Below are 57,671 nucleotides of genomic sequence, written 5' to 3'. Positions count from 1 at the left end.
GCCAAGGACCAGAACATCCCGGTCGAGCGCGCTCAGGAAATCGTCTACCCCGGCCTGACCCGCAAGCTGACCACCAAGGACGGCTCGGAGATGACGATCAGCTACGGAACGTCCGAAGATCCGGCCGTCGAGTCCGAAGGACATACCGGAACTCAGTTGCGCGTGGCAGCTTTCGGCCCCCATGCGGCCAACGTCAGTGGCCTCACGGACCAAACCGATCTGTTCTTCACGATGACCGACGCGCTGGGTCTCGACCGTTCCAAGGTCGCAGCGCACTGACCTGAGAAACACCCGACCCCGGTAATTCCTGGGTCCAGTCACACCAGAGCTGCCAAGGCGCGCACCCGATCTTCGGGTGCGCGCTTCGGGCAACTGGTGCACTTGCCTTCACCGGGCACCTCGTAGATCAGGCAGCACGACGCCCGCTGCGTGAATCTACGCCGCCCGAATGCCACCGGCACCAATGGATTGGAAACGCGCACAACACTTTCACTGCGGTCGACATCAACAAAACGCGGGGCCGGAATGCCCGGGTTCTCACCGCGGAGAACATCGATCAGGCCGGCAGCAAATGCACTTCCACGCTCCCGCGCGCTACCGGCCGCGTCAAGGCTGCGATTGGCGATGGAGTCCGTCGCGATCGCCCACAGCGCCTGCTGCCGAACGCCGGACACGTCGGCGAGTACCTCGATCACGGGACCGAGCGAGCCGAACATCGCGCGACCCAACTCCGCCACACTCTGCGAGATCGGGATGACCGAACCGGCAGCAAACCCACCCAGATAACCGTTGTCACGCAGGAAGATCCGTCCACCATCCAGCGACGGATCGGCCGCGAACCCGGTAACCATTCCGGTTCCGATCGGAATGCCTGCCAGCGTTGAACTGGCCGAGTACCACCACAACGTGCCGTTGACTCGACTGTCCGCGCTCCCCCATCGCCTGGCCGTATCGGCGACGCGAGCTGCCAACCACTGGGGGTCGGTCATCAACACCGCGGGTACCGTTTCCGGATACGCGGTCAGGTCGTCGAAGAACGGCACAGCTGCTGCCATACGGGCGTAGACCCCGGGTATAGATTCCGTCATGCCAGCCCCAATATCTCCATCCGCGGGCGTACTCCGCGTTCGACTCGCGCCCTGATACCGAAAACCTCGGCCAACAACGGCTCGTCCAACACCTCGACGGTAGACCCACACGCGCGGAGTTCACCATCGGTGAGCACAGCAAGGTTGTCGCAGTACTCGACTGCCAACCGTAGATCGTGCATCGTCACCACAACCGCGAGCCCCGCCGAAGCAAGCTCGGCCAGCAATTCCATCACGATCAGCTGGTGCCGAAGATCGAGATGATTGGTCGGCTCGTCCAACAGCAGAACCCTGGGCTCCTGAGCCAACGCGCGAGCTATCGAGACACGTTGCCGCTCACCACCCGACATGGTCGACACGTCTCGTCCGGCAAGCTCGACCAAACCGACCTGCTCGATGCACCGGTCCACGATGGCGGTGTCCCGCTCCGTGCTTCGGTCCAACCAGCTCCGGTGCGGAGTTCGTCCGAGTGCGATCGATTCACGAACCGAAAGACCCGCCGAGACAGTAGGTTCCTGGACGCTCGCCGAGATGGTTTTGGCGATGTCCTTGCGCGAGAGCGTCGTCGAGTCGGTCTGATCGATCAGAACTGCGCCACCAGTCGGCGTCAAAGCGTTGTAGCAGCAGCGCAGCGCCGTCGTCTTGCCACTGCCGTTCGGCCCGACCAAGCCCAATATTTCACCGGACTTGACTGCGAAAGTGATGCCGCGCAACACTTCGCGATTTCCGAGCCGCGCCCGGGTCTCGACGAGTTCGAGCAGGGGCGCAGTTTCAGAGTCTTTCGGGAGTGTCACTGTTCTGGCCTGTGTCACTGTTCGAGCCTCCGATACTGCCGGTAGAGCATCCAGACGAAAATCGGCGCACCGACGAGGGCGGTGATCACCCCGACCGGGACTTCAGTGGATTGCGCCACCGAGCGCGCAGCGGTATCCGCGGCAACCATCGCGACGGCGCCCAGCAGGGCTGCAGCAGGGAGCAGTCGAATTGCTCTGGTGCCGACGATGAAGCCGGCCAGATGCGGGATCAGCAGACCGATGAAACCGATTCCGCCGGCAACGCTGACAGCTGCGCCGGCCAGTACGGAGACCGCAAGCAAGGACAACACACGAAACCGTCTGACGTTCATACCGAGTGCAGCAGCCCCGTCGTCACCGGTCTGCAACACGTCCATCCATCGCGAACTGAGCAGAAGCGCGGTACCGACGACGACCAGCGTGATTGTCGGGAAGATAAGCGTCGACCATCGCGCATCTCCGAATCCACCGGCAATCCAGTGCATCACCGACGTCACGTGCCGATCGTCGGCCAACACCAGGATGCAAAAGGTGATGAGCGCCGAGAATATCTGGGCGAGCGCGACACCCACCAAAATAATCGCGGTCGGCTGCGGATACCGGCCGCCGATCAGCAGTGCGAGAAACAACGGGATCATCGCCCCGACGAATGCTGCGACCGGAATCGTGAAAACCCCGAGGAGGCCGGCGCCGAAACCCAGCACCGACACGAGCACCACCATGAATCCCGCACCCGACGAAACTCCGAGCAGATACGGGTCGGCAAGAGGATTCCGTGTGACAACCTGAGCAACAGCACCCGACATCGCCAAGGAGGCACCCACCACCGCAGCCGTGAGGGCACGCGGTAAGCGAGAATCGATCACGATCGACTCCCGCGCCGCGGTCCACCATGTCTCGAAAGTCCCTGGCGCCAAACGAGCTCCGACTATCGCCCACACGTCACCGACGGGAATGCGAACCGATCCCAAGGAGACGGCCAACCCCAGTACGATCGCCAAGGCGCACGCCAAGCCGACGAGCAGGGCGCCGTACCCGTAACGCGTGCGAGTCACTTCGCCGCGTCAGCGCCCGGATGGAAGGCCGTCGCGATGGTCTGTGCCGAACGCACCAACCGCGAACTCTCGAACAGGTCCGCGAGAGGGACCACGACAAACCGGTTCTGCTGCACAGCAGGGGTGGTCGCCATCAACGGCTGGGCACGGAGGAAGTCGATCTTCTGCTCGGCTGTCTTGTCGCCGTAGTCGATGACCACGATCGCCTGGGGCGCACGCTCGGCAACAGCTTCCCACGATGCGTCGATGTAGGGCTTTGTCCCTTCGGCGAAGATGTTCGAGACACCGGAGTATTCCGCGACCAATTGACCGACGCCGACTCCGCCGATTGTCGTCGGAACCTGGTCACCGCTGTCGTAGAAGAAGGTCGGCACCGGCGCTGCGTCCCCGACCGAAGCGCGGACGGAATCGAGACCATTGCTGATCTCTTCGGCTACCTCGCGCGCCGAATCTTCGACGCCCAGGAGTCGACCGAGTTGTGTGTAGTCGTTCTCGAGCAATCCGATGTCGGGGAAACCGGTGCCACAGTATTCGGAGAAGAGGAAGGTGTTGATTCCTCGCTCGCCGAAGGCGTCTCGTGAACGCCCTTGCTTCTCGTTGAAGGCACTGGTCATTCCTCCGACCACGAAGTCGGGATCGACGTCGAGGACTTGCTCCATGCTGGGGAAGGTGTCGGAGAGACTGGGAATGCTGTTGAATTGATCGGCCGTCTCAGCAGTTGGTGGGTTGTCGCTGTACGCCCGACCGACAATCCGATCACCCGCGCCGATCTCGATAAGGGCTTCGGTGACGTGTCCGTTCAAGGACACGATGCGCTGCGGCGGCGAATCGAACGTCATCTCGCGATCGCAGTTGGTCACGGACACCGGCTGTGCGAAGGATTCCGCAGCAGACGCTGACTCTGATTCCTGGCCTTTGGAACAACCTGCCGAAACCAAGGCGACCGCAACAAGAACGGCGGCGGCACGGGACGGGGAGAACTGAAGTGACACGGGGACCTCGTAAGGGCTCTGAGCCACGAATGAGAATCCGACAGACAACTCCGCCCGCACGCTGATCCTCGGCCAGAGCTCCTGCTGGACTTCCTTTTCGTAGACCACGACGAATGGATGTCGCACACCGCGCGGTGGGTAATCGGGCTTGCCGACGCTCGGTGACTACCGAGAATCGACCTACCGTTGCGGGTCAGCGCCGGATTCGGACCGGCTTCCCCCACACGCGTGGCTTGCAAGTGCTTCGAGCAGTATGCATGACGTTTCCGATTCAAGACCAAACGCCCACTACAGTCGATCTGGCCAGACGCCCCCACACACCGGAGTTGATACATGACACGCTGGGCCCAAACCGTCGTTGCCCGGAAATGGTGGGTACTGAGCCTCGCGGTTCTGATAGTTCTCATCAGTGGGGTGTGGGGACTCGGAGTGTTCGGCAAGCTCAGCCAGGGCGGCTTCATCGATCCGGGCAGCGACTCCGCGAAGGTCGCCGACATCATCGAAGACAATCTCGGCCCACAGACCCCGGACATCATCGCGATCTATTCGCCCACGGGCGGTAAGACCCTGGACGACATCGGGCCGGCAGTGACGGCCGCGGTCGACCAGTTCAAAACGGAAGTGCCGACGGCGTCGGTGAAGTCGTATTGGGGAACGGACGCGGCGGCCAAGGCCAGCCTGCTCTCGAACGACGGATCCATGGGCGCCGTTGCGATCACGTTGGCACCGGACTCGGGAGTCACGCCGGCCACTTTCGCCGATCTCTTGCCGAAGCTCGAAGTCGAAGGCGCCGAGGCACAATTCGCGGGCAACACCGTCGTCGGCGTCGCATTCAACACCAAACTCGAGAAAGACCTGGTGGTCGCCGAGGCCATCGCCATTCCGATCACTCTGGTGCTGCTGGTCTTCATCTTCGGCGGCGTCGTCGCTGCCGCGGTTCCGGTGTTCGTGGGTGTACTCAGTGTCCTGAGCGCATTAGCGGTTCTCCGGATCCTCACCTTGATCACCGATGTGTCCTCATTCTCGATCAACGTCGCTTCTCTTCTCGGGTTGGGACTGGCGATCGACTACGGACTGTTCGTGGTCGGCCGGTTCCGTGAAGAACTGAATTCAGGCTCGGATCCGGGAGCTGCTGCCCAGCGAACAGTTCTGACGGCGGGTCGCACCGTCATGTTCTCGGGTCTACTGCTGATCTGTGCGTTCAGCGGCATGCTCGTTTTCCCCCAGGCCGTCATCCGATCTCTGGGCTTCGGCGCGATCGCTGCGGTACTGAGCGCGGCTGTCCTGTCGCTGACTGCTGTGCCTGCGCTGCTTGCCATTCTGGGTCACCGCATCAATGCCCTGACGTGGCGCAAGGACGCGGCACAACGCGGCGAGGAACGCTCGCGTAAGTTCTGGGGCCGCGTCGTCACGTGGGTGATGAATCGTCCGGTGGCGGTCTCGGTGACGATCGTCGCCGTGCTGCTCGTGATGGCCTCGCCTCTGCTCGGCGCCCGTCTGGGAGAGCTCTCGTACACCGCCCTGCCGGACAACGACCCCGCTCGAGTCGCGATGGCTACATTGGTCAACGACTTCCCGCAGACCGGAAACGGCGCGACGATGATCCTGCAGGCCGAGGACGGGAACACTCTCACCCCGGCCGAAGGTGCAGCGATCGCCGAGTCCGCCGGTCAGGTCGAGGGCATCGGTCAGGCAACCGTGGTTGCGAGCACCAATCAACTCATCGCGGTTCAGGCGCTGTACAGCGAGGGGTCCACGCCCCAATCGCAGAGCGCCGCAGTCACGGATCTACGAGCGATCTCCGCTCCGGACGGAACGGTGCTGCTTGTCGGCGGCGGTCAAGCCATGGTCGACGACGGCAACAACGCCGTCCTGCACTGGCTACCGGTGATGATCCTCATCATGGTCGGATCCACCCTGATCCTGTTGTTCCTTGCATTCGGGTCGGTGGTCCTGCCCATCAAGGCGGTGCTGATGGCAGCCCTGAGCCTCGCGACCACCTTCGGCGTCCTGACCTTCGTCTTTCAGGACGGACACGGCGTCGAACTCCTCGGGGTCAGTCAAACTCCGCTGGAGGCGACGTTCGTCGTGCTCATCCTGGCGGTGGTCTTCGGATTGTCCACGGACTACGAGGTTTTCCTGATGTCAAGGATGGTCGAGGCCAAGAACGCGGGTGCGACGACAGAGGAAGCGGTCAAGTTCGGAACCGAGCGCACCGGCCGCATCGTGACGGCTGCCGCCTTACTCCTGATCGTGGTGACCGGGGCCTTCGCGATGTCCGGGCTGTCGGTGATGAAGTTCCTGGGCGTCGGCATGATCGTCGCACTGATCGTCGACGCGACCATCATCCGCATGTTGCTCGTGCCCTCGCTCGTGAAGTTGATGGGCGAAGCGAACTGGTGGGCTCCCGCGTGGATGAAAAAGCTTCATGCGAAGGTCGGCATCGGCCACTGATTTTGGGCCACTGATTTCTGGCCACTGATCGCGCACTAGTGGATTTCCCTGATCGGGCAGTCGTCCTCGAGGATGACTGCCCGATCGTCTAAATCGCTCCGCAGGGCGATGTTCTCCGAAGCTGATTTCGTCAGACTTGGAGCATGACAATTTTCGAATGGATCCTTGCTATCCCCGCTCTTGCGCTTGCCGTCGCGTTCTTGTTCTCCGGAATCATCTCCGCGGGCATCGACTTCGACGCCGAGGACGGGGTCATGACGCATTGATGTTCGTTTCCCTCTAGCCGCTGATCTTACTTTGGAGTAAGTTACCGACTATGGCCACATACATCGTCACTGGCGGTACCGGATTTCTCGGACGAGCTGCACTGCCACTCCTGCTCGAGCGTGATCAAACTGCTCAGATCCATGTGCTGGTCAGAGCCGGTTCTGTCGCCAAACTCGAAGAACAGGTGTCGGCAATTCCCGGCGGCGATCGCGTGCATCCGCTCATTGGAGATCTGACGGAGCCTGGGTTGGGCATCGATTCTCCCCCACCTGCCGACCACGTCCTTCACCTCGGCGCGATCTACGACATCACCGCCGGAGACGAGCAGGCTTCGACGAATGTCGAGGGCACACGCTCCGTGGTCGACCTTGCCGCACAGCTGGGAGCCACTCTTCATCACGTGTCATCAGTCGCAGTTGCGGGCGACTACCCGGGAACCTTCAGCGAAACCGATTTCGATTGCGGTCAAGGCTTTCCCACGCCGTACCACCGAACCAAGTTCGAGGCCGAGAAAATCGTTCGGGAACGAGAAGGCCTCACCTGGCGTGTCTATCGACCCTCTGCCGTGGTCGGTAACTCCGTCACCGGAGAGATGGACAAGATCGACGGTCCGTATTACTTGTTCCCAGGACTGGCGCTACTCGCGAAACTACCTGCAGCACTCCCCGTCCCGATCCCCAACCTCGGCGCGACCAACGTGGTGCCCGTCGATTACGTGGCCGCCGCCCTCGTCGAATTGATGCATGTACCCGGCCATGACGGCGAAGCATTCCATCTCGTGAATCCGAAACCTCAACCGGTACGCGAAATCTATGCCGGACTCGCCAAGGCCGCCGGAGCGCCGCGGCCCGCACTCAGCCTGCCGGGCGTGATCGCCAAACCCTTCGTATCGCCGTTGCCGATGGATTCGGCAGAATCGGCACGGAAGGTCTTCCTCGATCGCATCGGCATGCCTGCAGCATTACTCGACAACATGACGATGGCGCCGACATTCACCTCCGCGAGAACCGTTGCCGCCCTATCCGGATCGGGACTGGCGGTCCCCGAGTTCGGGTCGTACTCGACTGTGTTGTGGAAGTACTGGCGCGCAAACCTCGATCCCAATCGCGCACGTCGCAAGCATCCCGAAGGACCACTCGTCGGGCGGATAGTTCTGATCACCGGAGGCTCGTCCGGAATCGGCAAGGCATCTGCCATTGCCGCCGCTCAGAAAGGCGCCACCGTTCTCCTGATCGCGCGCCGCACCGACGAACTCGATGCCGCGGTACAGGAGATTCGATCAGCCGGGGGCAAGGCATTCGGTTATCCCTGCGACATCACCGACGACGAATCGGTCCAGCACACGATCAAAAGCATTCTGGCAGAACATGATCACGTGGACATGCTGGTCAACAACGCCGGCCGATCAATCCGACGCGGCATCTACCACTCCACAGATCGTTTCCACGACTACGAACGAACGATGGCCGTGAATTACTTCGGCGCTGTGCGATTGGTTCTGGCATTGTTGCCGACCATGCGTTCTCGCCGCTTCGGCCACATCGTGAACATCAGTAGCGCGGGAGTTCAAGCGGCGACGCCCCGATTCTCGGCCTACGTGGCGAGCAAAGCTGCCCTCGACGGTTTCTCGGACGTAGCCGCCTCCGAAACCCTGGCAGACGGAATCACTTTCACGACTATCCACATGCCGCTGGTCGAAACACCGATGATCGCTCCGACCGGCGAATACAACAACGGCCCGATCACCAGCCCGGAAAAAGCTGCGGCAATGGTGATCCGCGCGCTGATCGACCGCCCCAAACGCATCGACGTGCCACTGGGAACTTTGGGCGATCTGGGAACCCTGTTCGCACCGCACACCAAGGACCGGATCCTCAACCAGATGTACCAGGCCTTCCCCGATTCTCCGGCGGCAAAGGGTCAGGTAGACAAGGAAACTCCGGCAGACGTTCCGGCAACACCGACGCGTCAGCATCATTCACGTTCGCGCATCCGCAAACTCGGCCGACGCGCTGCCCGACTCGTGCCTGGGACGCACTGGTGACCGGTCGTGCGACTTCGCCCCCGAGGGCATTCGTCAGAGGAACGGACAAGAGGAACGGGTCTGCGGGTTCAGTCGCCGAATCCTCACCGGGGTCACGCTGGCAAAAGCAATCAACCGCCAGCTGCACAGGGTTCCGTATCGGTGCCTGATCGTGGGACCACCAGACCAGACTCGTAGGCGATGACGACAGCGTGCGTTCGATTCTGAGCACCGAGCTTTGCCAGCACATTTCCAACGTGCGTCTTCACCGTCTCCAGGCTCACCACCAGAACCTGAGCAACATCCGAGTTGGACAGCCCGGTGGCCATCAACCGCAGTACCTCTTCCTCCTTTGCTGTCAGCGCTGCATTCGGGAACGCCTCGGCGGAAACCAATGGACGGGGCGTAACCATCCGGCGTAGCGCGGCAGGGAACAGGATCACTTCGCCCGCCGCCACTACCCGTACTGCCGCTGCGATCTGCGGGACTGGGAGCCGCTTCAGCACGAAGCCACTCGCACCCGCACTGAGCGCGGCCGTGACGTAGCCATCGTTCTCGAAAGTGGTGATTACCAAGACTTTCGGCGGTTCGGTGCACTCGGCCTGGAGGTGCCGGGTTGCCTCTATACCGTTGCGCAGCGGCATCCGCACGTCCATCAGCACCACATCCGGACGAAGTTGCCGCGAAAGCTCCACTGCTTCGATACCGTCGGAAGCCTCGCCGACGACCACAATCCCGGGCTGAGCTGCGAGCAGCATACGCAGGCCGCTGCGGGTGACGTCGTCGTCATCCGCAATCAGCAGGGTGACTGGCATGCTTGCAGGGTTGGAGGCGTCCTCACTCCAGTTGGCTTCGGTCATCGTGCCACCCGTACCGGCAACTGAACACTCAATCGCCAGCCCTGGGCTCCGTCCGGTCCAGCCTTGAACTCACCGTTCAAGAGTCGCACGCGCTCGGCCAGACCGCCCAGGCCGCGCCCTGATCTTCGAACTACGTCTTCCTTTCCCCCCGTCACTGCCCCGATGCTGTTGACCACTCTGAGCTCGACGCTCTCCGAGCCGACTGCCACCGTGATTTCGATCGGCCCACTGTCCCCGTGCCGCAGAGCATTGGTCGTCCCCTCTTGCAGGATCCGGTACGCCGCGCGCGAGAGTGTCCCCTGGATCTGTGAAAGGTCACCCGACAGGTTCACCTCCACAACCGCCCCCGCATGCCGCAACCGATCAACTAACGCAGGCAAGTCCGACAGCGTCCGAGAAGGTACAGCCCCAGGCCTCTCCTCGCGAAGTACACCCAGTACATAGTCCAGGTCCTCGAGCGCTGCCCGTGTCGACTCCTCGATGCTACGCATGGCGGCCCTCGCGGCGGCAGGATCGGAGGCAAGCACCTCGCCCGCCACCGCCGCCTGGATCGTGGCGGCGGTGAGCGTGTGCCCGATCGAGTCGTGCAACTCGTGAGCGACCCGATTACGTTCGGCCAGTTGCAGTTCACGTTCTTCCGCCAGCGCGAGCCGTTCGGCCGTGGACGGCCCCAACAGTCGTGGCGCCAGCCACCTCAGCAGTGTTGCCACCAGGACACAAATTCCTGCCGCAAGCAGGAGGCAGCCGGCCGCCACAACCCAGGTCCATCCACCCGTCACGTCAACCGACGTATCGAACAGACTGATTCGCGCCGTGCCGCCGAGCCAGTTCCCCGGGAGCGAAATCCCCATGATGAAAAGGACGATGGCCGCGAGCGCCGCCATCCAGCCCACCATGACATGCAGGACAATCCAGAGCGGGGCACGCCAACGATCAATGTCCGAGAGGTTGGGAGTACGGTGTCCGAGCGCTGGGCTCGGCAGCGACACCTGCAGAAGTCGGCGGGCAGACACGATGAGCGCGCGTCGCACAGGATGTGCCAGGCCGAGTGCTCCCACCAGAGTCACCCATATGAGCAGGACCGAAAGCGCCCGGACGAACTCGGGTGCGGATTGCCACACGAGAGCAGGCAACATAGCAACCACCAGAAGTGGCAGGCTCGCCAACACACCACAAAAGGCGAAAAGCACAGCTGAGTATGTAGAGCCCCGCATCAGCGGTCGTAATCCTGTGATCATGATTCGACCAGTATGACTGGGCCGCTCGGCGATGGCCTCCCCCAATCGAGGGAGATGGTTTTCCCGCGTCGGAGCGATGCGCGACCGATCCTCAAGCAGACACGATCGTGTCCAGACCGATCAATCTCTCCAAGGAGTTCTACTGATGCGTCGCTACAGTCGACAGGGCCAACTTAACTCACCCCGAAGACAAGGCCGGAAACGGCACCGCGCCCTCTGTTCCGTCGCAATGACTCTCAGCGTGGTCACCCTCGGCGCGTGCTCGTCGACCGCAGATACTGCCGCTGCGGGGCACGATACGGTTCAACGCTCACTCGACGCACTGGTGAGCGAGGACGGACTACCCGCCGCCCTCGCAAGCGTCCAAGACCGAAACGGTAACTCCCACAACTACACCGCAGGAGTCGGTGACCTGACCACCGGATCAGAGGTGCCGCACAACGGCCAGATACGGATCGGCAGCAACACCAAAACCTTCACCGCAGTAGTGGTCCTGCAACTGGTCGCCGACGGAAAGATCGAACTCGACACCCCCATCGAGACCTACCTACCCGGACTCGTCCGCGGAGAAGGGATCGACGGCCACAACATCACCATCCGCCAACTCCTCCAACACACCAGCGGACTCCCCAACTACAGCAACTACCTGGAAGACGAAGTCCGATACTACGATCCACGCGAACTTCTCGACATCGCGCTCGAACATCCCGCCGACTTCGCCCCCGGAACGAGTTGGAAGTACAGCAACACCAACTACGTCCTCGCCGGCCTACTCGTACAGAAGATCACCGAAAAACCCCTCGCCGAGGAGATGAACCGGCGAATCTTCGCGCCGATCGACTTGCAGCACACGTACTTTCCTGAACCATACGACGAGAAGATCTCGGAACTCCACCCCCGCGGCTACTACCGGGAGTCATCGGACGCGCCTCCCGTCGACATCACAGAGATAGACCCCTCGTGGGGATGGGCAGCAGGGCAGCTGATCTCCACCACCTCGGACCTCAACCAGTTTCTCCACGCACTCCTCGACGGACGACTGCTCCCCGCAGCCCAACTCGACCAGATGCGCACTACCGTCCCCGCGGAGGAAACCTTCGGACCCGGGGCCCGCTACGGACTTGGATTGGTCAGCCGGCCGCTACCGTGTGGCGGCCTGTCCTGGAGCCACGGCGGCAGTTTCCCTGGATACGAGACACGCGGGGGCGCTACCGACGACGGACGCGAAGCGAACATCGCGGTCACCATGCAAGTCGCCGACGATGCCACCCGGAGAAAACTCGAACACGCGGTGGATATCGCCCTTTGCCGCTGAGGCTCTCCTGTCAATCGCCAAAAGTCGCCTACTCCGGAATAACTCGTCAAACCGACAGTATCGGCTGCGAGACGCGGGACTCCGAGGTGCAGCCAGCTACACCCCATACGCTCCGGCACGCACCACCGAGAGACTGCACTTCGCACCATGGAGGAGGCGTACGCACGTCAATACTGTTCTCTGCATATGGAACTCACCATGAGATCCGACAACAGGAGGCCACAACCAATGACCACCCTTCGACGTCGCCCCCTGCTCACCGTACTTCCGGCAGTCACCGCTGCAGCCCTCATATTGAGCGTCAGCGGATGTGGTGACACCACTGATTCCACTCGGCAAAGCGACGCTGCCGTGCAACAGGTGCTCGACGGCGTCATCGAGCAGGGGATCCCCGGCGCACAACTCGTGATCTCCGACCCGTCGCGGGGCACTCGCATCATTCGTGCGGGAATGGGAAACACCGCCACCGGCGAGCCTATCCCCGATGATGCGCGGGTCCGAATCGGCAGCAACACAAAGGCCTTCGTTTCGACCGTCGTCATGCAACTCGTCGACGACGGACTGCTCGACCTCGATATAAGCATCGAGCACTACCTGCCCGGAACGGTCGTAGGCAACGGGAACAACGGCAACCGAGTCACCATTCGAGATCTCTTGCAGCACACCAGTGGACTGACGGACTACCTCGCCGCCGGCGGAGCACGGCCGGAAGACATCAAGCCCGGCCAGCTGCTGGTGGGGACAAGCGCACAACCATCGGAGCACTTCTCCCCCACTGAACTGGTCGATATCGCGATGTCTCTTCCACCCGGCCCGGCCGCCAAAGACAAGGCTGTCTATTCGAACACGAACTACATTCTGCTCGGGATGCTCATCGAGAAGGTCACAGGACGCCCTGCCGCGCAGGAGATCACCACCCGCATAATCGATCCGCTCGGACTGAAGGACACCTATTTTCCCGCCTCCCGCGAGACACAGATCCGCGGTTCTCATGCACAGGGCTATCACCCGATTGACGGCATTCAGGTCGATGTCACCGATGGCGACGTGTCGTGGGCCGACACCGCAGGTGCGATGGTCGCAACCGGCGCCGACCTCAACACTTTCTTCACGGCTTTGCTACGCGGCGATCTCGTCTCGAATGACAGGCTCGCCGAGATGAAACACACCGTGCCGTTCGACAGGAGCCCGCAGGACAGCTACGGACTCGGGCTGGTCCGCGTGAACAGCTCCTGCGGGAAGGAGATCTGGGGTCACGGCGGCGGAATTCCCGGCTTCGGCACCTCGGGCGGAGTCGATACCACAGGACGCGCTGTGACTCTCACCCTCAATCACATCCCGATGAGCGAGGACGCCTTCGTAGCGGCACAGCGAGTTGTCGACGCAGCGATGTGCGCGGAGTGAAGGAAACATGTTCGTGCACGACTTCGCGCGCAACATCGAACAACGATTCTTCCCGATCGAACGATGTCCCGACCCCTACCAATCCTCAGGAGTTCTACTGATGCGTAACAATATTCGAAAGGTCTTCCCTTCCTCAGATCGACGGCAGGACCGCAAACGGCACCGGACCTTTTCGGTCGTTACCGCGATGGCCCTCGGTGCCATGACGCTGGCGTCCTGCTCGCCGTCGTCCGCCCTCAGTCCCGATACCGTCGGTTCTTCCTCCACCGAGTCCGACGCGGTTCAACGCTCCCTCGACGCACTGGTGAGCGAGGACGGACTACCCGCCGCCCTCGCAAGCGTCCAAGACCGAAACGGTAACTCCCGCAACTACACCGCAGGAGTCGGTGACCTGACCACCGGATCAGAGGTGCCGCACAACGGCCAGATACGGATCGGCAGCAACACCAAAACCTTCACCGCAGTAGTGGTCCTGCAACTGGTCGCCGACGGAAAGATCGAACTCGACACCCCCATCGAGACCTACCTACCCGGACTCGTCCGCGGAGAAGGGATCGACGGCCACAACATCACCATCCGCCAACTCCTCCAACACACCAGCGGACTCCCCGAGTACGGCATACACGTCAATGACGAAGAGATCAGATACCGCTACGCCGACCCCCACGATTTGCTCGACATCGCCTTCCAACACCCCGCCGACGCACCGCCCGGAACGAGTTGGGGGTACAGCAACACCAACTACATTCTGGCCGGCCTACTCGTACAGAAGGTTACCGGCCGTCCCCTCGCCGAGGAGATGAATCGACGTATCTTCGCGCCGATCGGCCTGCGCGACACCTACTTCCCATCCCCGGGCGACATGACCATCCGGGGTCCCCATCCCAAGGGATACCACCGCACCACACCAGACAGCCCACTGAGTGACGTCACAGAGATGGACCCGTCGTGGGGATGGGCAGCAGGGCAGCTGATCTCCACCACCTCGGACCTCAACCAGTTCCTCCACGCACTCCTCGACGGACGACTGCTCCCCGCAGCCGAACTCGATCAGATGCGTACCACCGTCCACGTCGGCGGGCCCACCGGACTCGAGTACGGCCTCGGCCTCACCAGCAGGACTCTCTCGTGCGGCGGGGTCTACTGGGGCCATGGCGGCGACATAGTCGGTTACGAAACCCGCGGCGGCATCACCGACAACGGGCGGGCCGTAAACCTTGCGGTGACTGCTCTGCCCTCGACTGCATCCGCCACGCAACACGTCGTAGACACCGTGGACAGAGCTTTGTGCAGTTAAAGCTCTGGTGACAGCGTCACCGGGAATCTCACCCGAGTGACGCTGTACCGACCGACGAAACATTCGGTCGGTTATTGGCCGAACGGACCAATGCGGCCAACGTGTCCGCTGCCACACTTCATCAGTCCATGCGGCACAACGCAATTCAGGAGGCATGATGAAGTCGGAACGCGCCACGGTTGAGGAACCCTCGCATAGCGGCGGCAAGTCGATACAAAACATATTGGACAACAAGTCAATTCGTCGAACAACGACTATGACTGTTGGGCTGCTCAGTACGATCTGGATGATCGACATGATAGACCGCGTGATGATCGGGCTTGCACTGCCGATGATCGGAGACGAATTCTCCCTCAGTAATACGCAATTGGGCGGAGTCGTGTCGATCTTCGCCATCTTTTACATGCTCGGGCAGGTCCCCGGCGGCATGCTGGCCGACCGATTCGGACCCCGGCCACTGTTGATCGTTGCGTTGATCCTGTGGTCGGTGTTCACCGCACTGACAGGATTCGCCTGGGGCCTCGTCTCGCTGATGGTCATGCGTGCGATGTTCGGGCTCAGCCAGGGTCTCTTCCCAGCAGCGTCGTTCAAAGCTCTGGCTGAGCGAACCCGTCCGAAAACTCGCGCCACGGCCATGGGCTTCATGATCGGTGCAAACAACCTGGGCCCCGGCATCGCACCATTGATCATCGCTCCAGTTCTCATGGCCGTCGGTTGGCGGGACGCATTTTGGCTGGTGGCCATAGTCGGCGCCGTGATCGGCACAGTCGTCTGGTTGGTGCTCCCGGCGCCGTTGGACACAGAGATCACGGAAGATCCGGAGGCCGCACTGCAACCGCTCGCCAGTGAACACTCACGCGCCGCGGTATTCAAGTCCGTTTCGGTCTGGAAATTCGCACTTCTGTTCTGCCTGGCCAACATGGCCGGATATGGGCTGTTGACCTGGGTGCCGAGCTACCTCCTCAACGAAAAGGGGCTCTCGCTGATCGATACGGGAATCTTCGCGGCGATCCCGTTCATCGTCACGGCATTGGCCATCGTCGTCGGTGGACGTCTGGTGGACAAGTACTTCCACGACAGCGCGCGCATTCTGCTCGTTCCGTGCATGGCCACCTCTGCCATTCTGCTGTTCTTGATGACTACCACCGATACCGTCGCGATGTTCACGTTCTATCAAACCCTCGCGATGGGCGTCAGCGGACTGTGCTCGATGTCGATCTTCGCCCTCCCGTTGCGGGCATTGCCCGCCGAATTCCTCGGTTCCGGAATGGGTTTGATCAACGGTTGTGGACAGCTTGCCGGTTTCATCACCCCCCTCGTGATGGGATGGATGGTGGACCAGTTCTCGTACATGGCCGCGTTCGGAGTCCTGGTCGGTGCGACGGCTGCGGCGGCATTGGTGGCCATGATCGTTCCACAGACCCCGGCGAAATTCTGAGGGCTCTCACGTGGTCCGGCGAAGTGGCCGCTGAAGGGTCGTTCCCAGCAGTGGCCGCTTCGCCGATCCGGACCTGACCCCGGTGCCAGCTCGTCACCTCACTGCATCGAACCCGTTGCGCGAGCGCCGAAGTGCGCGTCCTGCAAGCTTCCCCGTCGGCACCCCGTCCGACAGTGCCGGTTGCCCATTGACCAGAACGTGCCGCATTCCGGTCGCATACACTCTTGAGTTGTCGTATGTCGCGAGATCCTCTACCTGCGAGGGGTCGAAGATCGCCAGATCGGCGTATCCCCCTGGCGCAATGTAGCCCCGCTTCGCCAAACCGAAGTTTTCAGCAGGAAGGCTGGTCATTCGGCGAACGCATTCCTCGACTGATTGCCCGCCAATGCCGCGGGTGTAGCGGCTCAGAATACGGGCGAAAGTTCCGAATGAACGGGGGTGGACGGGTTGCCCCGCGAAAAGGGTCTCCGTGCTTTGAGCATCGGCATCGGAACCAACCGAAACCCAGGGACGCTCGAAGGCAATTCGCGTGTTGTCCTCCGACGCAATGAAATAGGCAGCTTCGGCTGTGGGCAGAGCGTCGAGAACAGCCAGTATGGTGTCCACCGGGTCGTGATGCCCCATCCTCCGAGCAATAGATCCCAGAGCTTCCCCCGCTCGGATCCCGAGTGCCGGCACCTCGGACAAGATCGTCACCCCATCGGCACCTCCGGACGCAGCGTAGAGATTCTCCCAGTCCTCGTCCTCACGATGGATCCTCTCGCGGATCTGGTCTCGGACACCGGTCGAGTTCAGGTGCGTGCGCCCGGCCGTGGTGTCACGACACCGAAACTCCGGTGGCAACGCGGCACTGAGCAACGTGTTCCCCGCCTCGTACGGATATACGTCCGCGGTGATTCGCACGCCGTCCTCGCGAGCCGACTCAACCAATTGCAGGGCCTCTGACATTTTGTGCCAGTGCGACTTACCAGCAACCTTGAGGTGGTAGATCTCCCCGCGCGCTCCTGTCGCTCGAGCGATATCGATCAGTTCCTCGATGCTTTCGAGAAACCTCTGCCCTTCGCTTCGGAGATGGCAGATATGGACGGCATCATGTCTGGCGAGCACCTGCGAAAATGCTCGCAACTCGCCGGAATCGGCATAGCTTCCGGGTGGATAGATCAGAGCCGAACCCACTCCGAGAGCTCCATTTTCAAGCTCCTCGTCGAGCAGGGCACACGCTTCGGCCAGCTCTTGTTCACTCAACAGACGATTGTCCACACCCGCAACCACCATGCGCAGATTCGCTGCGCCGACGAAGCTCGCCACGTTGAAACCGACGCCGTTCGTCTCCAATGATTCGAGAAAATCGTGCAACCTGGGCCAATGTGATTGCACCCCAGGTGGAATCGCACCCAATCCGAGCATCGTCGGAGTCATCGAACCCGTGACCGGTCCGAGAGACACGCCTTCACCGAAGACCTGGGTTGTGACCCCCTGATACAAGTCCGACAATCCTCGTGGGTCTTGCTGCAGCGTGAGGTAACTATGGCTGAGCACATTCACAAAACCGGGAGCCACCATACAACCGCGAGCATCGATGTCGATCGCCCCCTGCACAGCACCGATCGTTCCGACTTCCACGATCGTGTCACCGGAGATCGCAACATCCGCTTTCCTGGGCGGGCTCCCTCCACCATCGAGCACAGTCCCGTCCCGAACGACGATTGTCGGCAGCATCACGTCTCCTCCACGGTGGCCTTGCTGTCGCGAGATGCGACCCTGCTCACTCTGCTCAATCGTGGAAGCGAAATCTTGTTCCAGACACACATACTCGATGCAAAATTGGTGCCGCCCTACCAAACTGACACATGGTTCCGATCATGCCATCGGTTAGCCGACGACCCTGCGAATCTCGCTCTCGGAGGCATTGGCGCCCGTGCAGACAACAGCAACGCGCTTGCCAGCGAAGGTGTTCGGATGCGCATAGACCGCAGCAAGTGCGGCCGCACCGGCGCCTTCACTCAAAGTGTGAGCGTCGTAGAGCAACGCCCGCTGCGCGAGGGTGATGTCGTCGTCAGTGACGAGCAGGAAGCCTCCTAGCCGTTCACGCAAAACACGTTGTGTCAGTGCGAACCCGGCACCGGTCGCAAGCCCCTCGACACGGGTGGTGTTCGGGCGCTCGACGCACGTGCCGGAACTCCATGAGTCATGTGCGGCTCGCGCGGCCTCCGACTGCACTGCGAACACCTCTAGGTGCGGTGCGAGCGTACTGGCGACGAGACACGCCGCCGCGGCGCCGCTGCCGCCACCGACTGGGACTACCACCGCGTCCAGATCGGGTTGTTGTTCGACGAGTTCGACGTAAGCAGTAGCGACACCGGCAAGGATGGCCGGCTCATTGGCGGCGCTGACGAGACGCAGGCCGTCACGTTCGCTGATGAACTCGGCGTGAGCACGTGCCTCGTCGAAATTCACACCTTGCTCGATGAGTTCGGCTCCGAGCATGCGGACAGCGTGAGCCTTGACTGGATTCGCCCCAACCGGCATGACGATCACACATCGCACGCCCGCACCCGCTGCTGCATACGCCAAGGATTGAGCGTGGTTTCCGGTCGAGTAGCCGACGATCCCCCGCGCCCGCATCGCCTCATCCAGTCCTGCCACCAGATTCAGTCCGCCGCGAACCTTGAACGCACCCGTGGGGTGCACGTTCTCGTGTTTGACGAACAATTGGCTGCACGAGCCCGCACCCAAGGTCGGATGCGATACCAGGGGCGTAACCGGTAGATGCCGACGGACGACCTGACTGGCACGCTCGATGTCTGCCCACGTGGGTGGTTGTAGCTCGGTTGTTGCCGCGAGATCAGGTGCCTGTGCCATGTGGAGCACCTTTCCAAACACTGATTCATAGGTCCAATACGTGTTTTCGTCAAAAGCATCGAAATCTTCTATGATTTCGGCATGCTCGATCTAATTCGGCTGAGGGTTTTGGTCGCTGTTGCGCAGGAAGGATCGGTGACAGCCGCCGCCGATTCTCTCGGTTACGCACAGCCCTCCATCAGCCACCACCTTCGACAACTCGAATCGGAAGTCGGGGTTCCGCTGTTCCAGCGAGCCGGTCGTGGGCTACGTCTGACGGATGCCGGTGCGGTACTGGTTCGGCGAGCCACCGAGATCCTCGGCCACGTCGATGCAGCAGTAGCGGAAGTCGAAACGTACGCAGGCCTGAGGGCCGGGCGGGTACGACTGGCCGCATTCCCGTCAGCCCTGGCGAGTTTGATTCCGCAGGCGATGGCAGCGTTCACGTCCCAGTACCCCGATGTGTCCATCAGCCTCGTTGATGCAGAACCACCCAAAGCACTTGCACTGCTTCGTAACAACGATGTGGACGTAGCTGTTGTCTTCGCGCACGAGGACACCCCTGAAGTCGGGCTCAAGCATGTCGCGCAGACGACTTTGCTGGAAGATCCGTTGTACTTGATCACCTCCGCGCGGGATCCAGATGCCGCCAGCCAGCTCAGCGACTACTCCAGCGAGACCTGGATTGCCGGTTGCCCGAGCTGCCGCGCCCACCTCCTCACCGCTTGCAATCGTGCTGGGTTCATTCCGCGGATCGAGTTCGAGACCGACGACTACGTCGCCGTCCAAGCTCTGGTCGCCTCCGGAAGCGGGGTCAGCACCCTTCCGGCCCTCGCTCTCCAGGCACATCAGAATCCGGATATCCGCGCACACCGCATTCCCGGCGAGCGGCGCACTATCGCTGTCGCGACCTACGGGAAACCTCCACTTGCTCCCGCCATCGACGCGTTCGTCAGAACTCTGACAGCGATTTCCGAATCCATGCGTGAGCGCGTCGAACTGAATGGGCACGTCAGTCTCTGACGACACTGGGCGGCCCGATCACGACCGCCCGCAATAGCCAGTGACCTCAGGCCCTACCAACAACCGCGACAATCAGTGCGGCAAGTTCGCTTCGAGCATCGTCGGGCGAGAGCGCTCCCGCTACAGCCGCATGCGAGAGTGCCTCTGCAGCACCGAATATTGCAGTCATCGAAGGTTGCGCAAGTCCGCCGCCCACACCAAAGGGAGCCAGCACCTGTCGACATCGTTCGGAATACGCGTGTTCGGATTCACGCTTGACCCGCTCCAGTTCGGGCGAACCCTCCAGCGCTGCAAGCACACCCGTCAGCTCACGCCCCTGGGCCAGCGAACATCCGACGTAGGAGTCGGCGATGGCATTCGCGCGTCCGCTCAAAGACTCATCCGCTGCATCGAGATACTCCTCGAGCATCACCGTCTGACGATCGTCGAATTCCTTGAACAGGGCTGCCAACAACGCGGCGCGGGAGGCGAAATGGCTGTAGACAACGGGCTTTGCAACGCCGGCACGTTCAGCCAACCTGCCAAGGGTGAGCGCGTCTGCGCCTTCCTCTCGCACCAATGCCCACGACACCTCGACGAGCTGTTCGTACCTGCCGGCTCGCGACAGTCTCGTACGTGCCATCGGACACCTCCTTGCGCTATATACCAATAGTAACCTACTCTTAGTACATAAGCGCACCAGCTACCGAAGGAACGCTCATGACCACACTCGTCGTAGTCTCCCACTCCGATCCACAGTCACTTACCCAGCATGTCGCCCGTTCTACCGCCGACGCGATCCGCGACCTGGGCGGCGACGTCGACTTCGCGGACCTACATGCCGAGAATTTCGATCCCCGATTCTCCGAAGCCGATGTGAACCTGTTCCGCGGCAACGGGTCTCCCCCGGCCGATGTTGTAGCCGAGCAGGACCGAATCGATCGTGCAGACGATCTGATTCTCGTGTTTCCGATGTACTGGTGGTCGATGCCCGCACTACTCAAAGGTTGGATCGATCGAGTCTTCGTCAGCGGATGGGCGTACGAATACACCCCGGGAAGCGAATTCGTGAAGAAACTGGACCGACTCACCGTCCACCTGATTCCGGTCGCAGGTGACGACGCTGAGAGTTTCGACCGACACGGCGTGTACGAGGCCTTCCGGACACAGATCGAGCGCGGCATCATCGAATATTGCGGTGCCACACTGGGATCGACAACCTTCGTTCACGAGTCGGACACGAAGAGCCGAGACGTCCTCACCGCAGAAATCCAAGACGTCAGCGAAAGTATCGCGTCCCGTGTTGCCTACCCTGCGACCGTGACTTCCCGTTGACGGTCAGAAAGCGGTCAATCGACGCTTGACCGACCCGTGGCCGCCCAGTAGCGAAGCGTATCCCCCGTATGACCGAGGTTGCGCGACGACTGATCAGCTGGGCGCACGCTGTCGAGTAGACCACCGCACCGTTCGATTGCTTTGCGCGAACCCTCGTTCGTTTCGTCGCAGGTAATCAGGACGCGACTGAGCCCTACCGGGTCGCCGGCGTACGTGAGCACCTCCCGCAGAGCCGCCGACGCTATCCCTTTCCGGCGTTCCGACGGCCGGATCCCGTAGCCGATATGACCACCAAGTTCAGCCAAGAACTCATTCAAGCTGTGTCGCAACTGGATAGCACCGAGATACCTGCCGTCTCGCACGATCCACCAGTTGGTTGCCGGGACAATGTCGGGCCCCGGCAACGCCTCAGGCTGCGCCAACAACTCTTGCACCCAGTGCCCGAACCCATCGCGGGATGCAAGGTCGAGATCCAGACGTTGCGCAACTCCCAAGGCCGAACCGGGCTGATCCGCCTGCGGTCCGCCCCACTCGTCACGCGACTCCAACCAGGACACCCACAACGCCTCGTCAGGCGCAACCAAATCGACTGTCATAGCAGCGATGCTACTTCGTAACGGCGGCGGTCGAGTCGGCACACGCCGCCGCTGCGTCGGTCACCGAATCAAACATCGCCAGCCACTGTCGAGCGAGCTCCCTCCCCCCAACTTGTTTCAAACCACAAGATTTCGTTTCGGATGCTGAATTCGGGCAACGAAACGGTCGCGGTGTCCATAGCCGGGGATGCGCCGAACTTGCTGACTTCTCATCGTTGTTCAGGGTTCCCCTGGACCGACAATTCGCAGTCCCTCCGGCGGCACTTCCTGCACGATGAATGCGTCGGCGGCGTCGGTCACGATGGCTATGTAGAAAACGTGTTGACCGTCGACCTGTACCGGGCAGCCAATGTTAAATCCTGCGAGTCGTGGAATCCGCGCGAGTACGGGTTCGCCGCCGGTGATCTGGGCGTCGCCGTGCAGGCGTGCGGCCTCAGCCAGTACAGCTCGCTTCACCGCCTCGCGGTCCACCAGGTCGTCCCTGTCCGTCAACGACGACAGCGACACCGGTTCGGTGCACACGAACGGCACCTCTAGGCGCATAGGTTGCGGCACTCCGGTTTCGGAGTCGGGTGGGGTGTAGGTGCTGAATCCGACGCGGTGCGCCGCAATCGGCCGATACGACTCGTGGTCGATCACGAACGTCCACTGCGCGCGGTGGGCGGGTACATTTCCAAGCAGTGCTGGACCGCCACGTGCTGTCGCTTCCAGAAATGCCTCGTATCCGACAAGATCTACGTCCGCTCCGTAGTCGATGTCGCGGGCCTGGGCGTGGACCTCCGACAGATCGACTTCGAACAGTGACACCGGATAGGGATACTTGCGCCCGTCGATCTCAGCGTAGAAATCTCTGAGGGCGTCGGTGTCGAGATCGTCGGCAATCCACTGTGCAATCTCACGGGTCGTCACTTCCTCAACCGGGCGAGCAGGCTCGGGAAATCCGCGAAAGACCCCATCGTCATCAGTACTGTCTGCGAAGGACTCGAAGTCCATGTTCGCGATCGACAGATTGTTCTCCACACTCCACATTTCCGCGGGAATGACGCGAAATGTCCTCCCCCGTGGCCGATCCGGTTCGTCGGGGCCCGTGTAGACAGCGACGATGGGATGCTCAGGGGTTCTCACCGTCTCGGCATCGACTAGAAACGCGTAGTAGGGCGGCGGCTCGCCGATCAGCCCGAGCAGGCCGTCGACAGTCAGTCCGTCATAGTCCCGATTGTCGATGCAGGTGAGATACGCCGCAAACTCCAGATCGCTGTCGCCCTCCGATACCGGAGCCATTGCAGCGACGGCGATCTCACGCCAAGCGCCATCGTCGGTGAAATCGGTGCGGATCAACAGAGACTCGTCGACGAGGTGATCGGTAAGCACTCGACCGGTTCCCAGAGCCTCGAGCAACTCTTCTTCTCGGCGATCAAGTTCCTCCACCGCGAGTTCGGCGGCGATCTGGGCTGCCTCCCGACTGGGCGGGTCGACGGGCACAATCGACTGGACGATGCGAGCGCAGTCCGTTGGGTCGATGTCCTGATAACCACGAATTTCGTACGTCCAGTCACTGAGCGAGCATCGATAACGCTGCGGTGTGAGATCGTTCGGCCACTCTAGAGCCGGCTCGCCGATCGCGCTCACCCAACGACGCAACGTGAATTGGGGCGACTGTCCATGGATCGACAGGCTCAGTTCGCCGGTGCGAGGATCACCTGACTGCGACGTGGCAACTATCGTCATCGGGAGCCATGTCGGAACTGCCTGAGGAATCTCGGCCAGAGCGCGTTCCCGTTCCTGATGCTCACGTTGATGCTTCGCGATCTCGTCTTGCGCAGGACGCGAGGGACCCGTCCATCGGAACAATCCTGGATCGAATTCTTCATCCAGTGCGGGGTTTTCGAGTTCCATCCACTCGTCGCCGTGCTGCCACCGCAACGCGACGCCGAGTTCCGCATCGAACACATAAGTAACCGTCTCGTTGGTGTACTGGTCGAGAGCGGTCACCTCCCATCCCTCGCGGCCTCGCACGATCGCTGCGCGGGGCGCACTGGGGTCGACGAATCGTTCGTTGTCGAACATATGACTTGATGCAGGAGGGAACGTGTCATAAGCGCGGAGAAGCAGCGATGGTGAACCGATACCGATGGTCGCGTACATCGTGTTCGGAGACTTGACGGCGTGGACCATCGCATCGTCCGCGTCGCGAGACCATCTGTCCGTCGCGTTCTCCAGAAAGATCGGCTCGCCCGACTCGTTTTCGTAGCGCCACGCCGCCTCCGGAGCATGCAACACCAGCTGCCACGACCCGTCGGGGCGGTGAACGACGCCACGCACAGTGCGTCCCATCGTGCCGTAATTCGCGCCTCGGATCTGTTCCCACGTCGGTGCCATTCCCAGAACGTACCTCACGGTACGTTCTCCCGAGAAAGCTATCTTCTCAGGCGATATCTCAACTACCGCCCGCAGTCATTGCACTCCTGGTGCAATAGCACTGACCACGACCGAGTTCATCGAGCCTGATCGCGTAAAACCGTCGAGGAATCACAGATCCCGAATCGATGTGACGACAACCGGCCTGACCGGCTTGGGTGCCGCGCCGCAACTCGGTGGACGCGGCGCGAGTTCGGAGACCGCCGTCTCCACCGCCCATCGCCGGCCGTCCACATGTGCGACGACGCATGTCCCGTCACTCGCCTGCTCGATGACAGCCAAGTCGTCGATTCCACAGCTGATCTGTTGTCGCACAGCAATTTCCGAAGCCTGCCCCACAGGAGACCAGCAACTCCGTCCACGCAGACCTGGCAAATGGACCTGATCTCGGGAAGCTACCTCCACGGCAGTGACACTCTCGCTTGCGGACAGTCGGCCGTATGTATTGCCGCTCGGCAGCAGGATCATCGACGGCGCAAATCGGTGCCCGCCAGTGTGCGAACACTCCCACACCTGGGGTCCGAAGGACGACATCAGCGCTGCGGCAATCGGCCTGCCGAATACAGCGCAGCACTGATCGCGCTTGCCGTGAGCGCAGACCAATACGACTGGCTCGGTCACTTGCTCGCCCAATCCTGGTGGCGGCCCATCCAACAGGAAGAAATCGACGTCGAGTAAGTCCATCGGCGAATCGATGTGCAACCTTTCACACCATGAGTCGCTCGGATCGGAGCGCGCAAGCAGGACGGTGTGTCCATCAGTCATCGGATCGGTGCGCCCGGGTCGCCGAACGAACATGATTCGTACGTCGGCAGCGTCGGCTCGTCGGCTCAGCTCGGCGGCGAGCTCCTCCCCCAACGCCGTTCCGTCCAGCACGTCACGACCCCAGGCTGCGTTGAATTCGAGACACACCCAACCCCGCACGACGGCAGCGCTGCCTGCCAGCGGTTCGTCGACAGCAGACAGCGCGGAACAGGTTTCGGCTTCGGTCACGAGCCCTATTGTGTCAGCCGCGCTGGGTATCGATTCGCAAGTGCCTGTAGCTCAGTGACGCGGAAGCTCAGTAGAACTTCTTGCCCTCCGCAAGCTGGTTGACGAATTTCTCGATCCGCCTGGCTCGCGTCTCCGGACGCTTTGCCTCCTGTAGTCGGTACGCGATGGTGAATCGGTTGGTGGAATTGAGCGTCGCGTAGAACTCGCGAGCCTTCGGGTTGTCCGCAAGCGCATCGAGAAAGTCTTTCGGGACCTCGGCCTTGGCTGATCCCTCGTACGCGCGATCCCATCGACCGTCGGCCTTGGCCTTCTCGATCTCGGCGACACCGGATGGCTCGAGAAGTCCCGCGGCGTCGAGGCGGGCGACTATCTCGACGTTGCGTTTGGACCACGGACTCCGCGCGGTGCGTCGCGAAAACTTCTGCACGAAGAAATCGTCGTCGATTCGCCGTGCGAGGCTGTCGATCCAGCCGAAGCACAGGGCAACGTCCAACGCTTGGTCGTAGTCGATAGAGCTGTGCGACGAGGTCTTCTTGGCCATTTTCAGCCAAAGGCCGGGGACCACCTCGTGGTTCTCGGACAGCCATCGACGGAACTCTCCTCCGTCAACGAAGTATTCGGTATCGAGTTCGACTGCCATCAGTGCTCCTCACATTCTCGATACCCATACTCTGACAAAACCCTGCGACAAATATCCGAGAGTTCCGAGTGCGAGCAGCCATTTGGCAATACTGACGGTCGAAGCGGCGCGAACCCTCGAGTCGGTGATGCTGTCGCGATGATCGAGGAAATGGAGTCCGACCACGTTCTCGACGTAGTCGCCGGCCGCCGACAGTACCGGTGCGACGGCAAGGACGCGCCGAGTTGAGGAGGAAAGGGGAACCCGCTCCCCGAGCCGCTTGCTTGCTGACCGCAAAGCCATCGCGTAGATCGCGGGATGTACGAAGTCGGGGTAGTAGTGACTGCGAAATCGCGCCGTGGCCTCTACGTCCATGGAGTCCAAGATCTCGACGTACCGGCGAGCGGAGAACGCCGTCTGCACTTCCAATACTTTGGGAGCCACCGGCCCGAGTAGGCGAGCAATATTCGCTTGTGAGACAACAAAAGCAGTCGTCCACAATGCCATCGCCTTCGCAGATCCAGTTGGTGCCATGTCGTCGATCATTTCACTCTTGGATCGGCGCCGACGACAAGTGCAACCAGTTTGTCGATATCGATACGAGGCTCTGTGCTCTGGGAAATCGCGGCCAGACGGATCGGCGAAGCTATTGCCGCGAGAACAGTGTCTGGATCAGTACTGTCCGGGACCTCGCCGCGCTCGATTCCGCGGTTGATCATGTCTGCTGCCGCATCGAATCGGGTCCGCCAGAACTGTGCGCGCGCAGCCAGGATTTCCGCGTCATCAGTAGGCATCACACCCGTGCGGGCCAGTGCCAATCCGGTGTCTGTCGCGAGCCAATCTTGCAGACGTCTAGCAAAAGTTCGAAGATCACCGAAGAGCGTTCCGGTGTCGGGTATCGACAAACCTGCATCGGTGAACTCTCGGAGTGCATCGACGACCAGCAAGTCGACCGTCGCCCATCGACGGTAGATCGACGTTGGATGAACGTCGGCTTCGACCGCTATCGCGGCGATCGTCACCGACTGCGGTCCCAGTTCAGCGACCTTCCGCACAGTCGCTTCGATCACGGCCGTTCGGACCGCTCGACCCCTTTGCTTCATAGCCTCATTGTGCCAATCGCGACACCCAGTCATATCGCAACTACTACTTGCGATATGTTCGATACTCGAACAGTTGTTTATCCAGTGAGGTGGCGATTGACATGGTTGTGTTCTTCGAAGTGCTTTTTGTTCTCGCGTCGGTCGCGATGGCATGGTTTGCCATGTACGCCATTTACCGCCTGATCACCGACGACCGACAATGACATCTGCCTTGGATCTGATCGCCGGTGAATGAGGTTGTAAAAAGCGGGCATCCCGTATCGATCATCGGTCCGATAGCGGGGAGCGCGCATGTCGCCCAAGTCCAACCCGACAGTTCTGTTCATCCACGGACTCTGGATGCACCCGACCACCTGGGATTCCTGGGCACAGGTTTTCAACGCGCAGGGGTACCCCACGATGGCGCCGGGGTGGCCAGGGGACGCGTCGACGGTGGGTGAGACGCGCGAACACCCGGAAGACATCGCGGGACACGGCATCGACGACGTGACCGATCACTACGCCAAGGTGATCGCCGATCTCGACGAACCACCGATCGTGGTGGGGCATTCGTTCGGAGGTTTGATCGCGCAGAAACTGCTGGGCCAGAAGTTGGCGACCGCGGCAATTGCCATCGACCCGGCTCAGCCCAAAGGGGTGTTGAAACTTCCCCTCGTCCAACTGGGCAGCGTCTTCCCGGTCCTGTCCAACCCCGGGAATTACCGGAAGGCGTACTCACACAACAGAGAGTCGTTTCACAAGTCCTTTGCCAGCGCCGTGTCCAAGGACGAGTCCGACGCCTTGTTCGAGCAGTATGCGATTCCCGCCCCTGGTCGGCCGTTGTTCGAGGCAGCACTCGCCAACTTCGCGCCTCACAGCCCCGCTGCAGTGGATTTCAACGCGCAACGTGGACCCCTTCTGATGATCGGCGGCGGGAAGGATCGCACAGTACCGAAAGCCAGTTCGGACAGCTCGTTCAAGAAGTATGCCAAGGCTCCAACGGTCAACGAATACAAGGTCTTCGGCGATCGGGGGCATTCTCTGACCATCGACCACGGCTGGCGTGAGATCGCGGATTACAGCCTTGCCTGGCTCGACAGGCAGGGCATGAGCCCGCCGCAAGGCAAGCACGAAAGTCAGTCTCAGCCGAAAGCTTGAAAACGACGACGGTACACCTGCGGCGAGATTCCGAGATGCGTCGAAAATGCTCGGCGTAGGGATTCCGAACTGCCGAATCCCGCCAACTGTGCGGCTTCGGTCACCGAGTGGCCGGCATCGAGGAGCGCTTTCGCGGAATCGAAACGGATCAACTCGACGTATTTGGCCGGCGTCGTACCGAGTTCCTCGCGAAAGAGCCTCGTCAAATGCCGTGGGCTCAGATGCGCCAGGGCAGCCAGTTCGTCGACCGAGTACTCCCCCGCCGGATCGGCCGCCACCGCATCGACTACTGCGCGAAGCGCGGGCACCCGGGGTCGCGGCCCGCTCAACGACGGCGAGAACTGTGACTGCCCACCTGGACGCTGGAGGAATACCACCAGAAGTTGCGCGACGCGTCGGGCCATTTCTGCACCATGATCTCGCTCGAGCAATGCGAGCGCGAGGTCGATCCCGGCGGTCACACCCGCAGACGAGAACACCGTGCCGTCCTCGATGAAGATGGCGTCGGGAACTACCGTGATCTGCGGATAGGCGCGCGCCAGCGTTGCCGTGTGTTGCCAATGCGTCGTTGCGCGGCGTCCGTCGAGCAGTCCGCTCGCAGCCAGGATGAAAGTCCCGGTACAGATCGAGGCAACCCGCCCCGAACGCCCTGCCAGCTCACGTGCCGCCTCGCGTAGTTCCGGGCTCACCGGCGTGGACGGGAACACGTCGCCACCCATGACAAGCAACGTGTCGAAGGAACCGGAATCTGCGACGTCACAGTCGACCGGAATGCGCATGCCGGTCGACGAGTCGACATCGTGTCCACCCACCGAGCAGATCACCAACTCGTAGTTCGCTCCGCCGCGATTGGCCTCTGCGAACACCTCACTCGGACCTGCGACGTCGAGCAGTTTGACGCCGTCGAACACCAGGACGGCAACTCGATGCACTGCGGTCACGATCACTCCCCTTCGTCCTGATCTGTGGACAGTATGGCCGAGATCAGGGTGCGCCCGCGTGCGTGCTCGACCGACACTGGGATAGACCGAGAAATTCGCAGCAGCGACAAGCAGAGCAGGTACCGATGAACACGATCATTGCCGGTGTGAAAATCCCCGATTCGAAGATGGCTGCCAACGCCACCGAACTCGTCCGAGATACGGCTTCCGAGTTACTGTTTCACCATTCGCGACGCGTCTTTCTCTTCGGATCGCTTCAGGGAGCACGTCTGGGGCTGCACGCCGACCCCGAATTGCTCTACGTCGGCGCCATGTTCCACGACCTGGGGCTCACCGAGAAATTCCGAGACAGTACGGCACGATTCGAATTGGACAGCGCGGACGAAGCACGGCGATTCCTCACCGGCTACGGAGTCGACGAAGCCGACATCCGCACAGTGTGGGAAGGCATCGCTCTGCATACGACGCCCGAAGTTCCATCCCGATTGGAACCCGAAATCGCCTTGGTGACAGCGGGTGTGGAGACCGACGTACTCGGAATCGGATACAGCGAACTCGACCAGGCCGACATCGACGCCGTCACCGCGGCCCACCCCCGCCCGGATTTCAAGAATCAGATCTTGAAGGCCTTCACCGACGGTTTCAAGCACCGCCCCGAGAGCACGTTCGGAACGGTCAACGGCGACGTGCTCGAACATTTTGTACCTGGATTTCGGCACATCGATTTTGTCGAGGTCATCCAGAACTCGGCTTGGCCCCAATAGAACTCGACTTCAGCCGGCCGCCTCACTCATCGCAGCGGCATCTTCCGCCCCGAACTTTTCCTCGAGAGTTTCCGGCGAATAGTCGAGGTCGATCTCGGCGACGTCGCGCCCGCGCGCAGACTCGATCGCCGAAAGTCGGCGCTGCGCACGGTCTGCGGCATACTCGAGGAACTCCTGATTGTCCAAACCGAACGGCTGCACCTCGAATTGATCGTTGACCCAGTTGATCATTCCGAGCGCCATGGGCATGAGTTCACCCATCCGCTGCTGGACGACGTCCCAGTTGTGATCGTCGGCGGCGACGTGCCTTCGGCAGGTGAACGTCCCCCAAGCCATGTGCCGTCGTTCGTCGTCACCGATCTTCCGCACCAATTGCTGCATGCCAGGCAGGATTCCGCGCGTCGCACAGACTTTCTGCCAGGCGTAGTAGCCCGTCAACGCCAGACTGCCCTCGATGACGTGGTTGTACGTGACGCTGGCACGCACCTGGTTGACCGGGCTGGGATCCGTCTCGAGAATGCGTAGCGACGACGGCAACTCCTCGTAGAACAGTTGCCGGTAGTACGGATTGTCAGCGACGTAGGAATGCAGGTCACTGGTCAATCCCACTTCGTCCATCCACAGCCGAAATACCTGGGTGTGCTTGGCTTCCTCGAAACAGAACTGCGTCAAGTACATCTCGTCGCCGAACCTGCCCTCGGTCGACATCGCTTTCATGAACGGTTGAATGTCTTCGGTGACGGCTTCTTCACCGGCAATGAACTGCGCGCACAGGAAGGTGGCGCTGCGCTGCTGCTCGCTGGTCAGCTCCTGCCAGTCACGAGCGTCCTGGGAAAAATCGAGGTCGGTTGGGTTCCAGAATTTTGCATTTCCCTTGGTGAACAATCGGAGTGGGAACGAATCCCAGTTCAACCCTCCCGACCGAAGAGTACTGAAACCTTCTCGCCCCGGCGAGGTGACAGTCATGACATTCCTTCTTCCCGAACCGAAGACAGATGCCCCACCAGCATGCCCGCAGAACTGAAACGTGAATCAGTTTTGGCGAAATTCGATCTATTCCTTCAGAGAAACGCCCTTGGTCTCCATCACTGCGAAGAGCTTGGCGTTCATCTGAGCCGCCAGATCTGGCCGATACGAGCCGATATTGAGCGGATTGGCTAGATTGTTCAGTTCCAAGGGGTCGGCTTGTAGGTCGTAGAGTTCGTATTGCGGCGCAGCAACTCCCGCGGGATCGAAGTACATCGTGTACTTCCATCGACTCTCACGTATGCACCGGATGTGATTAGGCTGCGTGACGATGTTCTGACCGTCGGGCGTTGCGCAGTTCTGATCGTCGTAGGTGAACAGAATCGTGTCCTGGACCTGTGCGCTGGGACTTTGCGGATAGGCGGCAGCGTCGACGACGACCGGTGTCAGATCGGTGCCCAAGAAGTTCCACGATTCACGCGCAGGCGCTTGGGCGAGAGTGGCGAGAGTGGGCATCACGTCGATCAACGACGCCAGGGCGTCGGTGCGAACGGGCTCGGGAAACAGCAAGGGGTTGCTGATGACCAATGGAACGCGCAGCGTTTCCTCGTAGGCGTTGAACACCTTCTGCCGCAAACCTCCGTGGCTCATCCCCATCTCCCCGTGGTCGGACATGCGAACGATCACCGTGTCGTCGAGCATCTGTGGAGTGGCCTCGATCGCGTCGAGCACGCTGCCGATGTGTTCGTCCACAACCTTGTGCATGTAGGCGTAGAAGTTGATGTAGTTGCGGGCCTGATCGGGTCCGAGCAGCGGCCCGAGCCCGGCTGCAAGCAGCAATTCCGACTGAACCTGTGCTGTCGGTTTGTGATTGAGCGCCAGGATCTCGTCGAAGGTGGGCGGCAGGTCGATTCCTTGCTCGAAGGCGCCTGGTGCGTCCGATCCGTAGTTGTCGCACGTTCCGTTCATCGCATTCCAGGTCTGGGGGTACGCGAGGACGTCATGTGGGTTCACGAACGAGACGATCAGCGCCCAGGGCTGTCCGGACGTGATTGCTGGTCCGGAGAGAAAATCGACTGCCTCCTCGGCAACACGGCGATCATGGTCTGCGCACCCGCCGCCGAAATGATCCGGATTGGTGTCCTGGCCCGCGTCCGGCGGAATCCACCCTTCGAAGCCGAATCCCGCCACGTCCTCGCTTGTCGGATCACCGCCGACGACGCCTTTGCTCAGATGCCATTTCCCCCGGTACTGGACGTTGTAGCCGGCCGACGCCAGCAGCTTTGCCATGTTCTGTTCGGAGACCTGCAACTGTGGCTCGGTGGGGGAAACAGTGCCGCCTTCGGTGAGCGTTCTCGTGACCCCGTGCTGCGCGGGGTAGAGGCCGGTGAAGAACGTACTGCGACTCGGCGAGCACATCGCGGTATTGCACACCGCCTGGTCGAACGTCAGCCCGTGATCGGCAATCCTCTTGCGGTTGGGCAGATTCTGATCAGCCCAGCCTTGCGGCCAGTACATCGGCCGGCGCTCCTGATCGGTGATGATGACAACGATGTTGGGTTTCTGTGGAAACCGATCGGCGGGCGCTGCTTGTGCCGGCGCCGCGCTCACCGCGCCGGTTGCGACGTCTGCCACTCCGGCGAGGACAAGAGCACCGACGCCACCGAGGAACGTCCGGCGTGGCAATGAATGACAATGCGAGGCTGGAACGTTCTCTGGGTTCACGGGCGTCGTCCTCTCGGAGGCGTTGTCGCCCCAGAGTTGACCGAATCAGTGTTCGCTACACATGCTCGAGCAAACTGCCTGTGCGCTGATCAACTCGATTACCCGATCCGCACAGCGCAGCGGATCCGGTGTCCGGCCGATGCCGAGAGTGTCGACTATCGAAATCGTTCTTCGCACATCAGCCTCCTCGACACCCCACGACCAACCGAAGTCGTGATTCCAGAGCAGAACTGCGTTCTTCCCCGGATGGTTTCGGGCATGAACGGGGAGAACGATCACCGCATCCATGCTCGGACCCTGCGGCCATCGAACTGTCTCTCCGTGAACGGATCGTGCTACCGCGTCGACGTATTCGTGTGCGGACCAGTCGTTGCCGTTGGTGTGCATGGAAGTACATTCGGTGCCGCACGCGTTGTGGATGGGTTCTTCCCGGAACTGATCTGATATTCCGCTTTCAGGAAATGAACGGCAACACAACGGATTCGAATTGGCGGTGACCGTCGCGGTGGACACTGTGGCCGGTGCGGAAGGAGACCAATTCGCAGCGCGCGACGGTGGCCGCAACAGCGTCGAGGCGAACGGGGTCCACCATCCCGCCCAGACCTCCACGCAGGAACAACATGTCGGCCTCGATGAGTGGCAAGCGATCCCACCACTGCGGATCCGGTCGGCGGAACTGCTCGAGCGCGGACCGCGTCATCGAGCGATCGAACGTCAGCGCGGCTCGCGGATGTCGCACCAAACTTGTTGTGGCGTGCCACAGTTCTGGCGCACTCGGCAATTTCCTCGCGAACACCTGTTCCGGGTCACCCGCACGAAGCGGTAACGGCGCTTCCTCGATGACCAACTTCCGCACCACAGTGGGACGTTTCTGAGCGATCAACGACGCCGCGTGCCCGCCGAGCGAATGGCCGACCAGATCCACCTGATCGAGTTCGAGATGATCACACACGTCCATGACGTCGTCCGCGAACTCGTCGAACAGGTACGACGACGCCCGAGCGCTCCGGCCGTGGCCGCGAAGATCGACCGAGACAACTCGTCGGTTGCGCGAACGCAAGGTCCGCGCGAACTTGTCCCAGGTACCGCTGTCGCCGCCCATCCCGTGCACGAGAACTACCGGAGGCAGATCGGCCACACTGGGATGCGAGCCGGAATCGCGGTAGCTGATCTGGACCCCGCCGGCACTTCGTACGTTAGCGACACTCACGAGTTCCCAGGATAGACCTGTCCTCGCGGATTGCTGACGCGGTCAGCTGAGGCGGCAACTCCCCTGGTCTCGTGACCTCGTCGTAGCGAGCCAGCCCGATCCTCGCGATGTTGCGCAGCGACTCACTTGCATCAGCGAAGTATCCGCAATGCCCTCGAATGGCGCCGGTGTCGAAAACTATGGCTCCGTGCTGCGCTCGGACTGGAGACGGGCCGTGCCCGAGACGACCGATCTTCACGCGCGGGAAGTACCGGATCCAGTCCGACGGCCCCAGAGCAGCCCAGAGATTTCCGCCAAAGCACAGGTCCTCGCGCGAACTGGTCCCCATTCCCGGGCTGCCGATCACCACACAATCGTCCGCGCGCGCCGACGGGAGGGCGAGTCCGCACACCACCGCCCCGTAGCTGTGCCCGACGAGCGTGACATGCGCCGAACGCGGCAGGATACGAGTCAACCGCGCCAGATCGATCGCACCGCGTTCTGCAAGAGTCCGCGAGAACGACTCGAGAAATCCCCACGGCGTCCGATAACCGACCCACACGATCACCGCGACGCGGTCGTTCGGCCCGAGCGTTCGGAGCATCCTTCCCAGTGTCCATCCGCTCGCTCGTGGTCCTGTCGGACGGTTCTCGTCGAAGTAGTTTCCCAGGCCGTTGTCGTTGCCTGGCACGAAGATCACGATGTGCTCAGCTGTGGCGACGTCCCCGAACACCTCCACGATTCGGCCTTCGCCGGCTTCGTCGTACGCCAGAAGTTGTGCGTCGCGTAGCTCCGTCGGCCGGTAGTGAAGTCGATCGGTTCCGGAAACGTCAGATCGGCCCGCCGTTTTCATGACACTCCTCGCGAAGAGTTGCAACGACGAGAATCATTGCAACAGTGAGTTTTTGAATGTCATCAACGCTAGGTGCCCAACGGCGTCAGTACGATGGCGCCAGCGCCCCTACTGTTCGTACAGCCGACTCGACCATGTCCGGTACAGCTGGCTGTACCTGTGAACTCATTCGTACACACCCTCCACCGACCATCCACCGCCTTCACAGATCATCAGCAGCGCCCGCGATTCCTCCAGCAGAACCTGAGCCCGCGCCGCCGTGCGCGCCGAGGCCGCGTCCCACCATCGCTCGTCCACCGGCCAGGGCCCGGCCCATCCCTGCACTGCCCATTCCTTGCTCCCCCACTTCAGCCTTCCCGGCTGCGAACTGAAGACTCCGCGCTCGGTGACGTACACGGCATTGCCGGCCATATCCCCCAGCCATACCTTGGGATTGTCGACGAAGATCGACCCCGGAGAGGGCTGCGGCAGACGACCAGGCCACGGGGCTGTCGGATCATGGGCAGCTACCCGCTCGTCTCCCAAGGGCAACAGGGTAATTCGCTCCGAGGGCCCTCGACCACCGCTCAGGACACCGACCTGAACCGATTCGCCGCCCAGAAGACCTTGCACGCGCACCAATGCTCGCCTGGCCCGCTCCTCCTCGTCGCCGACACCGCCCCACAGCCCCAACTGCAAGGCACCGGCACTGACCACCTCCACCGGTTCCAGACGCAACACCGCTATGCCTGCAGTCGGCCGGGTCTCACTGCGCCCGGTGAGCCAGCCGTCCAGTTGCCAACGCACTCGATCGGCCGTTCCCTCCGGCGTCAGAGGTTCGGCGCAACGCCAAGTCCGAGAAAGATTTTCACCGTTGCCCGTGCTGGCCGAAATCGACAGACGCGTACACGCGACCGCGGCGGCGGACAGCTTGTCGTGCAGCAGACTTGCCAAGGCACGCCCGGCAAACGCTGCGGCATCTACCCGCTCGATCGACGGATCGTAATGCTGCTCCACTTCCAGGTCCGGCGGAAGCATCCGCGCCGACGGTGGCCGCTCGGGTTCACCACGCGCGGCACGATGCGCGAGCACCGCATCGGCACCGAAACGCGAAGCGACGTCCACTGCCGGTAGATCTGCGAAAGCACCGATGGTTCTGATCCCGAGTCTGCGCAGCAGATCGACCAACTCTCCGCGATGCGGCGCAGAGAGGCTGGGCTCGGCCGCCAACTCCGGCATGGGTAGGGGTGCCAGAAACCGTGCTCCCTCCCCCGGCGGCACCAGCGCTGCCCGGCGCGCGGCAATGACCGCCGTGGACAGCTGGTCCGCCACACCCACCTGACTCTCGACGCCCGCAGCAGATGCCTGATCCACCAATCGTTCCGCCGCGGCTTCCTCCGAACCGAAGTACCGACTGACACCTCGCGCACTGAGCACCAACAAACCCGGACGGAGTACCTCGACGCCCGGTGCCACCGCATCGATGGCCGCGGCCACCGGCTCGAACAATCTGGCGTCGCGTTCCGGATCTGCCGTCGCCACATACAGTTCCGGGCAGCGGGCCTGCGACTCGCGTCGACGCAAGCCTCGGCGAACTCCCTCCGCGCGGGCCGTCGCCGAACATGCGATCACCCGATTACCCGAGGTGACCGCGACGGGATGTGTTGCCGGAAGATCGGCAAGTGCTGCCGCTGCCACCGCCGGCCAATCCGGGCACCACAACGCCAGAACTCTGCTCACAGTGACACCACCTGCTCCGTCATCACCTGGGACGACACAGTCTCCACCGGCTGGGAAGGCACCCACTCGACCCGGCCGGCTGCACTGCAGATGTCCAGGCGCGTGGTCCGGGGCTGGAACGAGCGCCCCCGTGCACGAACCGCGAGGCTCAGGGAACTGAGCCGACCACGCCCCAACTCCCGGCCCTGACCGAACCCACCGTAACCATGGACCCGAGCGTCCAACCGAACTTCGGCCCCGTCCCAGTGACCTTCGGTGACAACAAGAGTCGAGCCCTTGCTCCGGGCGCGCGCCACCACCGCTCGCGCACGCGACGGGGATACCGACGCACCCGCCAATCCCAGAATCACCAGATCCATACCGTCGAGCAGCACAGCGGCGATCTCGACCGGATCCGGCCCAGGCGCCGGAATGAGTGCCAGACGTTCCAGTTGCGCACCCATCTCGTACGCCGCCAGCAATCCCAGTCGAGGCTGCCCGATGACTGCAACATGCCCTCCGGACGCCGTTACGGACGCGACCAATCCCAAAAGCAAGGACGCCGCGCCCTCGACGGACACCACCGTTCCCCGTACCAAACCGCCCTGCGGTAACAATGCGGCTATGCCCTCCGGCACCGGGAGAACACCGGCCTTGTGAGCCCGGTCCAATACCGGCCTGTCGCTGTCCGCAACACTCTCGGACACTGCTGCACCTGTCCCGGAAACACCGGTCGCGGACACACCGGTAACAGACACACTCGGTCCGGAGAACGACGTATCGCCCCGAGACGGAATGGACGCGATCTGTCGGCGGAGTTGTGCCAGCCGATCCTGACGGGACAACCCCGCCGCATCTGCCGACAGCTCTACCAACTCGGTCACCTCGGTCATCCCCATCCTCCGGAACACCGGAAAAACTCACTGGTAGCAATCCATAACCAGCCGGCAAACCGCGGGGAAGTCGGGTTTGACATGCATCCAACGAACAGCAATTTCGAACATATTTTCGAACTGTTTTCAGTAAACCGTGTCACCCCCGACACGTCAAGCAGAGCCAAAAACCCAGTTCACAGGAGCCTCGAGCGTCACAGTGGCATCAATCCATTAACCTTGAGATGTGACAGCTCAGGAGCAGACCGGGAGGGGCATCGGGCCCGAATACCTGCTGGCGGGGCGGTACCGACTCCGCTCCAAGATCGGCGACGGAGGGATGGGCGCCGTCTGGCTGGCCCGCGACACCCTCCTCAGCCGTGACGTCGCGGTGAAACAGGTCACAAGTACGGAAGGCCTCGACACCGAAACGGCCGAAGAGGTCCGCGAACGCACATTGCGCGAGGGCAGGAACGCCGCAAAGCTCACCCATCCCCACTCCATCGCCATGTACGACGTCGCGATCGAGTCCGGCGAACCCTGGTTGGTCATGGAGTACTTCCCGGCTCGCAGCCTCGCCCAGGCCATGAACCTGGCCGACACGTTGCCACCACTCGAAGTCGCGCAGATCGGCGCGCAGATCGCTGCGGCACTCACCGAAGCGCACGCCGCAGGCATCGTCCACCGCGACATCAAACCCGGCAACATCCTGATCGCAGACCGAGGCAAGTCCCTCGGCACCGTCAAGATCAGCGACTTCGGCATCGCCCGTGCAAAGAGCGACGTGTCCGACACCCAGGACGAAGTCATCACCGGCACTCCCGCGTACTTCGCACCCGAAGTTGCCCGCGGCGACGACCCCACCGAGGCCAGTGACGTCTTCTCACTCGGGTCGACGCTCTACACGGTGATCGAGGGTCAACCGCCCTTCGGTATCGACTCGGACGCCATCGCCCTACTGCATCGTGTCGCCAAGGCCGAGATCTACCGACCCACCAAGTCCGGACCGCTCACCGACGTTCTCCTTCAACTCCTCGAGCCGGACCCCACCCGACGGCCGACAATGGCTCAGGCACGCGACGCTCTCGCTGCAGCCGCGACGGGCGGCGGCACGATCGAGCAGCTGATCGACGCTCCCGTCTACTCGTCCGAGGGCGCCGTACCGGCCTGGGCTCACCGGACCACACAACTTGCCGACCCACACCGCCGCAATCGCTTGACCGGGTCCACGATCACCGGACTTCCTGCAGTGCAACAGAACACGCCACTGCGGAACGTTCCCAGTCCGATGGACATGTTCTCCTGGCCGCCGCGAATACCGACCGGGCCCGCCGATGCCAGCACCCGTGACAAGGTAGTGGCCTGGGCTCCCCTCGCCATGACCGGCATGATTGCCGTCATCATCTTGGCCGCGCTGATCGTCGTCATCCTGGTATTCACGGTCTGACTGGTGTTCGCACTCTGACTTGGACGCCTTACGCGGGCAGAATATTTGCGTTGAGGTGAAACACGTTGTCCGGGTCGTACTTCGCCTTGACTGCGGACAATCGCGCATACTTCGCCGCGCCGTAGGAGGCTCGCACTCGGTCCTCGTCGACATCGGTCATGAAGTTGACGTACCCGCCTTGATTGGACGAGAACGGACGCAAGGCTTCCCAGGTCTCACGCACCCACGATCGATCCAATTCCAGTGTCCCGGCATCGGTGGCCGTAGCCGTCATGTTGCACACGTAATGTGTTGTGCGAGAACCACCGAACGCAGTCTCGTCCTCGCCGACGGAAGTGAAAGCTCCCTGCAGCGGAAAGATCGGCATGAAGGACATCGGCGACGATTTCTTGCCCGCTTGTTCGGTCAGAACATCGATCACGTCGTCGGAGAAATCCACCAGGTCCAAAGCCTTCTCATAGGCGTACGCACCCCACGGCTCCGAGTCGTCGAGCATCGACTGCAAACCGGTGTACGGGAGCGGGGTGACGAACTCGAACAGCGTCGGCACCCCATCTCGAATCGGCGCAATCGCATTCGAGTGTTCCTCTTCCGATCCGAAACCGGCTACCAGTAACGCGTATCCGGGAAGCAGGTGAAACTGATCCGGGACAAACGGTGCCGGCGGCGCGGACAAACCGACCGCAACCATTGCACCGGCGTTTCCCGGTAGGGCCGGCACCACCTCGCGGCACAGACGAAGCGCTGCCGGTCCATCCTCCATCCCCCAGAAGAACAGTCCCAGATGCACTTCCGGACCGATCTCGCTCAGACGGTACTCGAATTCGGTGACCACTCCGAAGTTCCCGCCGCCGCCGCGCAGAGCCCAGAACAAGTCGCTGTGATCGTCCTCGGAGGCTCGCACGATCGAACCGTCTGCGAGCACCACCTCCGCCGACACCAGATTGTCGATCGCCAGGCCGAGCGTGCGGGTCAGCCACCCCATGCCACCACCGAGCGTCAGGCCACCGACGCCGGTATCACTGATCACGCCGCCGGTCACCGCCAACCCGTGTTCCTGCGTCGCCGTGTCGAGGTCGGCAATCGTCGCACCACCGCCGACCCTGGCTCGCTTCGATGACGGGGCGACGGTTACCACGTTGATCGCACTGAGATCGATCATCACACCGCCTTCACAGACCGACGCGCCGCGGTAGGAATGCCCGCCACCTCTGACCGAAACCTCCAAGGAATGGGCTCTGGCAAATGCAAGTGCCACAGACACATCCGACGCCGACCGGCACCGGGCGATCACCGCCGGCCGATGGTCGATCTGCCCGTTCCAAATCGACCTGGCGTCGTCGTACTCCGGATCTCGGGGGCTGAATACAGAACCTGTGATCGCCGATTTCAGCGGCGCGAACTCGACCGTCGTCATCACGCACCTCCCTCATCGGGCGTCGCGGTGAGAAGCAGGTACTCCCACTCCATCACGAACGGCTTGCTTCCGCTGCCGTACTTTTTCGCCAACTCGAGCAGATCACGGTCCAGTGCCTGCGCTCGGTCAGGATCGTCGCCGATGTTCCGGTACACCGCGATGGTCGGCCCGTAATTCTTCTTGAAGAAATCACGGAAATCTTCCGGTCCGCTGAACGTCTCCACACGCAGTACGTCTGTCCTGGCGTCGACATCACCGAGCAGATCACGAACATGGTTCTCGTCGCCCCACAACGGCGCCGGTTGGGTGCCGGGCGGTGGCGGCGGCGCATACGGCTTCATCGTTTTGAACATCTCGCCGATGAATCCCGTTGGAGTCCAACTCAGCACTCCGATCTTTCCGCCGGATCGGCATACTCGCAGAAGTTCGTCCGCGGCGCGCTGATGGTGCGGGGCAAACATCACGCCGACGCACGAGAGCACCACGTCGAACTCGTTGTCGCCGAAGGGAAGAGCCTCGGCATCGGCCTCCTGCCAATCGAGTTCGACACCCGCGAGCGCCGCGGCCTCCTTTCCTGCCACGAATAGTTCGGGAGCCAGGTCGGTGGCGATCACCTGCGCACCCAGCGCAGCCGCCGGGATCGCCGCATTGCCGGACCCCGCCGCGACGTCGAGCACCCGATCTCCTTTCTGCACGCCGCATTCACGTACCAATACAGGTCCGAGTTCCGCGATGACCTGCGCCGCCACCGCCGGATAGTTACCGAGACCCCACATTGCCCGGTGCTTGGCCTTCAGCTCCCGGTCCAGCCCGAGCGTTCCCGTTGATTCACTCATTACCGTTCTCCTTCAATATTTTTCGTACTCGGAGCCCAACAACGTTGATGCCGTTACTTCGACGCTACGACGTCGGTACGCTCCTCTCCAGTACGAAATCTGTACCGGAGCACCCCGGAGGCCTACGATCGAGAGATGGGGTCCTCGTACCACCAGTTCTGCCCCGTCGCCAAGGCGATGGAGCTACTCGACGAGCGGTGGACACTGCTTCTCCTCCGCGAACTGATCATGGGAAGCGAGCATTTCAACGATCTCCGCCGCGGGCTTCCGCGAATGTCACCGACACTGCTCTCGACCCGGCTTCACCAGCTCGCGGTCGCCGGCATCGTGGAGCGAGAAGAAACCGACTGCGTCGTCAGCTATCGTCTGACCGACGCCGGCCGCGAACTGCGTCCTGTGGTCGAAGCTCTCGGCATCTGGGGCACCAGATGGATCGGCGAGCTGGGCGACGAAGATCTGGATCCGAAACTGCTGCTGTGGGACATGCATCGCCGGGTGGATCATTCCGTGGTGCCCGACGGCAAGACCGTGGTGCACTTCGCATTCTCCGGAGTGCGTGGACATTCGCGGAACTGGTGGCTCGTCATCAATTCCGGCGAGGTGGACATGTGCGATATCGATCCGGGTTTCGACGTTGCAGTGTCGGTCTCTGCGGGCTTGCGACCGATGACCGACATCTGGCGCGGTAACCTGACCTGGTCGGACGCCATACGGTCCGGTGACGTCATCATTTCGGGGCCGACAGCGTTGCGTCGTAGCTTGCCTTCGTGGTTCGAACTCTCGACTTTCGCATCGATCCCTCGCCCCGCGTAGCGCACGCTCACTAGCCCCGTTCCGTCCTGTTACAGAGCTGTTGCAGACCGTGACACCGCCGACGAACGGTGACCATCTGCCGGTGACACTGACCGAGCAGTCTCTGATATATGCCCAGCCACCGCGGAATCATCCGCTTCGTCGCCCTCGGTGCAGTCGTGCTCGGTGCGGTCACGCTCAGCGCGTGCTCGTACACAGAAGAAGCACAGCCGAAGAGCGGTAACTACCTTGCCACTCAGCCTGATTCAGGACCTTCAGGCGGCGAGATCGAGGACGGCATCAGCTTGCAGGACACTCATGTGCCCGCGCTGGCCCGTCTCGATACCGCACTGCTCGCGGCGCTGCAGTCGGCAGCGGCCGACGCACAGGCATCCGGAGTGGACATGCACGTCACGTCGGGTTGGCGGTCTGCGGCATACCAACAGCGACTGTTCGACGAAGCCGTCGTCAAGTACGGCAGCGTGGACGAAGCGTCCAAGTGGGTGCACTCCCCGAGTCTGTCGAAGCATGTCAGCGGACAGGCCGTCGACATCGGACCGACAGACGCCGACGACTGGCTCATACAGCACGGCAGCGATTACGGCCTCTGCCAGACCTATGCCAACGAGATGTGGCATTTCGAATTGGCAACCACTCCCGGCGGGGAATGCCCGCCCCAGCTGAGCAACCCTTCGGACGAAAGAGCGGAAGGCTGATCATGACACGAGTCAAACCAGCGAGACTGATTGCCGCACTGGCACTCTTGATTCTCGGAGTCGTCGAATTCGAATTGGCGGTCAACACTACCGGTGGTCAGATCGTCGACCAACAACTCATGGTGGGCGCGGCCACCTCCGAACGCCTCAGCGTGTTCTCCGCCGAATTCATCGGCCTCGTCACCCCGATACTGATAGTGGGAGGAGTGCTCGTGGCGCTCATGATCACATTGCGCAACAACCCGATTGCGCTAGCTTTACGCGTCGTCGTCGTGACCCTCGGCCCCATCACGACGGCCTGGGTTCTCAAGCAATCGCTGGATCGACCGGACCTGAACGGTCTGGTGATGCACAATTCCTTCCCCAGCGGCACTTTGACGGCCATCGCTGCTCTGGTCTGCGCGATCGTGATCGTCACACCCTCGAAGTGGCGGGCGGTCGTTGCGGTCAACGGTGCGTTGGTCACCATCGGAACCGCGATCTCCGTAGTCGTGCTGCAATGGCACCGTCCGAGTGACGTGATCGGTGCGCTACTGCTCGTCGGCTGCTACACCCTCGCTGTGTCGGCATTTCCGTTGAACACCAGCGTCGCCCGGCATGCGGTACTGGCAGACTCAGGCAACGAGCGACTCTCGCGAGTGTGATCCCTGTACCCTTGGCTGACCGAGATTCCTCCGACCGCAGAAGGCCCCTGATCATGGCGAGTCCAAGGTGAGCTCATGGTGAGCATTCTTTTCATAGAAGACGATCCAGCCGTGGCCGAGGCAATCACGTTGGGACTGAACCGACTCGGGCACAACGTCAGCCATCGCCCCGACGGTAACGGCGATTTCGACGACGCCCTGGGGGCCACCGACCTCGTCCTACTCGACCTCGGGTTGCCGGGAGCCGACGGTTACGAGATCTGCCGACGTATCCGCACCCGAAGTTCGATCCCGATCATCATTCTGACCGCTCGATCCGACGACATCGACACCGTTGCCGGTCTGGAAGCCGGTGCCGACGACTACGTCGTCAAACCGGCCAGTCCGCGTGTCCTCGACGCTCGGATCAAAGCCGTCGTCCGGCGTTCGGCACCCGCAACGACGCGTCCAGATGTGGCGCCGGGTGCAGAGACGTTCGGCGACCTGGAATTGGATCGGTCGTCATTGCAGGTCCGCAAGGCCGGGACGCTGCTGACGCTGACCCCGACCGAACTCCGACTGATACTGGCGCTGACCGAGAATCCCGGACAGGTGCTCAGCCGCAGGCAGTTGTTGTCCGCAGCCTGGGACCAGGAATACCTGGGCGACTCACGAATCGTCGATGCAGCAGTGCAGCGGCTGCGCGGAAAGATCGAGGACGACCCAGCCGCACCGACCGTCATCGAAACGGTGCGCGGGTTCGGGTATCGCTTCAACACCAGCTCAGCTCGATGAGACCGCCCTGGCTTCAGGTCGACGGTCTGCGGACCAGGCTCGTGCTCGTGTTCATCGCAATCGTCGTGATCATCGCCGGAGCAACCGCAGGCGTCGTCTCGTTCATGGCGCGGTCGTGGATCTATTCCAACGCTCAGGACGTCGCAACGGCACAATTTCGCGACGAACTGCAGTACAGCAACGGAGTGCCGATGGACGAGTTGACACCTGCCAACCTCGAACAGATCTTCCAGTCCGACATGACTCTGATCGCCGACGGCGAAGTCATCCGTCAAGGAACTGTGGATGCGGCAACGATCCCACCCAGCTTCGAAGAGGGTTTGGACAGTCCCAAACTGATCCGCTTCGAAAGACTCGACTCCCAGCGCATCATGTTGGGAATGTCGGTCAATGTCGTGGACATGAGCGCAGACGACGGCTACGACAACGAGACACTGGTCAAAGCCGTCACCATCCGGCCGCTGGTAGGGGTGCAGGACAAGTTCGACGACCTGCTTCGAGCTGTCGGCCTCACCCTCGCCGCCGGCGTGTTGGTGAGCGGACTGCTCGGGCTGTGGATCGCGTCGACGCTTGTTCGTCCGCTCAAACGCCTGGACGAAGCCGCCGCCCGTGCCGCCGACGGCGACCTGAGCGTCCGGCTCCCCGAAGACGGAGTAGCCGAACTCGCCCAGGTCACAACAACGTTCAACAACATGGTCGCTCGCAACGAAGCGGTCATCCGAGGCCTGGAAGAATCGGAAGAGCAGTCGAGAAGGTTTGTCGCCGACGTCTCCCACGAGCTCCGGACGCCGCTCGCAGCACTCGTGCCGGTCAGCGAAATTCTCCGTGAAGAGATCCCCAATCTTCCGCCCGACGCCGCCGCTGCCGCGCGCATCGTGAGCAGTGAGATCGGCAAGCTCACTCGACTCGTCGAAGACCTCATCGAAATGTCTCGCCACGACTCTCAGCAAGCGCACCTCGTCCTCGACGACGTCGACCTCGTCGAATTGACCGAGCGCACACTCGAGAGCCGCGGCTGGATCGAAACCGTCGAACTCCGTGCACTTGAAAATGTCAGTGCCAGAGTGGATTCGCGTCGAATCGACATCGTCGTCGCCAACCTCGTCGGTAACGCATTGCGCCACGGAGCGCCCCCGGTTCGAGTCGAGTTGAGCGTCGAACCCGGCTTCTCCGTCATCACCGTCGTCGACCACGGCCCCGGCATCTCACCGGAAGATCGGCAGGCGATCTTTCGGCGGTTCTACAAGGTCGACACCGCGCGCGGACGCAGCGAGGGCAGCGGACTCGGACTCTCACTCGCCGTCGAGAACGTGCACTTGCACGGCGGCACCATCGGCGTCGACCAGGTGGACGGGCGCACCGTCTTCACGGTACGCCTGCCCAATCGCTGACCCCCCTCCCCGAGCGAACGTACCTTTCAGCGCACCCAAGGCGATCGTCGTACCGTTCGCTCGAAAAGGGGTGGGCATGTCGCAACCCAACACCGCCCACCTCCGACCATATAGTGGGATTATGGTTTCAACATGTGAAACTGCGCGCGTAGCCTGGGCACCGTCGAACAGCGCAGAAATCGGAGGGCACCATGACGCAGGCGTCGCGGTTGGAAAAGACGGCCGTCTCGCCGAAGGCATGGACGATGCTCGGAATCGGCGTCGCGGCCCAGGCAGCAGGCACCGTCTTCGTCAGCACCCCGGCCTTCCTGATCCCGCTGCTGCACTCCGAGCACGGTCTCTCGTTGACACAGGCCGGAACCCTGGCCGCTGCACCCACTTTCGGTATGGTTCTCACGCTGGTGGCGTGGGGAGCGATGGCTGACAGATTCGGCGAGAAATGGGTCATCTCCATCGGACTCGGCCTGACGGCGATCGCCGCGCTGGCCGCGACCACCACCGACGACTACACACTCCTCGGGATCGCATTTCTGCTGGGCGGTATGGCTGCGGCGAGCACCAACGCCGCCAGTGGACGTGTTGTGGTCGGCTGGTTTCCCAAGGACCGGCGCGGCCTCGCGATGGGAATCCGGCAGATGTCACAGCCCCTCGGCGTGACCATTGCGTCGCTGACCATCCCGACTCTTGCTGCGAACGTCGGAATCGGTTCGGCCGTCGGATTGTCGGTAGCTCTCAACGGCGTTCTCGCCCTGATCTGCGCCGTCGCATTGATCAATCCCCCGCGGCCAGCAGCGCGGCCCACAGATATCCCGGTCGAATCGGTCAACCCGTATCGCTCGAACTGGTTCCTCTGGCGCATTCACGTCGTCTCGGCATTGCTGGTGTTTCCGCAGTTCACCCTCTCGACATTCGGTCTGGTCTGGCTGATCAGCGAGCAAGGATGGGATGCTGCGCCCGCGGGTCTCCTGATCGGGATCTCACAGTTCGTGGGTGCGCTCGGACGCATCGTTGTCGGATTCTGGAGTGATCGCGCCGGAAGCAGAGTTGGCCCGCTGCGGTTGGTAGCGGTTTCTGCATCTGCGGTCATGTTGGCAATGGCAGCAGCCGACGCAGCGCCATGGGGCGTTCCGGCATTGATCCTGCTGTTGGCAACTACCGTCAGCGTCGCCGACAACGGGTTGGCGTTCACATCCGTCGCCGAAGCTGCCGGGCCGAAATGGCAAGGAAAAGCGTTGGGCGCACAGAACACCGGCCAGTTCATCGCCGCGTCAGCAGTGGGCCCGGTGGTCGGTGCGCTGATCGGCGCGGTCGGCTACCCGCTCGCCTTCGCGATAGTCGCAGCGTTTCCCGCCGCCGCAATCCCCTTGGTGCCCAGCCGAGATCGCGACATCAGCGTCTAGTCCCTCATCGGATTCGGTTGCACTGCAGGTCCCGTCAGATCACAATGCGGCTTGCAGGCAACCGAATCCGCTTCCTGAACAGGCTCTACTGTCGGAGTTCGGATCAGCGTCGCGGCAATCACCGCACCGATCAACAGCAGCGCCACGCAGATGTACATCGCGTACCGGAAACCGTCGGAGAAACTCGTCGGATCGACCAGACTTTCGGCGTCGATACCCACGAGGGCAGGCAAGGCCGCAACCGCAAGAAGCTGGCTCGTACGGGCAACGGCATTGTTCACACCGGACGCAATTCCCGACTGCTCCACCGGCACCGAGCCGAGCACCGCGGCGGTCAACGGCGCCACCATCACCGCCAGGCCGAGCCCGAACACCAGAACTCCCGGCAACACGACGGTCAGGTACGACGCGTCCGGTCCGATTCGCGTCATCAGCACCAACCCCACCGCAGCAACGGCCGGCCCGACCGTCATCGGCAATCGCGGTCCGTGGGTCTGGGCGTAGCTTCCCGCCCTCGATGACAACAGCAAGAGCGCCAAGGTGATCGGCACGGTTGCGACACCGGCTGCCACCGGCGAGTACCCGGCAACCAACTGCAACTGCAGCACGAGCAGGAAGAACACACCGCCAAGCGCCGCATAGACCGCAAGTGTCACCAAATTAGCTGCGACGAACATCCTCGAGCGGAACAGCGACGGCGGCACCAAGGCGCTCGGTGAGCGTCGTTCCACCACGACGAACAGGCACAGAGCGATCATTCCGATCAGACCGACTATCAGGTTGACCTCGATCAGCCCGTACGTCAGCGCGCCGAGACCGACTACTGCGCAGACGGATCCGACCACATCCAGATGCTCGGGTGGATTCGGATCCCGGCTCTCCGGCACGTGGCGCACCGCTGCCCACACCACGACGACCGCCAGCGGAATGTTGAGGAGGAATACCGACCGCCACCCCGCCACTTCCACCAGCCAACCACCGAAAAGCGGTCCGATGGCGCCCGCAACACCACCTAAACCCGACCACAATCCGATGGCTGCGCCACGGTCCTCTTCACGAAGTGACGCGGAGATGATGGCAAGGCTGCCAGGCGTCAACAGCGCCGCCCCCACGCCCTGCAGGATCCGTGCAATCACCAGAAACGTGATGTCAGGTGCAATTCCGCAGAGCAACGACGCGACCGCGAACCAGACCGTCCCCCACACGAATACCCGTCGCCGACCCCAACGATCTCCGAGGGCTCCCCCGAGCAGGATCAGTGACGCCAACGCCAAGGTGTAACCGCTGAGAGTCCACTGCAGCCCTGCGACACCGGAACCCAATTCTTCACCGATATGCGGAAGAGCAATGTTGACGACGGTGCCGTCGAGGAGAGCCATGCTCGAGCCGAGAACGGTAGCGGCGACAACCCAACGCCCACGTCTCGACGCGAGCGCCAGTGGTTCCGTCATCGGTCCATGGTGCGCCTTCACACGCAATCGCGAAAGAGCGCGCGGAAATTCAGTCGATCTGGCGGCGATGTGCCCAACGCGTCAGCGCATTGCGATTGGACTGCTGAGTTTTTCGCAGGACATTCGACGCGTGAGTCTCGACCGTCTTCACGGAAATCACCAGGTCCTCCGCAATTTCACGGTAGGTGTACCCACGCGCCAGCAAGCGCAATACCTCGAGTTCGCGAGGAGTCAGCGAGTCGAGTTCCGGATCGAGTTGCGGCTCCGGCGCATTGGAACGTCCGGTGAAGGAGTCGAGTACGAAGCCTGCCAGGCGCGGCCCGAACACTGCGTCACCACCGGCAACGCGTCGCACGCCCTCGGCAAGTTCGGATCCCGAGATCGTCTTGGTCACGTACCCGCGAGCACCACCGCGGATCACCGCGATCACGTCTTCGGCCGCGTCGGAAACGCTGAGCGCCAAGCACACCGGACCGGAATCGATTCCCCGCAGAACTGCCACTCCACCACCGTCAGGCATGTGGACGTCGAGTAGAACGACGTGCGGCTTCGTCGAGTTGATACCCGCGATTGCCTCCGCGACGCCGCCGGCCTCACCGACGACGTCCATGTCTGCTTCGCGCGAGAGTTCCGCCCTCACCCCGGAGCGGAACACTGCATGATCGTCGACAAGAAATACGCGGTACGGGGGCGGCGCAAGCGAAGTCACTGGGGCTGTTCCTCGGGGTTGTCGACACGGTCAGCAGTCTCGTCCCACTTTAGAGCAGAGTCACCAAGCGGCATGTGCACGCGGATCTCCGTGCCCTTTCCGATGTCGGACCGAACCACCACTCGGCCACCTCGACGTTCGATGCGACCACGAATCGACTTGGCCAACCCCTGACGATCCTCCGGCACAGCATTGACGTCGAATCCGACGCCGCGATCACGCACGAACACACTGACTTGGTCGCCCTCGACCTCGGCGAACAGATTGATTTCCTTCTCCCCCGAGTGCTTTGCGGAGTTGACGAGAGCTTCGCGCGTCGCACCGAGGAGCGCGGTGAACGCCTCCTTGGGCAGACCGTTCTCGACGCCCTCGCCTTCGAGTTGCACGTCGCCGACCGTGACGGGACGGACCGTGACACCGTGTTGGTCTTCCACTTCGCCGGCGATGATCTTCAGGCCTTCGGTCAAACTCGTGTGATCGATATCGCCGCCGCTGAACAACCACTTTCGCAGCTCGCGTTCCTGACCACGGGCCAGGCGCGCAACTTCTTGCGGATTGTCGGACTGCTTCTGGATCAGCGCCAAAGTCTGAAGCACGGAGTCGTGCAGATGCGACGCAATCTCTTCACGCTCGTCGTTGCGAATTCGGGCTGCACGCTCGGCGCCGAGAGCACGCCACATCCGCAGCCACAACGGCACCGTCAACAATCCGACACCGATGAGTGTGACCACCACAGCCAACAGGGACGATCGCAATGCTTCGAGGTCGACCTGCGCCAGGACAACGACGCCAAGACCCAGGACGATTAGCGTGGCGCCCCCGACCACGCGCGCCCACGTGAGAACGGTTGGCCGCTGCGGCAAGCCGATGACGGTACGCGGACCGTCGGAGTCGAATTCGCGCCACACCAAGGCAGCACCGATCGCTACGACGAAGAACGGCGCGAGCACCGAACCCGCCGTGCCACTGAACAACCACGACAACGCCGCAGCGCCGCCCAAACCGAGTGCGATCAATCCGTACGCCCGCTGCCGCTCGGCGGCGGACGGCTTCTGGGTGTCCGTGCCGGCTGAGGTGAAGATCCAGAGGGCGCCGTAAATCACGATGCCGGACCCGGCCATCGCCGCGAGAATCGCGAAGGCGACTCGAACTTTCAGGACGTCGATCCCGAGATGATCGGCGATACCGCCAGCGACACCGGCGACGATGCGGCCGCCTGAGCGCCGCTCCAACTTTCGCAGCGGAACGCCGCCCGGGATGGGCACACCCTTCTTCATGGGTACGGCGGGCGCCGGTACCCCGTTGACAGGCGGGCCTCCTGGAAACCCGGGAGCGGGTCCGCTCACGAACGGCGGATCTGACACATATTGCACATAGTCGATACTGGCACGAACCACGCAGACACACATCAGGGTCCAACCCTGAATCAGGGCGCTGCCCCTGGTCACGATCACCAGAAAGATCAGGGTTGGCCCTGATGCGCGGAGACCGCCTCGGAAGCCAGGATTGATTCATGAACAATCCGACTTTCCAAGAACAGATCCAGGATCTGTGGCGGACCCGCCCCGTGCGTCTGCCGGCACAAGGTCACGTGGCCGGGGTATGCGCCGGAATCGGATACCGGTACGGCGTCGACCCCATTCTGGTTCGTGTGGCGTTCGTGGCCTCCACCATTTTCGGCGGCTCAGGCATCCTTCTCTACCTCGCCGGCTGGTTGGTGCTCGCCCGCGCCGGTGACGGATCGTCCCCAGCGCAGTCGTTGATGGGCCGCGGACACAGCTCCGATTCCAGCACCAAGACCATCGTCTTGTTGGTGGCTCTCGCCATCGCGGCTACGACTGTCGGCCCCGTCGGCGTCGGCCTGGGTGGTTCCGGTCTGATCGGGCTGATTCTGATGGTCGGAGGCCTGTGGCTGCTTTACCAACGAGCGCCGGTCCCGCCTGCGCTGCCACAGAGCACGTCACCGTACGTCGGTGCGGGTACCGCGTATCCAGGCACGGGTTTCACGCCCGGGCCGTTCACTCCCGGATACTTCGCACCCAATCAGCCGCCCATGTACACGCCGTACACCAAACTTCCCGACAGCTACGTGCCCGAGGAACGACCGGCCGAGCAGTCACAGCAGTCACCGCAATTCCAAGCCGATCATCCGACGATCAGTCTCTCCAAGGACCCGGGATCTTCGGTCACCACCAATCCGACCGAGGTGATGGGCGAGGCCGTCATCACGCCGCCCTCCTGGGATCCCCTCGGTGTTGCACCGTTCGCCTGGGATCTTCCGGATCCGGCAGTCAAGGCCACGCCGCTGCTCCCTTTGCCACCACGCAAGCGTCGCTCGCGTTGGACGCTGACAGTGCTCGGACTCGCGATCATCGTCGCTGCCGTCACCGGGGCGGCGGGCGCGGCAACCGGCAACGACTGGTTCACTCCCGGCCGAGTCGGTGCGGTCGGACTGGCTGTCATCGCACTGGGCCTGATTCTCGGGGCTTTCTTCCGAAAGGGATACGGCCTGTTGGTCGTCACCGGACCACTCGTGGGTTTCGTACTGCTGGCCTCGTTGGTCTACCCGATCGAGTTCGACGCCTCGGGTGAGCAAAGGTGGACTCCGGCAACAGCTTCCGAGCTGGATCCGTCGTACTCGGGAGCCTTCGGAAGCTTCACTCTCGACCTCAACGGGGTCAAGTTCACCGAGGACAAGACCATCGACGTCGCGGCGTCGTTCGGCGAGTTCACCGTCATCGTGCCACCAACCGTCAACGTCAAGAACAGCTGCACCGTCGTCATGGGTGACGGATCAGGTTGCCTCGACGGCGGAATACACCCGGGCCGTGCGGCGACACCGGATTCGCCCACACTGACCATCAACGCCAAAGCCACGTTCGGCAGTCTGAAGGTGACGCAATCATGAGCGAGTACGACGAGACGACAGACCAGGACGAGACCCGAGAATCCAAGCGCCCCTCGGCACTTCTGCTGATCGCAGGACTGGCCGCACTGTTGGTCAGTGTGTGGGCACTGGTCGGGCCGTTCTCCCTGGCGCCGGCAGCGAACATTCAATTCCGTTGGCTGTTCGTCGGTGCCGCCGTCGTGGCGGGACTACTGCTGGTGATCCTGCCGAATCGACGAAGCCGCAAGTAAAACTGCTGTGCGCCTTTATTAACCGCGGGGGGTTAATAAAGGCGCACAGTTGTTTTTACTCCCACTCGATAGTTCCCGGCGGCTTGCTCGTCACGTCGAGGACTACGCGGTTCACGTCCGCAACCTCGTTGGTGATTCGAGTCGAGATGCGCTCGAGGGTCTCGTACGGCAGACGCGTCCAGTCCGCGGTCATCGCGTCTTCACTCGAGACCGGACGCAGCACGATCGGATGACCGTACGTCCGGCCGTCTCCCTGCACGCCTACGCTTCGGACGTCGGCGAGAAGAACCACCGGGCACTGCCAGATCGTTCCGTCGAGGCCTGCAGACGTAAGCTCTTCGCGCGCAATGGAATCCGCCTGACGCAGGATCTCGAGGCGATCGCGGGTGACCTCACCGATGATCCGGATACCCAGTCCGGGACCGGGGAACGGCTGGCGTCCGACGATCTCTTCCGGCAGGCCGAGTTCGCGACCGACGGCACGGACCTCGTCCTTGAACAGCAGACGCAGCGGCTCGACCAACTTGAACTGCAGGTCTTCCGGAAGTCCGCCGACGTTGTGATGGCTCTTGATGTTTGCGGTTCCGGTGCCGCCGCCGGACTCCACGACGTCCGGGTAGAGCGTGCCCTGGACGAGGAAGTCGACGGTCGCACCGTGAGATGCGTTCTCGCCCAGAACATCACTGACTGCGCCTTCGAAGCTGCGGATGAACTCGCGGCCGATGATCTTGCGCTTGGTCTCGGGATCGGTGACGCCGGCCAGCTCACCGATGAAGGTGTCCGCGGCATCCACGGTGATCAGACGAGCGCCGGTTGCCGCGACGAAGTCCTGCTCGACCTGCGTGCGCTCACCGGCTCGCATCAAACCGTGATCGACGAAGACGCATGTCAACCGGTCGCCGATTGCGCGCTGAACCAAAGCCGCAGCGACAGCGGAGTCGACGCCACCGGACAGACCGCAGATGGCGTGTCCGTCGCCGACCTGCTCGCGAACCTGCTCGATCAACGCATCGGCGATGTTGGACGCCGTCCACGCTGCCGGAATACCGGCGATCTCGTGCAGGAAGCGGCTCAGGACCTGCTGACCGTGCGGTGAATGCAGAACCTCGGGGTGGTACTGCACACCGGCGAGCTTGCGGGCGCGGTCCTCGAACGCCGCGACGGGAGCACCATCACTGGTCGCGGTCACCTCGAAGCCGGAAGGCGCTTCGGTGACGGCGTCGCCGTGGCTCATCCATACGGGCTGCGTCGCGGGAAGACCGTCGTGGAGCAATCCGCCGGATACCGCGATGTCGGTACGGCCGTATTCGCGGGTACCGGTCTCGGCAACAGTGCCGCCGAGGGCGCCGGCCATGGCCTGGAATCCGTAGCAGATTCCGAAAACCGGGATGTCGTGATCAAAAAGTGCGGGATCAAGCTTGGGAGCACCGTCTGCGTAGACACTCGAGGGCCCACCCGAGAGCACAACAGCCAAGGGGTTCTTGGCCACGATCTCCTCGACGGTCGTGGTGTGCGGAATCACCTCCGAGTAGACCTTGGCTTCGCGAACTCGCCGTGCGATCAACTGCGCGTACTGCGCCCCGAAGTCGACGACAAGAACTGGTCTCTGCTGCTCGATATCTGCCACAGGTGCAGTCTAATCGCCGAAGCCAGCGCTTCTGCGCATGCATGGACTCAGCCCGCTCCTCGGCCGAGCGAGCGCGAGGTACGTCACTACAAAGGCCGACCCTCAGAACTGCGCAGCGACCTCGCACTGATCTAGACCACCGTCCAGGTCAACGACACCCCAATCACCCGCACCTTAGCTTCGGCAATCAAATTAGCGGCATCATCGCAGGCCAGAGCCCGAAATGGACGAAGGGTGAATTTTCTGGACGTTTGACCGATTCGCCTGAACCAAACGTCCAGTAAAGGTAATCTCGCCCGTCAAGTGATCAGGATCACGATCGCAAACGGCCGGCGCCGCCGAACGGCGCTCACCTCGAGGAGGACCTGTGCGTCGATTCATACGACGACTCGCCATACCTGTCGCGGCTGTGACGGCAGCCGCCGGACTTCTAGTCCTCGGCACGCCGGCCACTGCTGACGAAGCCCCGCCGACCAGCTTCACCGGCACGACCGACAACCTGATCTTCACGAAGAGTGTCATCGGGAACGCGTCAGTTCACCCAGGCGACACCGTCACGTACAAGACCGAGATCAAGCACAACGAAAGCGGCATCGAACGGTCGATCGCAAAAATCCGTGACATCCCGCCCGCAGGATTCGTCCTCGTTCCAGGCAGCGCCAAGGCCACCTACCTGGGTGTGACCAACCGGGCCACGATCAGCAACGAATCAGATGGCGGAGTCTCCGCGAAGTGCTCGAGCGGCTGCACCTTCCTGGTCGGTGGATTCGTCGTCAAGAAGAACCAACCCGTCACGCTCGAGGCGACCTACACGGTCCCCGTCGGAACAGCCTTCGGGACGTACGACAGCGGCATGCTCTTCGACGTCAACGCCTTCAGCACACAGCAGGGCCTCAACCCGATCAACGTCAACGTCCAGGTAGTCGACCCGTCGGTCGCCACCGGAACCACACTGGTTGCACCGGCAACGGCGAAGGTCGGCACACCGGTCGACCTGACCGCAACGGTTGCGCCGTCCAACGCGACCGGAACCGTCCAGTTCAAGGACGGCGGAAACGACATCGGCTCACCGGTCCCGGTTTCGGGCGGTAGTGCCACCCTCTCCCACACCTTCGACAGCGTCGGCGCCCACGACATCACCGCCGCGTACAACGCCGGTTCGGGATTCCACAGCTCGACCTCCGGAGTCCAGACCGTCGACGTCTCCGCGGACACCACCACTACGATTTCAGCCCCGAACGCCGCGTTGGTCGGCGACAGCATCACCGTGAGCGCCGTCGTCACACCGGCAAACGCCGTGGGCACAGTGCAGTTCAAGGACGGCGACACCAACCTCGGCGCACCGGTGGCTGTGGTCAACGGAACGGCTTCCCTGACCCGCAGCTACGACGCTTCGGGCACCCACAGCTTCACCGCAGTGTTCACCGGCGAGGCCGGCTACGGCGATTCCGTCTCCACCGCAACCCAACTCGACGTCAGCGATCCCGACTGGGGAACCACGACCACAGTTGTCGAACCACTCACCGCTGTTGTCGGTGAACCGACCAACCTCTCGGCCACCGTCTCCCCCATCCCGAGCAGCGGAACCGTGACGTTCAAGGTCGACGGCGCCGAGGTCGGTACCGCACCGGTCGGCACGGGTGACGGCGTCGCGATCCTCCCGCACACCTTCGCATCAGCGGGCGCTGCAGCCGTGACGGCAGAGTTCTCCGGCGGAACCGGATTCATCGGCTCCACGTCCACGTCGTTCTCGGTGAACGTGACCGATCCCGAACCCGCTCGCGCCGATACCACGACGTCTCTGACCGTCAGCGGCTCGGCTCAGGTTGGAAAAGCATTGCAGCTCAAGGCCACCGTCGCACCCGGAACAGCAAACGGAATGATCCAGTTCAAGTCCGGCACGACGCCCATCGGCGCACCCGTTGCCGTCGTCAACGGCGTCGCGACGCTCACGCACACCTTCGACGACGAGGGAACCTTCGGCCTCACTGCCAACTTCGTCGGCGACGCCGGTTGGAAGAACTCCGTCTCCGGCCCGACGGTCGTGCAGGTCGGCACCGCACCGACCGACGGCGGCACCGGAAGCGTGGACACCGGTTCGCTCAGCGGCCTCATCCCGCTCTTCGGAAGCTAATCCCCCACATCAGCCTTGGACACCACTCCCGTACCGAACTCAGGAGAATCCATGTTCGTGCATTCCAGACGCCGCATCGCGGCGCCGATCGCCGTCACGGCACTAGCCAGTGGCGTCATCCTCGCGGGAATCCCCGCATCAGCAGCGCCGGTGACAACAACCTTCGGAACGAGTTGCCTCGCAACCCCGTCCGCTGTCGCCGGGCCGACCACGCAATCCCAGTCCGGCTCGGTCATCGTCGACGCACCGGAATCAATCGGCGCCGGTGAAACCTTCGAGGTCACCATCCAACCGGGCCCCATCGCCTTCCCCGGCTCCGCTTCGGGGGCGACCGTCCAGAACGTCTCCCGTATCAAGGTCGACGTCGACGTTCCCGCGAACGCCACCTTGGTGGAAGCCACCATCGTTCCCGGAACTTCGGCAGGGCTCAGCGGTGTCGCGCCGAACATCCTGCGCGTCAACGAGAACGGCAACGTCGATCCCAACGGAACGATTCTGCGCCTTTCCGGAAACAACCAGGTCATCGGAAACAGCCCGAGTTCGAGCACCAGCTCCGAGGGCGGGATCGTCGTCAAGGCGACCGGCAAGAACGTCGACGGCTCCAACAATGCCGACGGCTACACCCAGTTCCAACTCCCCCAGGTCAAGGCAGTTCTCAAGGCCGGCGACTCGGGCGAGGTAGCCATGAAGGTACGCACCGGCGGTAGCGCAGGAGCTTGGAACAACGATCGCAACTTCCTCACGTTCCTCCCCAAGGCCACCCTGGTCATCACCGCCTGGGCACCCACGCGGTGCACCCCGCGTGACGCCGAGAACGGCCCCCTCAACAGCGGCGCCGGACCCCTCGCCACCACGCGAATCATCGAGGCGGACAAGGCAACCACCACCACGGTCGTCGGACCGTCCAACGCCAAGAACGGAACGCCCGTCACGCTGTCAGCCAACATCAGTGGCGGCGCAACCGGCGGAACCGTCCAGTTCTTCGACGGCGACAACCCACTCGAGGACGCAGTGCCGGTAACGGCTGGATCGGCCAGCATCTCCCCGACCTTCACCGAGGACGGGCCACACTCCATCACCGCAAGCTACAGCGGCGCACCCGGATTCCTGGCGTCGACTTCGGCGTCGGCCAAGATCGTGACAGTCACGACGGACGCGCCGCCTGACGCCGTGACCACCACTGCCACGGTTTCGCCGTCGACCGCGAAGGTCGGTCAGGACGTGAACCTCACTGCCAAGGTCGATCCGCAGGGTACCGGCGGCACCGTCGACTTCATCGTCGACGGCACCGAAACGGTCATTGCCACGGTCGGAACCGACGGAGTTGCCATTGCTCCGTACACCTTCACCTCGACCGGAACGCACAAGATTGTCGCGAAGTTCACGGGCTCACCAGGATTCGCGCCTTCCGCTGCCCCGGCATTCCCGGTCAGCGTCACGACACCGGCTCCGGCTGACGTCGAGACGACCACGGTTCTCGACGCCGTCGGAACCGTCCAGAAAAACACCCCGGTGACGCTCAAGGCAACGATCGATCCGGCGGGCGCCACGGGCAAGGTCCAGTTCAAGGTCGGTGACACCCTCATCGGCGGACCGGTCGACGTGGTCAACGGTGTCGCGACGGTACCGGCGACGTTCTACAACTCCGGGACCTACAGTGTCACTGCAGAATTCGTGGGCGCTTCGGGCTACACGTCCTCCGCATCTGCGCCGCAGACCCTGACCGTCCCCGGTGATACGGACGGTGGACCCGGAGGCGGGACCGGCAGCCTCGACCTCGGCACCCTGTTCGGGTCGCTAGGAGGCTGACACCCTGAAACAGAGATGGGGCGTGGGGGGGCATATTGGAGCCCACCCCCCCACGGCGTTTGGGGGGGCCGGAAGCGGGGGGCGGCGCCGCCCGCACCACGGGAGGGGT

Annotated in this window: 52 protein-coding genes and 1 riboswitch (1 of these 53 running past the window's edge); of the genes, 23 read left to right on the top strand and 29 right to left on the bottom strand. The window is 62.3% G+C overall.

Features of this window, described 5'->3' with window-relative positions; genetic code table 11:
* A protein-coding gene (gene phoA, locus ACFQ6H_RS13015) for an alkaline phosphatase (RefSeq protein ID WP_378646455.1) crosses the window boundary here: on the top strand, positions 1–279 show its final stretch. Its footprint begins 1,254 nt before the window's first position; 279 of the gene's 1,533 nt are visible here — the last part of the coding sequence; the start codon falls outside the window, past its left edge; it ends in the stop codon at positions 277–279.
* Positions 280–317: 38 nt separating this feature from the next.
* On the opposite strand, the gene ACFQ6H_RS13010 is transcribed toward phoA, so the two are convergent.
* Genes ACFQ6H_RS13010 through ACFQ6H_RS12995 form a run of 4 tightly spaced genes read right to left on the bottom strand, consistent with a single transcriptional unit; the run spans position 318 to position 3,929 of the window.
* Positions 318–1,088: a (2Fe-2S)-binding protein gene (locus tag ACFQ6H_RS13010; RefSeq protein ID WP_378636460.1), complete on the bottom strand. Its 771-nt coding sequence runs from the start codon at positions 1,086–1,088 to the stop codon at positions 318–320.
* Positions 1,085–1,882 carry an ABC transporter ATP-binding protein gene (locus tag ACFQ6H_RS13005; protein ID WP_378646453.1) on the bottom strand — a complete coding sequence of 266 codons (798 nt, stop codon included), beginning with the start codon at positions 1,880–1,882 and terminating at the stop codon, positions 1,085–1,087. The genes ACFQ6H_RS13010 and ACFQ6H_RS13005 overlap by 4 nt, the downstream gene beginning before the upstream one ends.
* A gap of 14 nt (positions 1,883–1,896) precedes the next feature.
* A complete protein-coding gene (locus ACFQ6H_RS13000) occupies positions 1,897–2,937 on the bottom strand; it encodes a FecCD family ABC transporter permease (protein WP_378636469.1) in 1,041 nt (346 codons plus the stop codon).
* Entirely contained in the window at positions 2,934–3,929 is a 996-nt protein-coding gene (locus ACFQ6H_RS12995) for an ABC transporter substrate-binding protein (RefSeq protein ID WP_378646532.1), read from the bottom strand. Before ACFQ6H_RS12995 ends, ACFQ6H_RS13000 begins: the two co-directional genes overlap by 4 nt.
* A gap of 115 nt (positions 3,930–4,044) precedes the next feature.
* Positions 4,045–4,191: riboswitch (cobalamin riboswitch) on the bottom strand.
* A 71-nt stretch (positions 4,192–4,262) separates the two neighbouring features.
* Here ACFQ6H_RS12995 and ACFQ6H_RS12990 point away from each other — a divergent pair.
* The 3 genes from ACFQ6H_RS12990 (at position 4,263) to ACFQ6H_RS12980 (ending at position 8,694) form a co-directional block, all read left to right on the top strand.
* The gene (locus tag ACFQ6H_RS12990; protein ID WP_378646451.1) at positions 4,263–6,383 is read left to right on the top strand and encodes an MMPL family transporter; all 2,121 of its coding nucleotides are present in this window, start codon (positions 4,263–4,265) and stop codon (positions 6,381–6,383) included.
* A gap of 143 nt (positions 6,384–6,526) precedes the next feature.
* Positions 6,527–6,649, top strand: coding sequence for a hypothetical protein (locus ACFQ6H_RS12985; RefSeq protein WP_003940840.1), 123 nt, complete (start codon positions 6,527–6,529; stop codon positions 6,647–6,649).
* 50 nt (positions 6,650–6,699) lie between these two features.
* Entirely contained in the window at positions 6,700–8,694 is a 1,995-nt protein-coding gene (locus ACFQ6H_RS12980; protein WP_378545235.1) for an SDR family oxidoreductase, read from the top strand.
* A 110-nt stretch (positions 8,695–8,804) separates the two neighbouring features.
* Here ACFQ6H_RS12980 and ACFQ6H_RS12975 read toward each other — a convergent pair whose 3' ends face one another.
* The gene (locus ACFQ6H_RS12975) at positions 8,805–9,533 is read right to left on the bottom strand and encodes a response regulator (RefSeq protein WP_378646449.1); all 729 of its coding nucleotides are present in this window, start codon (positions 9,531–9,533) and stop codon (positions 8,805–8,807) included.
* Positions 9,530–10,669 (bottom strand): sensor histidine kinase, encoded by a 1,140-nt coding sequence (locus ACFQ6H_RS12970; RefSeq protein WP_378545241.1) that lies wholly within the window; start codon positions 10,667–10,669, stop codon positions 9,530–9,532. The genes ACFQ6H_RS12975 and ACFQ6H_RS12970 overlap by 4 nt, the downstream gene beginning before the upstream one ends.
* Before the next feature lie 331 nt (positions 10,670–11,000).
* Between ACFQ6H_RS12970 and ACFQ6H_RS12965 the strand changes: the two genes are divergently transcribed.
* The 4 genes from ACFQ6H_RS12965 (at position 11,001) to ACFQ6H_RS12950 (ending at position 16,225) form a co-directional block, all read left to right on the top strand.
* The gene (locus ACFQ6H_RS12965) at positions 11,001–12,086 is read left to right on the top strand and encodes a serine hydrolase domain-containing protein (RefSeq protein ID WP_378646447.1); all 1,086 of its coding nucleotides are present in this window, start codon (positions 11,001–11,003) and stop codon (positions 12,084–12,086) included.
* Positions 12,087–12,314: 228 nt separating this feature from the next.
* Positions 12,315–13,490 (top strand): serine hydrolase domain-containing protein, encoded by a 1,176-nt coding sequence (locus tag ACFQ6H_RS12960; protein WP_378646445.1) that lies wholly within the window; start codon positions 12,315–12,317, stop codon positions 13,488–13,490.
* A gap of 100 nt (positions 13,491–13,590) precedes the next feature.
* A complete protein-coding gene (locus tag ACFQ6H_RS12955; protein WP_378646443.1) occupies positions 13,591–14,787 on the top strand; it encodes a serine hydrolase domain-containing protein in 1,197 nt (398 codons plus the stop codon).
* A gap of 286 nt (positions 14,788–15,073) precedes the next feature.
* Positions 15,074–16,225, top strand: coding sequence for an MFS transporter (locus ACFQ6H_RS12950; RefSeq protein WP_223304655.1), 1,152 nt, complete (start codon positions 15,074–15,076; stop codon positions 16,223–16,225).
* A gap of 93 nt (positions 16,226–16,318) precedes the next feature.
* On the opposite strand, the gene ACFQ6H_RS12945 is transcribed toward ACFQ6H_RS12950, so the two are convergent.
* Positions 16,319–17,944: an amidohydrolase family protein gene (locus ACFQ6H_RS12945; RefSeq protein ID WP_378646530.1), complete on the bottom strand. Its 1,626-nt coding sequence runs from the start codon at positions 17,942–17,944 to the stop codon at positions 16,319–16,321.
* A 153-nt stretch (positions 17,945–18,097) separates the two neighbouring features.
* The gene (locus tag ACFQ6H_RS12940) at positions 18,098–19,087 is read right to left on the bottom strand and encodes a threonine/serine dehydratase (protein WP_378646441.1); all 990 of its coding nucleotides are present in this window, start codon (positions 19,085–19,087) and stop codon (positions 18,098–18,100) included.
* A gap of 81 nt (positions 19,088–19,168) precedes the next feature.
* On the opposite strand from ACFQ6H_RS12940, the gene ACFQ6H_RS12935 reads away from it, so the two are divergent.
* Entirely contained in the window at positions 19,169–20,089 is a 921-nt protein-coding gene (locus ACFQ6H_RS12935; protein ID WP_378646439.1) for a LysR family transcriptional regulator, read from the top strand.
* A gap of 46 nt (positions 20,090–20,135) precedes the next feature.
* On the opposite strand, the gene ACFQ6H_RS12930 is transcribed toward ACFQ6H_RS12935, so the two are convergent.
* Complete coding sequence (locus ACFQ6H_RS12930; RefSeq protein WP_378545262.1) at positions 20,136–20,711, bottom strand: TetR/AcrR family transcriptional regulator; 576 nt, start codon at positions 20,709–20,711, stop codon at positions 20,136–20,138.
* Positions 20,712–20,788: 77 nt separating this feature from the next.
* Between ACFQ6H_RS12930 and ACFQ6H_RS12925 the strand changes: the two genes are divergently transcribed.
* The gene (locus ACFQ6H_RS12925; protein ID WP_378646437.1) at positions 20,789–21,403 is read left to right on the top strand and encodes an NAD(P)H-dependent oxidoreductase; all 615 of its coding nucleotides are present in this window, start codon (positions 20,789–20,791) and stop codon (positions 21,401–21,403) included.
* Positions 21,404–21,417: 14 nt separating this feature from the next.
* Here ACFQ6H_RS12925 and ACFQ6H_RS12920 read toward each other — a convergent pair whose 3' ends face one another.
* The 6 genes from ACFQ6H_RS12920 to ACFQ6H_RS12895 form a co-directional block, all read right to left on the bottom strand.
* Positions 21,418–21,999, bottom strand: a complete 582-nt coding sequence (locus tag ACFQ6H_RS12920) for a GNAT family N-acetyltransferase (RefSeq protein ID WP_378646435.1) — start codon at positions 21,997–21,999, stop codon at positions 21,418–21,420.
* Positions 22,000–22,218: 219 nt separating this feature from the next.
* The gene (locus tag ACFQ6H_RS12915; protein WP_378646433.1) at positions 22,219–24,396 is read right to left on the bottom strand and encodes a DUF6924 domain-containing protein; all 2,178 of its coding nucleotides are present in this window, start codon (positions 24,394–24,396) and stop codon (positions 22,219–22,221) included.
* A gap of 132 nt (positions 24,397–24,528) precedes the next feature.
* Positions 24,529–25,419, bottom strand: coding sequence for a sucrase ferredoxin (locus ACFQ6H_RS12910; protein WP_378646528.1), 891 nt, complete (start codon positions 25,417–25,419; stop codon positions 24,529–24,531).
* A 58-nt stretch (positions 25,420–25,477) separates the two neighbouring features.
* Positions 25,478–26,050, bottom strand: a complete 573-nt coding sequence (locus ACFQ6H_RS12905; protein WP_378646431.1) for a YdeI family protein — start codon at positions 26,048–26,050, stop codon at positions 25,478–25,480.
* A 9-nt stretch (positions 26,051–26,059) separates the two neighbouring features.
* Positions 26,060–26,563, bottom strand: coding sequence for a hypothetical protein (locus ACFQ6H_RS12900; RefSeq protein ID WP_378646429.1), 504 nt, complete (start codon positions 26,561–26,563; stop codon positions 26,060–26,062).
* An 8-nt stretch (positions 26,564–26,571) separates the two neighbouring features.
* Entirely contained in the window at positions 26,572–27,132 is a 561-nt protein-coding gene (locus ACFQ6H_RS12895) for a TetR-like C-terminal domain-containing protein (RefSeq protein WP_378646427.1), read from the bottom strand.
* A 291-nt stretch (positions 27,133–27,423) separates the two neighbouring features.
* Here ACFQ6H_RS12895 and ACFQ6H_RS12890 point away from each other — a divergent pair, with 291 nt between their 5' ends.
* Positions 27,424–28,269, top strand: a complete 846-nt coding sequence (locus ACFQ6H_RS12890) for an alpha/beta hydrolase (protein ID WP_378545283.1) — start codon at positions 27,424–27,426, stop codon at positions 28,267–28,269.
* Here the strand turns inward: ACFQ6H_RS12890 and ACFQ6H_RS12885 are convergent.
* On the bottom strand, positions 28,254–29,210 hold the full coding sequence (locus ACFQ6H_RS12885; RefSeq protein ID WP_378545286.1) for a GlxA family transcriptional regulator: 957 nt from the start codon (positions 29,208–29,210) through the stop codon (positions 28,254–28,256). The genes ACFQ6H_RS12890 and ACFQ6H_RS12885 overlap by 16 nt on opposite strands.
* Positions 29,211–29,335: 125 nt before the next feature.
* Between ACFQ6H_RS12885 and ACFQ6H_RS12880 the strand changes: the two genes are divergently transcribed.
* The gene (locus tag ACFQ6H_RS12880; protein ID WP_378646425.1) at positions 29,336–29,974 is read left to right on the top strand and encodes an HD domain-containing protein; all 639 of its coding nucleotides are present in this window, start codon (positions 29,336–29,338) and stop codon (positions 29,972–29,974) included.
* A gap of 9 nt (positions 29,975–29,983) precedes the next feature.
* On the opposite strand, the gene ACFQ6H_RS12875 is transcribed toward ACFQ6H_RS12880, so the two are convergent.
* The 7 genes from ACFQ6H_RS12875 to ACFQ6H_RS12845 all read right to left on the bottom strand — a co-directional run bounded on the left by ACFQ6H_RS12875 (position 29,984) and on the right by ACFQ6H_RS12845 (position 37,298).
* Positions 29,984–30,940 carry a R2-like ligand-binding oxidase gene (locus tag ACFQ6H_RS12875; protein ID WP_317556439.1) on the bottom strand — a complete coding sequence of 319 codons (957 nt, stop codon included), beginning with the start codon at positions 30,938–30,940 and terminating at the stop codon, positions 29,984–29,986.
* An 87-nt stretch (positions 30,941–31,027) separates the two neighbouring features.
* Positions 31,028–32,665: a sulfatase-like hydrolase/transferase gene (locus tag ACFQ6H_RS12870; RefSeq protein ID WP_378534373.1), complete on the bottom strand. Its 1,638-nt coding sequence runs from the start codon at positions 32,663–32,665 to the stop codon at positions 31,028–31,030.
* 45 nt (positions 32,666–32,710) lie between these two features.
* Complete coding sequence (locus ACFQ6H_RS12865) at positions 32,711–33,052, bottom strand: DUF6292 family protein (RefSeq protein WP_317556436.1); 342 nt, start codon at positions 33,050–33,052, stop codon at positions 32,711–32,713.
* A gap of 67 nt (positions 33,053–33,119) precedes the next feature.
* Positions 33,120–33,875 (bottom strand): alpha/beta fold hydrolase, encoded by a 756-nt coding sequence (locus ACFQ6H_RS12860; RefSeq protein ID WP_378646423.1) that lies wholly within the window; start codon positions 33,873–33,875, stop codon positions 33,120–33,122.
* Positions 33,862–34,707 (bottom strand): alpha/beta hydrolase, encoded by an 846-nt coding sequence (locus ACFQ6H_RS12855; RefSeq protein ID WP_378545295.1) that lies wholly within the window; start codon positions 34,705–34,707, stop codon positions 33,862–33,864. The genes ACFQ6H_RS12860 and ACFQ6H_RS12855 overlap by 14 nt, the downstream gene beginning before the upstream one ends.
* A gap of 165 nt (positions 34,708–34,872) precedes the next feature.
* Positions 34,873–36,426 carry a DNA polymerase Y family protein gene (locus tag ACFQ6H_RS12850; protein ID WP_378534378.1) on the bottom strand — a complete coding sequence of 518 codons (1,554 nt, stop codon included), beginning with the start codon at positions 36,424–36,426 and terminating at the stop codon, positions 34,873–34,875.
* A complete protein-coding gene (locus ACFQ6H_RS12845; protein WP_378646421.1) occupies positions 36,423–37,298 on the bottom strand; it encodes a hypothetical protein in 876 nt (291 codons plus the stop codon). Before ACFQ6H_RS12845 ends, ACFQ6H_RS12850 begins: the two co-directional genes overlap by 4 nt.
* A gap of 226 nt (positions 37,299–37,524) precedes the next feature.
* Between ACFQ6H_RS12845 and ACFQ6H_RS12840 the strand changes: the two genes are divergently transcribed.
* Entirely contained in the window at positions 37,525–38,724 is a 1,200-nt protein-coding gene (locus ACFQ6H_RS12840) for a serine/threonine-protein kinase (RefSeq protein ID WP_378646419.1), read from the top strand.
* Positions 38,725–38,752: 28 nt separating this feature from the next.
* Here the strand turns inward: ACFQ6H_RS12840 and ACFQ6H_RS12835 are convergent, their stop codons facing one another.
* Positions 38,753–40,141: an FAD-binding oxidoreductase gene (locus ACFQ6H_RS12835; RefSeq protein WP_378646417.1), complete on the bottom strand. Its 1,389-nt coding sequence runs from the start codon at positions 40,139–40,141 to the stop codon at positions 38,753–38,755.
* Complete coding sequence (locus tag ACFQ6H_RS12830; protein WP_378646415.1) at positions 40,141–40,977, bottom strand: class I SAM-dependent methyltransferase; 837 nt, start codon at positions 40,975–40,977, stop codon at positions 40,141–40,143. The genes ACFQ6H_RS12835 and ACFQ6H_RS12830 overlap by 1 nt, the downstream gene beginning before the upstream one ends.
* Before the next feature lie 135 nt (positions 40,978–41,112).
* Here ACFQ6H_RS12830 and ACFQ6H_RS12825 point away from each other — a divergent pair, with 135 nt between their 5' ends.
* The 6 genes from ACFQ6H_RS12825 to ACFQ6H_RS12800 all read left to right on the top strand — a co-directional run bounded on the left by ACFQ6H_RS12825 (position 41,113) and on the right by ACFQ6H_RS12800 (position 46,694).
* The gene (locus ACFQ6H_RS12825) at positions 41,113–41,790 is read left to right on the top strand and encodes a winged helix-turn-helix transcriptional regulator (RefSeq protein ID WP_378646413.1); all 678 of its coding nucleotides are present in this window, start codon (positions 41,113–41,115) and stop codon (positions 41,788–41,790) included.
* Between the two features lie 110 nt (positions 41,791–41,900).
* The gene (locus tag ACFQ6H_RS12820; protein WP_378646411.1) at positions 41,901–42,485 is read left to right on the top strand and encodes a M15 family metallopeptidase; all 585 of its coding nucleotides are present in this window, start codon (positions 41,901–41,903) and stop codon (positions 42,483–42,485) included.
* Positions 42,486–42,487: 2 nt separating this feature from the next.
* The gene (locus tag ACFQ6H_RS12815) at positions 42,488–43,129 is read left to right on the top strand and encodes a phosphatase PAP2 family protein (protein WP_378534390.1); all 642 of its coding nucleotides are present in this window, start codon (positions 42,488–42,490) and stop codon (positions 43,127–43,129) included.
* A 75-nt stretch (positions 43,130–43,204) separates the two neighbouring features.
* Entirely contained in the window at positions 43,205–43,903 is a 699-nt protein-coding gene (locus tag ACFQ6H_RS12810) for a response regulator transcription factor (protein WP_378534393.1), read from the top strand.
* Positions 43,900–45,294 (top strand): sensor histidine kinase, encoded by a 1,395-nt coding sequence (locus tag ACFQ6H_RS12805; RefSeq protein WP_378646409.1) that lies wholly within the window; start codon positions 43,900–43,902, stop codon positions 45,292–45,294. Before ACFQ6H_RS12810 ends, ACFQ6H_RS12805 begins: the two co-directional genes overlap by 4 nt.
* Positions 45,295–45,485: 191 nt before the next feature.
* Complete coding sequence (locus tag ACFQ6H_RS12800) at positions 45,486–46,694, top strand: MFS transporter (protein WP_378646407.1); 1,209 nt, start codon at positions 45,486–45,488, stop codon at positions 46,692–46,694.
* Here the strand turns inward: ACFQ6H_RS12800 and ACFQ6H_RS12795 are convergent.
* From ACFQ6H_RS12795 to ACFQ6H_RS12785, 3 genes are read right to left on the bottom strand one after another with little or no spacing between them, the layout of a single operon-like run.
* The gene (locus tag ACFQ6H_RS12795; RefSeq protein WP_378646405.1) at positions 46,691–48,145 is read right to left on the bottom strand and encodes an MFS transporter; all 1,455 of its coding nucleotides are present in this window, start codon (positions 48,143–48,145) and stop codon (positions 46,691–46,693) included. The genes ACFQ6H_RS12800 and ACFQ6H_RS12795 overlap by 4 nt on opposite strands.
* A gap of 49 nt (positions 48,146–48,194) precedes the next feature.
* The gene (locus ACFQ6H_RS12790; protein WP_003940972.1) at positions 48,195–48,854 is read right to left on the bottom strand and encodes a response regulator transcription factor; all 660 of its coding nucleotides are present in this window, start codon (positions 48,852–48,854) and stop codon (positions 48,195–48,197) included.
* Positions 48,851–50,131, bottom strand: a complete 1,281-nt coding sequence (locus ACFQ6H_RS12785) for a PspC domain-containing protein (protein WP_378534594.1) — start codon at positions 50,129–50,131, stop codon at positions 48,851–48,853. The genes ACFQ6H_RS12790 and ACFQ6H_RS12785 overlap by 4 nt, the downstream gene beginning before the upstream one ends.
* A gap of 236 nt (positions 50,132–50,367) precedes the next feature.
* Between ACFQ6H_RS12785 and ACFQ6H_RS12780 the strand changes: the two genes are divergently transcribed.
* A complete protein-coding gene (locus ACFQ6H_RS12780) occupies positions 50,368–51,762 on the top strand; it encodes a PspC domain-containing protein (RefSeq protein ID WP_378646403.1) in 1,395 nt (464 codons plus the stop codon).
* The gene (locus ACFQ6H_RS12775; protein ID WP_378534403.1) at positions 51,759–51,992 is read left to right on the top strand and encodes a hypothetical protein; all 234 of its coding nucleotides are present in this window, start codon (positions 51,759–51,761) and stop codon (positions 51,990–51,992) included. The genes ACFQ6H_RS12780 and ACFQ6H_RS12775 overlap by 4 nt, the downstream gene beginning before the upstream one ends.
* 55 nt (positions 51,993–52,047) lie before the next feature.
* On the opposite strand, the gene guaA is transcribed toward ACFQ6H_RS12775, so the two are convergent.
* Positions 52,048–53,619: a glutamine-hydrolyzing GMP synthase gene (guaA, locus tag ACFQ6H_RS12770; protein WP_020969072.1), complete on the bottom strand. Its 1,572-nt coding sequence runs from the start codon at positions 53,617–53,619 to the stop codon at positions 52,048–52,050.
* A gap of 367 nt (positions 53,620–53,986) precedes the next feature.
* Between guaA and ACFQ6H_RS12765 the strand changes: the two genes are divergently transcribed.
* Positions 53,987–55,753 (top strand): Ig-like domain-containing protein, encoded by a 1,767-nt coding sequence (locus ACFQ6H_RS12765; RefSeq protein WP_378646401.1) that lies wholly within the window; start codon positions 53,987–53,989, stop codon positions 55,751–55,753.
* 51 nt (positions 55,754–55,804) lie between these two features.
* Entirely contained in the window at positions 55,805–57,562 is a 1,758-nt protein-coding gene (locus ACFQ6H_RS12760) for an Ig-like domain-containing protein (protein ID WP_378646399.1), read from the top strand.
* Positions 57,563–57,671 lie beyond the last annotated feature (109 nt).

The organism is Rhodococcus sp. NPDC056506, from assembly GCF_042794945.1.
GTDB lineage: Bacteria > Actinomycetota > Actinomycetes > Mycobacteriales > Mycobacteriaceae > Rhodococcus_F.
This window is presented reverse-complemented; position numbering and strand designations above follow the sequence as displayed.

Excerpts from the sequence above, each read along its gene's own strand:
- ACFQ6H_RS12830 (WP_378646415.1), bottom strand. The coding sequence starts at position 40,977 with ATGAGTGAATCAACGGGAACGCTCGGGCTGGACCGGGAGCTGAAGGCC.
- ACFQ6H_RS12930 (WP_378545262.1), bottom strand. The coding sequence starts at position 20,711 with ATGGCACGTACGAGACTGTCGCGAGCCGGCAGGTACGAACAGCTCGTC.
- ACFQ6H_RS12890 (WP_378545283.1), top strand. The coding sequence starts at position 27,424 with ATGTCGCCCAAGTCCAACCCGACAGTTCTGTTCATCCACGGACTCTGG.
- ACFQ6H_RS12805 (WP_378646409.1), top strand. The coding sequence starts at position 43,900 with ATGAGACCGCCCTGGCTTCAGGTCGACGGTCTGCGGACCAGGCTCGTG.
- ACFQ6H_RS12920 (WP_378646435.1), bottom strand. The coding sequence starts at position 21,999 with ATGACAGTCGATTTGGTTGCGCCTGACGAGGCGTTGTGGGTGTCCTGG.
- ACFQ6H_RS12935 (WP_378646439.1), top strand. The coding sequence starts at position 19,169 with ATGCTCGATCTAATTCGGCTGAGGGTTTTGGTCGCTGTTGCGCAGGAA.
- ACFQ6H_RS12980 (WP_378545235.1), top strand. The coding sequence starts at position 6,700 with ATGGCCACATACATCGTCACTGGCGGTACCGGATTTCTCGGACGAGCT.
- ACFQ6H_RS13010 (WP_378636460.1), bottom strand. The coding sequence starts at position 1,088 with ATGACGGAATCTATACCCGGGGTCTACGCCCGTATGGCAGCAGCTGTG.
- ACFQ6H_RS12760 (WP_378646399.1), top strand. The coding sequence starts at position 55,805 with ATGTTCGTGCATTCCAGACGCCGCATCGCGGCGCCGATCGCCGTCACG.
- ACFQ6H_RS12905 (WP_378646431.1), bottom strand. The coding sequence starts at position 26,050 with ATGGCAGTCGAACTCGATACCGAATACTTCGTTGACGGAGGAGAGTTC.
- ACFQ6H_RS12785 (WP_378534594.1), bottom strand. The coding sequence starts at position 50,131 with ATGAAGAAGGGTGTGCCCATCCCGGGCGGCGTTCCGCTGCGAAAGTTG.
- ACFQ6H_RS12925 (WP_378646437.1), top strand. The coding sequence starts at position 20,789 with ATGACCACACTCGTCGTAGTCTCCCACTCCGATCCACAGTCACTTACC.
- ACFQ6H_RS12975 (WP_378646449.1), bottom strand. The coding sequence starts at position 9,533 with ATGACCGAAGCCAACTGGAGTGAGGACGCCTCCAACCCTGCAAGCATG.
- ACFQ6H_RS12815 (WP_378534390.1), top strand. The coding sequence starts at position 42,488 with ATGACACGAGTCAAACCAGCGAGACTGATTGCCGCACTGGCACTCTTG.
- ACFQ6H_RS12955 (WP_378646443.1), top strand. The coding sequence starts at position 13,591 with ATGCGTAACAATATTCGAAAGGTCTTCCCTTCCTCAGATCGACGGCAG.
- ACFQ6H_RS12775 (WP_378534403.1), top strand. The coding sequence starts at position 51,759 with ATGAGCGAGTACGACGAGACGACAGACCAGGACGAGACCCGAGAATCC.
- ACFQ6H_RS12985 (WP_003940840.1), top strand. The coding sequence starts at position 6,527 with ATGACAATTTTCGAATGGATCCTTGCTATCCCCGCTCTTGCGCTTGCC.
- ACFQ6H_RS12780 (WP_378646403.1), top strand. The coding sequence starts at position 50,368 with ATGAACAATCCGACTTTCCAAGAACAGATCCAGGATCTGTGGCGGACC.
- ACFQ6H_RS12965 (WP_378646447.1), top strand. The coding sequence starts at position 11,001 with ATGACTCTCAGCGTGGTCACCCTCGGCGCGTGCTCGTCGACCGCAGAT.
- ACFQ6H_RS12990 (WP_378646451.1), top strand. The coding sequence starts at position 4,263 with ATGACACGCTGGGCCCAAACCGTCGTTGCCCGGAAATGGTGGGTACTG.
- ACFQ6H_RS12810 (WP_378534393.1), top strand. The coding sequence starts at position 43,205 with ATGGTGAGCATTCTTTTCATAGAAGACGATCCAGCCGTGGCCGAGGCA.
- ACFQ6H_RS12795 (WP_378646405.1), bottom strand. The coding sequence starts at position 48,145 with ATGACGGAACCACTGGCGCTCGCGTCGAGACGTGGGCGTTGGGTTGTC.
- ACFQ6H_RS12835 (WP_378646417.1), bottom strand. The coding sequence starts at position 40,141 with ATGACGACGGTCGAGTTCGCGCCGCTGAAATCGGCGATCACAGGTTCT.
- ACFQ6H_RS12845 (WP_378646421.1), bottom strand. The coding sequence starts at position 37,298 with ATGACCGAGGTGACCGAGTTGGTAGAGCTGTCGGCAGATGCGGCGGGG.
- ACFQ6H_RS12825 (WP_378646413.1), top strand. The coding sequence starts at position 41,113 with ATGGGGTCCTCGTACCACCAGTTCTGCCCCGTCGCCAAGGCGATGGAG.
- ACFQ6H_RS12865 (WP_317556436.1), bottom strand. The coding sequence starts at position 33,052 with ATGCACACCAACGGCAACGACTGGTCCGCACACGAATACGTCGACGCG.
- ACFQ6H_RS12900 (WP_378646429.1), bottom strand. The coding sequence starts at position 26,563 with ATGGCACCAACTGGATCTGCGAAGGCGATGGCATTGTGGACGACTGCT.
- ACFQ6H_RS12895 (WP_378646427.1), bottom strand. The coding sequence starts at position 27,132 with ATGAAGCAAAGGGGTCGAGCGGTCCGAACGGCCGTGATCGAAGCGACT.
- ACFQ6H_RS12875 (WP_317556439.1), bottom strand. The coding sequence starts at position 30,940 with ATGACTGTCACCTCGCCGGGGCGAGAAGGTTTCAGTACTCTTCGGTCG.
- ACFQ6H_RS12970 (WP_378545241.1), bottom strand. The coding sequence starts at position 10,669 with ATGTTGCCTGCTCTCGTGTGGCAATCCGCACCCGAGTTCGTCCGGGCG.
- ACFQ6H_RS12820 (WP_378646411.1), top strand. The coding sequence starts at position 41,901 with ATGCCCAGCCACCGCGGAATCATCCGCTTCGTCGCCCTCGGTGCAGTC.
- ACFQ6H_RS12960 (WP_378646445.1), top strand. The coding sequence starts at position 12,315 with ATGACCACCCTTCGACGTCGCCCCCTGCTCACCGTACTTCCGGCAGTC.
- ACFQ6H_RS12855 (WP_378545295.1), bottom strand. The coding sequence starts at position 34,707 with ATGAAAACGGCGGGCCGATCTGACGTTTCCGGAACCGATCGACTTCAC.
- ACFQ6H_RS12800 (WP_378646407.1), top strand. The coding sequence starts at position 45,486 with ATGACGCAGGCGTCGCGGTTGGAAAAGACGGCCGTCTCGCCGAAGGCA.
- ACFQ6H_RS12945 (WP_378646530.1), bottom strand. The coding sequence starts at position 17,944 with ATGCTGCCGACAATCGTCGTTCGGGACGGGACTGTGCTCGATGGTGGA.
- ACFQ6H_RS12940 (WP_378646441.1), bottom strand. The coding sequence starts at position 19,087 with ATGGCACAGGCACCTGATCTCGCGGCAACAACCGAGCTACAACCACCC.
- ACFQ6H_RS12950 (WP_223304655.1), top strand. The coding sequence starts at position 15,074 with ATGATCGACATGATAGACCGCGTGATGATCGGGCTTGCACTGCCGATG.
- ACFQ6H_RS12880 (WP_378646425.1), top strand. The coding sequence starts at position 29,336 with ATGAACACGATCATTGCCGGTGTGAAAATCCCCGATTCGAAGATGGCT.